Genomic DNA, 57039 nt, shown 5'->3' with positions numbered 1-57039 from the left:
TAGCGTTTTAGGTAAGTACCAATCTATCAGTAGTTGCATTTCAGCGTTGAGCAGTTGTTTGTCGTATTTTTTAAGTGCTAGGTTTTGGGTATTAATGATTTGTATTTTGATGAGTTCGTCAATGGCTATTTTGTATAAATCAAGATTAAAATTCCCATTTAAGGCTTGTAAAAAAGTAGTTGAGCCCAAATCCTCCAACAGTAAAAAACCTTGCTTTAAGTCTAAGCTGATGATTTTTGGTGCGTGAATATTATGCCGATTAAGCAGTTTGGCAATTTTGATAAAAGATGCGGTGCTTTCCTTTGAGGGCGGTGCATCCATAGCAATAGTAGTTTCTTGCTGATGTTGAACTCTAAAATAACGACGAAAACTGGCATCATTACTTGCACGTGTGAGTGCAAAATTTTGATGACCAAAGAAACTTTCAAGCCAATTGCCTAGTTTATCTAAACGCTTATCGTGCATTTTTTAAACTTTGGTAGTAATCATAAACACAGCCCCAAGCATTACCAATATTACCACGGTTGATTAACTTGCCATCAACTTGGGTAATGGGCATGATTTCACGTGTGGAACTAGAGATCCACAGCTCGTCTGCGGCGTTTAATTCATCCATTGAAAATGAAACTTCTTTAATAGGGATATGGCATGCTCTTGCGCTTTCTAGTACTAAATCGCGAGTAATGCCAGATAGAATATGAACACTAGTCGGATGGGTAAATAGTGTGTTATCTTTGATTACAAATACATTAGAAGTTGCACCTTCGGTCACTTGATTGTCTCGATAAAGAATAACCTCTTCAACGTTTTTTTCTTTTGCTTGTTGTGAATACATGACATTGGCCAAAAGAGAGATGGATTTAATGTCACATCGATGCCAGCGAATATCTGGCTGGGTGATGGCTGAAAAGCCTACTTTAAGCGTCTGCTTGGTTTTGGTTAGTAAGGGATTGGATTCGATATAAACCGTTGGTGTTAAATTGCTAAAACTGTGTTTGCGTTTGTTGCCCACACCACGACTTATTTGTAAGTAAATTGATTGCTCTTGGTTGTTATAAAAGTCAAGAAGCTTGCTTAGAATATCGCCCCACTCTTTTAGATTATATGGGTTTTTAATTTTGACTGAATCAAGGCTTGTCTGCAAGCGTAATAGATGCGCATTAAGGCGAAATATTTTGTTGTTATAAATAGGAATTACTTCATAAACACCATCGCCAAACAAAAAACCTCTATCCATCACAGAAATATGTGCTTGGTTTTTTTCAATAAATTCGCCGTTTAAAAATACCACTAAAACCCAATAGCCTCAAGCATACGCGAGAACAAGCTTGCTTGTTGTGCATCTTCAAGCGCAACTAATGGAATGCTTATCATGGTTTTGCCTTCAAACTGGATGAGTAATTTGCCAACAACATCACCTTTATTGATAGGTGCTGACAAGGCTGTATCAAGTTGAATCACTTGGTCTGAAAGTTTGAACTGACCACGTGCTAGAGTGAAGCTGACTGCTTTTGACATGCCCACCTTTAGTGTGTCTTTGATTGAGTTGGCAATGGGCACTTCTTTTTTAATGTTTTCAATGGTTTGGGTTTCAAAAAAGCGAAAGCCGTAGTCAAGAATTTTTTGTGTTTGTGAGGTTCGAGCATTCACACTACTAGACCCCAAAACAACAGAAATCAAACGCATGCCAACGCGTTTAGCACTGGCCACTAAGTTATAACCTGCTTTTTTAGTAAATCCAGTTTTTAGCCCGTCTACCGTATGGTCGCTCCATAGTAATTTATTGCGATTGCGTTGTTTAATGCCGTGATAAGTAAATTCTTTTTGTGAGTACCAAGGGTAGAATTGGGGAAAGTCTTTAATCGTTGCTGTCACTAATAGTGTTATATCAGCCGCAGTGGTGTATTGATTATCATTTGGCAAGCCAGAAGCATTTTCAAACCAAGAATTGTTCATATCAAGTTGACGTGCATATTCATTCATATAAGTGGCAAATGTACTTTCAGTTCCTGCAATATGTTCAGCCAAGGCGACAGCAGAATCATTGCCAGATTGAATGATCATGCCTTTAAGCAATGTTTCAAGTTTAATGGTTTTGTCCACTTCTACAAAACTTTTTGAGCCGCCTGTTTTCCACGCTTTTTTGCTGATACGCACTTCGTCCTCTAAACTGATACGACCATCGTTAATAAGTTGGAAAACAACATAGGCTGTCATTAGTTTGGTTAGACTTGCTGGTGCGCGTTTATCGTGTTGCTTGCTGCTTGCGATGACTTTTCTGGAGTTGTAATCAACAACACTATAAGCAGCAGCAGATATTTCTGGTGCTTTAGGGGTGATAAAAATTGCCGCTTGAGTATTTAAAGCAAGGGAGAATATAAGAATGACTAAGGATTTGATGATTGATTGATATTGCATAAAGTATTAGTTGTTTAGTTGATTGAATGCTTGTTTCAACTTGCATGATAGCTGGTAAGCCACCATAGCATATCTATTATCGTGATTATAACGCGTTAGCACGTAAAAATTCCAAAAAGTGAGCCAAGTTTCATTGATTTCGTTTTGTGGCAAGCTGATAAATGCTAATTTGGTTTTATTCTTAATATCTTGGTGAATATCCAAACCTTTATTGCGCCAGTACTGAGTATTTTTTTTAGGTTTGTTAGTGTTTAATCTGGCGTGTTTTAAGTGGCTTGATTGAAGTACAATAGGTCTTGCAAACTCACCTCCATCATGCCACTGGTGCTGATCAAAATAATTAGCAATGGAGCCGATTGCATCAATAGGATTTGAGAATAAATCAATCTTACCATCATGGTTAAAATCAACAGCGTAGTATCTATAAGAGCTGGCAATAAATTGTGGGTAGCCCATTGCACCTGCATAAGAGCCCTGTATGGATAAAGGCGGAATGACGTTTTCACGTGACATAAGCAAGAACTCTTTTAACTCTTTTTGATAGAATTTTTTCCTTCTATAATTACCAAAAGCGCGTTTTGCTAGCGTTTCTAAAGTTGGATACGTGCCTTTTTTATTGCCATAGTTAGTCTCAATACCTAAAATAGCAACCATGATTTCTGCAGGTACATTGTATTTACTTTCTGCACGTTTAAGCGTTGCTAAGTTATCTTGCCAAAAGTTAATGCCATCTTTAATACGTTGCTCAGTAATAAACAAACCTTTATATTTATCCCAAGACATGGTTTTTTCTTTTTTTGGTTTTTTCTTTTTTTGGTTTTTATCTGCAAGTGTTAGTTCAATTTTTGAAAAAATAAACAGCAATTCATCTTTGTTGAATTGATGATTTTTCACCATTTTATTAATAAAGTTATGGGTTGCTTGAAAGTTGGTTGCTGGTAAAGTTTTAGCAACAATTGAGCCAGAAAAGCAAATAAGTAAAAGTAAGAGTATGCGCATTAATTTTGTAAATATCTTGGTGTTTTGTGTTTGCGAATTGCCATGATAATGCCAAAGCTAGACATTAAAGTGATGAGTGATGAGCCGCCATAGCTAATCAGTGGTAATGGCACACCCACCACGGGTAATAGCCCAGATACCATACCAACATTAACAAAAATATAAGTAAAGAAGATAAGGGTTAAGCTTGCACCTAATAGTTTTGAAAAATTATCTTCTGATTGAAAAGAAATGACCAATAATCGGTAAATAATTAGCCCATATAAGGTGAATAAAAATATAACACCCATAAAACCCAGCTCTTCAGCGATCACAGCAAAGATAAAATCAGTTGCATGCTCAGGTAGGAAATTAAGTTGGGATTGGGAGCCTTGCTCTAAACCCTTGCCAACTAAACCGCCAGAGCCAATCGCAATTTTTGATTGCAAGATATGATAGCCAGAACCTAACGGATCAGAGCTTGGGTCAATTAAAGTTAGGATGCGTTTTTTTTGATAACCCATTAATAGATAGTTCCATGCAACATATGCACCTGAGGTGATGATTGATGAAATTAGTGCAAAATTTAACCAATTATTTTTAAGAATTTGAACACGGATGCCTGAAAAAAACAACACGTAAAAACCAGAAGCACCAATTAATAACGACGTGCCCAAATCTGGTTGTTTAGCAATGAGTATTACAATTGAAATAATGGCAACAATGGATAAAAAAACAGGCAGTGGTTTTGGTGGTAAGGTTTTTTCACTCAGAATTGAGGCAATGGCAATAGGCACAATAACCTTCATAATTTCAGAAGGTTGAAAGCGTATAAAACCTAAATTAAGCCAGCGTTGAGCGCCACCACTGCTGGAGCCAAAAATTAAAACCAAAATTAGCAAAAAGATACCAAACAGCATTAAGTAAGGAGAGAAACGCCTAAGTTGATAAGGCGGTATTTGAGCAATTATCAACATTGCACCAATTGCCAGCACAAAGTGAAACACTTGTTTATAAATGGTTTGCATAGAGCATGCTGAGGCTGAATAAAGCACAACAAGTCCAAATCCACTGAGTACCATAATCAGTAAAAATAAAGGCGTATCCATCTTAAAGTAATGCCAATAATGGCGTATTTGTGCAATACTTAATAACTTCATAATAACAGCAAACCAACCGATCTGGCATCAGACAATAGCAAGTTAAAACTTCGACAAGCTGATTTATTATTCATACTTTCGGTGCCAATACCCATTTGTCGAATGGATACTTGTTGTTTTGGATGCAAAAACTGGTGCGTTGTACCTGTGCCAATAATTAACAAATCAATATCATCTTGATTAGACAAGGGAAATAATGAAACTTTATCAATATCATCAAGATGAGTCATGTCAACTTCACAACAATGATGAGAAGAAATAAAACAAGGAATTTTAAGCTGCGTGTATGCTAAATTAACATGATATTCTTCAACAGAAACAATACTGTTATGGCTTGCCTCTTGTTGGTTAAATTCCATGGTATTATAGCGACTATTTGGCGAATAAAAAATATATTATAACAGTGTAAAATTAATTACTTTTTTATATTAGAGAAAGATATGCCAAATTCAAGCAATACAGATATATATGATGCAGATTTATCCAGTGGTGTTACTGCCTTTGATACTAAGAATTTTACTATGGCATATCAATTATTAGCCCCGCTTGCCACAAAAGGCAATGCTGAAGCGCTGTGGCGTGTTGGTATGATGCAAATGAATGGCTTAGGCATGGTTAAAAATCAACCTTTAGGGTTTGAAAACTTCTTACAAGCAGCAAGTCAAGATCATGCATTTGCTCATCACATGCTAGGTGTGGCATATATGACTGGCGAAGGTGTAGAAAAAGACATTACAAAGTCTATTGAGTGGTTTGAAAAAGGTGCTGAGTTTGGCATTCCTGGCCCAATGTATACATTGGGTATGCTGTATGAAGATGGTAAAGAAGTTAAACAAGATTTAGAAAAAGCGCAATATTGGTTTGATAGGGTTGATAAAGCCAACCTATAAAAATAATAATGAAATCAAGATTTGCGCCATCCCCCACAGGCTACCTACATATCGGTGGTGCTAGAACTGCATTATTTGCTTGGGCTTGGGCTAAAAAGCAACATGGTAAATTTGTACTACGTATTGAAGATACAGATTTAGAGCGCTCAACCCAAGCATCCGTTAATGCGATTTTACAAGGCATGGATTGGCTTGGACTTGACTATGATGAAGGGCCTTTTTACCAAACAGATCGTTTTGACAGGTACAAGCAAGTTGTTCAGCAACTGTTAGATGAAAAAAAAGCCTATTATTGTGAATGTTCTAAAGAGCGCTTACAAATTTTGCGTGAAGATTTAACCAAGCAAGGCAAAAAATCCAAGTACGATGGTTGTTGTCGGGATAAGAGCCTAAATGCTGGCGTTATACGTTTTAACAACCCAGAAGAAGGGTTGGTGGTTTTTAATGATGTGGTTAAAGGGCAAATTTCAATCAATAATAAAGAATTAGACGATTTAATTATTACTCGTAGCGATGGCACACCAACTTATAATTTAACCGTGGTAGTTGATGACCATGACATGCAAATCGATTGTGTTATTCGTGGTGATGACCATATCAACAACACCCCTAAGCAAATTAACCTTTATCAAGCGTTAAACTGGGATTTGCCAGAATTTGCACATTTGCCTATGATTTTAGGTAGTGATGGTGCGCGTCTTTCAAAACGCCACGGTGCTGTGAGCGTTATGACTTATCGAGATGCAGGATTTTTGCCTGAAGCCTTGCTTAATTATTTAGTTCACTTAGGTTGGTCGCATGGTGACCAAGAAATATTTTCTATGGATGAAATTGTTAAACTATTTGAATTAAAAAACATCAACAAGGCGCCTACAAGTTTTAATCAGGATAAGCTTTTATGGCTCAATCAAGAAACTATTAAAAATTCCAGTGTTGAGAATTTACTTAATAACCTAACTTGGCATCTGCAAAACCAAGCAATTACCGTTACAGACACACCCGATATTAAAACAATTGTTCAACACTTGCAAAATAGATGTAAAACCCTGGTTGACATGGCAAGCGAAGTGAAAATGTTCTATCAAGATTTTGACACTTTTGATGAAAAACTCGCCAAAAAACACTTTAAAGATAAAGTGCCACTCAAGCACTTACTTACAAAACTAGAAGCCCTAAGCACTTGGCAAGCCAACAATATCAAACAAGCTGTTAAAGAGGTGTGCTTTGAACTCAACATCGGTTTTGGTAAGGTGGGTCAACCCTTTAGGCTTGCACTAAGTGGCAACGGAAATGCGGGTAGTATCGACATTGTAGCTGAGTTAGTCGGCAAAGATAAAGCACTATTACGCTTAAAAATGGCAATTTTTTTTAAAAATAGAACAAGCAATAATAAAAATACCTATAAATTATGATGGACTTGTCAATATTTAAAGCACAATATCAAACACTAGAAGATTCAATCAAGGTGGAATTTTTAAATAATCCGGAGGAAGCCCAAACACTTATATTGGCTAGAAGTGAAGGGGTTGATCAATTACTCAAAGATATTTGGCAAAGTTTTAATCTTTCAGATCAGTTGTGTTTGGTGGCTGTTGGTGGTTATGGCAGAGGCGAGTTGCATCCGTATTCGGATATAGATTTGTTGATTTTAATTCCTGATGGTGCGCACGACACTTATCAGAAAAGTATTGCTAGCTTTTTAACATTTTTATGGGATGTTGATTTGGAAGTAGGGCATGCGACTCGGGATTTGAAAGATTGCATTAGTGTGATTGATGATCTTAGTGTGGTGACTAATTTATTGGAATCTCGCGTTATTTTAGGTAAAAAGTCTTTGTTTTTTAAGATGAAGGTTGTGATTAAATCTAGTATTTGGTCAAGCCAATCGTTTCTAGTTGAAAAGCAAAAAGAACAGCACAATCGTCACCAAAATCTGTCCAATATTGCTTATAACTTAGAGCCAAATATTAAGCAAAGCCCTGGCGGTCTTAGAGATATTCAAACAGTTGCTTGGGTAGCAAAGTGGTATTTTGATGTTAATACTTTGTTTGAACTAGTCGACAAGCAATATTTAACAATTACTGAATATGGGTTATTAAAAACATCGCAATTATTTTTATTCAAGGTTAGATTTGCACTGCATATTATCGCCAATCGGCGTGAAGACAGGCTTGCATTCCAATACCAAAAATCTGTAGCAACCATGCTGGGTTATGTTGATGGGGATTCTTTGGCAGTTGAAGCCTTTATGAAGGATTATTACCAAACCGTGACTAGGGTGTCGCGCCTTAATGATATTTTGTTGCAATTATTAGAAGATGAGATTCTAAACACGCAACATTTGAACAGTCGCTTTATGATTAGTCATGGTTATATCCATTCAATTGATACGCAAGTTTTTGTCCAAACACCATCTGCTTTTATTGAAATATTTTTACTCATTGCTAAACATAGTTATGTGCGCGGCATTAGTGCAAAAACGCTTAGACAAATGCAAAATAGCATTGATTTAATTGATTTTGATTTTTACAAAAAGCGTAAGAATAATCGCTTATTTATTGAACTATTACAACAAAGTCAAGGGGTTAATAAGGCGTTAAAACTCATGAATCGTTATGGTATTTTAGAACACTATATTCCTGCTTTTGGTAAGATTATGGGGCTAATGCAATATGATTTATTCCATGCTTATACGGTGGATCAGCATACGTTATTTGTGATTCGTAATTTGAGGCGTTTTTTCGTACCTGAGTTTGCCAAGGAATTTGCGCTTTGTAGCGAGATAGCACAAGGCATCCAAAAGCCAGAATTACTATTATTGGCAGGTCTTTTTCATGATATCGCCAAAGGTAGGGGTGGCGAGCATGCTCAGTTAGGTGCCATTGATGCACGTGAGTTTTGTCAGCATCATCAATTAAAAACAAGCGACACTGATTTGGTTTCAAAATTAGTTGAAAAGCATTTACTCATGTCAGTGGTTGCACAAAAGCAAGATATTGGTGATTTTGAAGTGATTGAGCGTTTTGCTAAACAAGTGGGTACAGTTGAATTTTTAGAATTTTTGTATTTATTAACAAACGCCGATATTCGTGCAACAAAAGATGATTTGTGGAATAGTTGGAAAGACTCTTTGCTAAAAAAACTATTTTACAATACCAAAAAACACCTAGAAAGTAGCAATAGTCAGCGCCCAAGCGTAGACCAAAGAGTGCAAGACATTAAGCAAACTATTATTAAAGATTCTATTGCTCAGGGTTATCAAATGAGTGACGTTGAGAAGATATTATCAACCCTGCCTAAAGACTATTATTTACGTTATGAAGTCGACGATATTTTATGGCATTTGAGTTTTGCCACTAAAACAGCCTTGGATAAAATTATTGTTAGTTCTAAAATTTCACAACATAATGTGGTTGATATTTTTGTGCTATGTGATGATTTTAGAGGTTTATTCTTTAAATTAATTAGTATTCTTGAAAGACTGGGTCTTGATATTGTGGATGCTAAAATCCTAACCACAAGGGATAGGAAAGTGTATAACACGATTAGTGTTTTGCAAGATGAAGCACTTGAACATATCAATATAAATCAAGAAATCAAAAATGAATTGAATGATTTAGATGTGAGCGTAAGCACAACCCATGATATATACACGCATCGATACTTTGACCATAAAATGAAAGTCAGTTTTAGTGTGAATAAGCAGTGGAACCTAACTCAATTAGAGATTAATGTGATTGACAAACAAGGCATACTTTCTAACATTGCCTATGTTTTCTTTGAATTAGACGTCTCATTAATTAATGCCAGAATTGCTACTATGGGGGAAAGGGTTCAAGATGTGTTTTTTATTAGCAATACTAAAAACCAGCCATTGAGCATGGCAGAACAATCAGTGCTTAAAGAGGCTTTGGAAGAAAGATTGTAAAAAGATATTGCATGAGTTAAATGATGATATAATCTCACGCAATCGGCAGTTCTGCTGTTTCTTTTTTTCATTTCAGATTAACATTACAAAAATATGAACGATAAAATTAAAGTAGTGACTGACGCCTCTTTTGAAGCAGATGTTGTTAACTCATCACAAGTAGTATTGGTAGATTTTTGGGCTGAGTGGTGCGGGCCATGCAAGGCGTTAGCACCTGTATTAGATGAAATTGCTGACGAATATGATGGTAAAGTGCTTATTGCCAAAGTTAATATAGACGAGAACGACCAAACACCACCAAAGCATGGCATTCGCGGTATTCCAACGATGTTGTTATTTTCTAATGGTGCCGTTCAGGCAACCAAAATGGGTGCACTTTCAAAAGCAGAACTTAGTGCGTTTATTGATGCCAATATTTAAAAACTAAATAACTGATTGTTTTTATCTTAAAAACTCAGTTTAATAAAACCTCCTAGCGCTTTAGGCGCATATCCCTAGTTAAGTAAAAAAATACTTAGCCTTAATATGGACACATTCATGAAATTATCAGAACTCAAAAAATTTAGCCCGGAAGAGTTGTTAGAACTAGCACAATCTTTAGGTTCAGAAAACATTTCTAGAGCTAAAAAACAAACCCTAATTTTTATTATTCTTAAAGCTAAAGCGGCTAATGATGAGGAGGTGTTAGGTGATGGTGTTTTGGATGTGTTGCAAGATGGCTATGGTTTTTTAAGATCAAGTGATGATTCTTACACTTCGGGTGCGGATGATATCTATATTTCACCTAATCAAATTAGACGTTTTAATTTATCAACTGGTGATTTGGTTGCAGGAAAAATTAGAGCGCCTAAAAAAGGTGAGAAGTATTTTGCGTTAATTAAAGTATCAGAAGTGAACGGCGAAGATCCAGATAATGTTAGAAACAGGGTGCCATTCGCCTCACTCACACCTATTCATCCTAATGAAAGACTTAATTTAGAAATCGGTAATGGCGGAACTGAGGATATTACTGCCAGAATGATTGATCTTGTTTCACCTTTTGGCAAAGGTCAAAGGGGCTTGTTGGTTGCACCGCCTAAGGCAGGCAAAACCATGATTATGCAAAATATTGCCACGTCTATTTCAGTCAATCATCCAGAATGTGAACTGATTGTGCTTTTGATTGATGAGCGCCCTGAAGAAGTAACAGAAATGGCTCGCACTGTTCGTGGTGAAGTGATTGCTTCAACATTTGATGAGTCAGCAAAACGTCATGTGCAAGTAGCCGAAATGGTGATTCAAAAAGCCAAACGACGTGCAGAACAAGGCAAAGATGTAATTATTTTACTAGATTCAATCACACGCTTGGCGCGCGCTTATAATACAATTGCCCCTTCATCAGGCAAGGTATTAACAGGTGGTGTTGATGCTAATGCACTACAACGCCCTAAACGTTTTTTTGGTGCAGCTAGAAATATTGAAAATGGTGGAAGTATTACCATTATTGCCACCGCATTGATTGATACTGGCTCAAAAATGGATGAAGTTATTTATCAAGAGTTTAAAGGCACAGGCAATATGGAGCTTCATTTAGAAAAACGTTTGAGTGAAAAGCGAATTTTTCCAGCAATTAATATTAATGCTTCTGGCACGCGCCGCGAAGAGTTAATTACCGATGAAAAGGAATTACAAAAAATGTGGATTTTACGCAAAATTCTACATCCTATGGATACTGTTGAGGCGGCTGAATTCTTAATTGACCGCTTAAAGCTAACTAAAACTAATGATGAATTCTTTGCTTCAATGTCTCAAAAGAAGTAATACTATTTAAAAAAATCATTACTTAATTATTTTGAGCATTCTATCAATCGCTTTAAGCATACTTAAAGAAACTACCATACCGACCCAATACAATCTATGAAACAACATCTTTTTTCGAGGAAAAATTCAATAAATAGCTGACTGTTATTTTTATTTTTTTTCCTAAAAAATACACTATTTTCTATATTTCCTAGATTATACTGAATTGATATAGTAATTTCTTAAAGTATGAAACTTCCTCCTATAGTAGTCAGAATCCTTAAATTTCAAAATAGCATTCTAGCCAGATATTTAATGCGCAATGTATTGGTGCTTTTGAGCGCAGTGTTTATCGTGATTGGGTTGGTTGTTTTTGGTAATCAGTTAGTGTTAGTGGTTAAAAAAAGTTTAAAAGAAGGCATACCTGTTGCAGACTTGTTGCCACTGGTCGGTTTTAATATGATTAGAGATGTTGTATTAATTCTATCTTTATCTTTGTTATTGGCTATTATTTTGAGTGTTAGCAAGCTTTACAAGGATTCAGAAGCTATTGTGATGAACTCATTAGGTTTGGGCGATAAGCATTTTATGGTATTCATTCAGCCGCTTGTTATCTTTATCTTTTTCTTTGTTTTGCTTTTAACGACAGTTGTGGTGCCTTGGTCTAAGCAGCAACAAGGCTTGATTATGGAGCGTAGTGAAAATGTATCTGAATTTTCTTTTATTAAAGAGGGTGAGTTTCAAGAGTTTAAAAATGGTGATATTGTTTTTTACGCATCAAAAGTCAGTGATGCTGATAATGCTAAAGAACAAAATATGGAAGAGATTTTTATTTATACATTGGTCAATAATGTGCCGGTTATAACCTTGGCACAACAAGCTCAAAAATACATCAATTTAAATACCAATAGCGTGTATTTGCTCCTTAAAAATGGCACACGTTATCACGGCTTTCCTTCGGATAAAAATAAAAAAATCTTAAATTTTAATTTATATGATTTACAAATTATTGATGGCGAGGTACAAAAATCTATTAGCACAATTACGAAAGTAGAATCAAAGTCAACGTTTGAATTATTATTCTCTAACAAACTGACAGAAATAGCAGAGTTTCAATGGAGAATGTCTCAGCCTTTAAGTATTTTAATATTATCAGTACTTGGTGTATTGCTTGGTAAAACCTCTCCAAGAAGTGGTAAAAATTTAGGCGTATTAGTTGGTGTTGTTGCGTTTATTGTGTATAATAATGTCTTATTAATTGCTAAATTAGCTTTAGAGCGAGGAGAGTCTCTGCCAATTGTTGGGCTGTGGTGGGTGCATTTGGCGGTGTTGTTACTAATTTTTATTTTTTATTCAATTAGACATAGAAAATTTACCCAATTTATTTGATGCTTTTTAGTTGAATTATTTCTTATAAAAGCATTACACACTTTTAAAGTGTAAAATAGTCGTGTTTTTTAAAGGAAAAAGTTTAATGTCATCTCAACCCAGCAAAGCTTTAGAGATTTTTAATAATCCTAATGTTGAGCGCGATTTTGTCATTCAAATTGATATACCAGAGTTTACATGCCTGTGTCCAAAAACAGGGCAGCCTGATTTTGCCACATTGCATCTTGAATACATTGCTGATAAAGCATGTATAGAATTAAAATCATTGAAAATGTATATTTGGTCGTATCGAAACGAAAGCGCATTCCATGAGGCGGTCACTAACCAAATTCTTGATGATTTGGTTCAAGCAAGCAATCCAAGATTCATGCGCTTAAAGGCAATTTTTAATGTTCGTGGTGGTGTTTATACAACCATAATTGCTGAACATAAACAAAAAAACTGGGCGCCTAAAGCCAAAGTTGATTTACAGCATTCAGGCTAGTATTTTTTATGAAAGCCATTCGTCAAAGCATTAAGTTTGATAAAAAACTTCTAGATAAAGATGCTTTAAAAGTTATTAGTATTATTGATAAAGCAGGGTTTAAAGCCTATCTAGTAGGTGGTTGCATTAGAGATTTACTCTTAAATTTAGAACCAAAAGATTTTGATATTGCAACCAATGCCAAACCAGAGCAAGTGCATAAATTATTCAAACGCTCACGTTTAATAGGTAGGCGTTTTTGTTTAGTGCACGTTATGTTTTCAGCATGTAAATTTATTGAAGTGGCTACTTTTAGGTCAGGTAAGGTGAAAACCGCTAAAAACGGCGTTGGTGTTCGTGATAATTGCTATGGTAATATTGAAGATGATGTTGTGCGTAGGGATTTTAATATTAATGCGCTTTATTATGATATTAAAACGCAAGAAGTCATTGATTATGTGGGTGGACTTGAAGATATAAAGGCGCAAGAAGTGCATATTATTGGCAATCCAAAATTAAGATTTGAGCAAGACCCAGTGCGCATGATTAGAGCCATTAGGTTTCAAACTAAATTAGGGTTTCAATTAAGTAATGAGATTAAATTGGCTATTTTTGAACAAGCACCACTTCTTGGTAATATTTCTGCAGCGCGTTTGTATGAAGAGTGTATTAAATTGTTCCACAATGAATATGGGTTTGAAGTGTATGAGCGCTTAGAAAAATATGGTTTATTAAAATATTTGTTTAAACAAACTCATAAAAATGAATTTATTAAAAAGGCCTTGTTAAACACCTCGGACAGAATTAAAAAAAATCAATCTGTCACGCCTGTGTTTTTATTTGCTGTGTTTTTATGGCAAGCTTATAACGAGCGTTTTATTGTACTTGAAAACAAGCAAAGTTGTTCGTCTTTAGCAATGACTCAGGCCTCTGAAGAGGTGATTATTAATCAAATTAAGCAAGTCTCGCTACCCAGATGGTTAAACACTAGAATTAAGGATATTTGGCTAATGCAACCAAGACTAGAAAAAATGCAAGCAAAAAAAGTCAAAGCATTACTAAGTAATCCACGTTTTAGAATGGCATATGATTTCTTATTATTGCGCTCTATAAGTATCAATCCAGAATTGGCTGAAGTGGCTAAATTTTGGACCAAGGCTCAACAGTGAAATCAGTTTTAATTACAGGCTGATCAAAGGGGTATTGGCTTGGCTTTTGTTTGGCGGAAGGATTAAAGCAAAAGGGCTATCAAGTGTTTGCTATTGCTAGAAGTGACACCGATGTTGAAAAGTTAAAAAACTTAGGCTTTGATGCTTATCAACTTGATTTATCTTCTTCTGTATCTATTCAACGTGCCATAATCCATGTTTATGAAAAAGTTGATAGGGGGTTGTATGGATTGATACGTAGTGGTTTTTATAGGCAATTAGGCGCATTTGAAGATATATCTAGACAAACACTTGAAGCGCAATTCCCAACCAATGTATTTGGTTGGCATGAATTAACCAACTTAGTGCTGGCAAAAATGAAAGCCAACAATCAAGGCAAAATTATTTATTTAAGTTCAGTTTTGGGTTTTGTGGCAATGCCTTTTAGAGGCTCGTACAATTCCTCTAAATTTGCCATTGAGGGCTTGGTCGATACCTTATTAAGGCTGGAGTTTTATCAAACACCAGCTCCAGCTTGCTTTAATTCAGCCAGGGCCGGTTTAAGTCCAAGTTTAGAAAAAATGCTTATCAAGCTTTTAAAAAAAATATTGACATGAATACTAGTGATTATCAGCACAGCTGCGAACAAATGATTAAACGTTTGAATACTGATAAATTAGCCGCCTATACTTTGCCTGCAAAAGCAATACTGAAATGCACCATTCATGCTTTAGAAGCAAAAAATGCCAAAATTTATTATTGGGTTACCTTTCCAACTAAACTGTTTGCTGTACTTAAAAGAATACTACCAGCAAGAATAATGGATAAAATACTAAGCAAAGCAGGCAGTGGAGGAAAAACATAAAATGGCAAAAAAATTTGACTTTAATCAGGGCTTAGTCGATTTAGAAAAAATTGTAAAAACCATGGAATCTGGCGATTTAAGCCTTGAAAATTCACTTGATTATTTTTCTAAAGGTGTGACTTTAACCAAGCAATGCCAAAGTGCATTAAATGAAGCAGAACAAAAAATCTCCATGCTAACTGAGCAAGACAATTATACAAACGAAAAACCATTAAAGGATTTGTAAGATTTTGCACCACTCTAAGTATCAAATATTGAATTAAGACTTTTAAGCAATGGATTTTAATGTCTACATCACAAGGGTTAATGCTAAATTAGACCAATACTTGTCAGCACAAGGTTCTTTGGCTAAAGCAATGCGTTATAGTGCGCTAACTAATGGCAAGCGCTTTAGACCTATTCTTGCCTATTCTGTCGCTAATACTTTCGGCACAAACTTAAATTTAATTGATTCTAGTAGTTGCGCTATTGAATTCATTCATGCCTATTCTTTAATTCATGATGATTTACCGGCTATGGATGATGATGATGTACGCCATAATCAGCCAGCTTGTCACAAACGTTTTGGCGAGGCTCAAGCAATTTTGGCAGGTGATGGTTTGCAAGCATTGGCATTTGAAGTATTGGTTAATGATGATTTAATTAGTGCTGGTATCAAAATTGAGTTGTTGAAATCTTTGACCCACGCTTCATTTGAAATGGCAGAAGGCCAAGCAATTGATTTATCTATTATTGCAAAGCAGGTGGGTATTGCAACACTAGAAATCATGCACCGAAAAAAAACAGGCGCTCTACTGAGCTGTGCAGTTAACTTAGGTGCAATTGTTTCTAAAGCGTGTAATAATAAGGATAGAGTTACTTTGAATACCTTCTCTGAAGATATCGGTTTGGCGTATCAAATTCAAGATGATGTGCTTGATATTGAAACGCCTGATGCATTATTAGGTAAGAGTCAATTTTCTGATGAGTACAAAAATAAACCTACTTATCCATCTTTATTAGGCTTGGATAAATCAAAACTTGCTTACAAGAACTTATACGAAAAAGCCAGTGACGAGTTAGATTTATTAAGTGTAGATGTGGCAGAATTGCAACAATTAACGGCTAATCTACAAGCAAGATTGTTTTAAAATTGAACTAAAACACTACCCCAACTAAAGCCAGCACCAATCCCTTCAAATAACAGATTGTCACCTTTTTTAATGCGACCATCCCTAACCGCTGTATCAAGTGCCAACGGAATAGAGGCAGCGGAAGTATTACCATGATTTTCAAGGGTAACAATGACCTTGTTCATTGGGATTTTGATGCGTTTAGCCACGGCTGATATAATGCGAATATTAGCCTGATGCGGCACCATCCAATCTAGTTTGTCTGAACTTAAATTAGCCTCTTTAAGTGTTTCTTTTGCTAAAGAAGATAAGCGGTTGACGGCAATTTTAAAAACTTCATTACCAGACATCTTAATAAAACCCACTTCATTAATGTAATTATTGCTCACTTGAAGTGAAGATAGATAGTTACCATCACTGAATAGTTTTGAGTGCAAAATGCCAGTATCACTACTGCCACTTAGCACCACCGCCCCTGCACCATCACCAAATAAAACCGCGGTAGAGCGGTCTTTCCAATTAACAATTCTTGATAAAGTTTCACTACCAACAACCAATATTTTATTAGCAGCGCCAGTTTTGATATATTGTTGCGCTGTGGTTAGGGCAAAAATAAAGCCCGCACAGACAGATTGTAAATCAAATGCAGGACATGAAGCGCCAATTGCAGTTTGTAACATGGTTGCTGTTGCAGGAAAAACTTTATCAGGTGTGGTGGTTGCTAGGATAATCAAGTCTAAATCTTTGGCATTAATACCGGCCATTTCAAGTGCATGATTGGCTGCTTTTTCGGCTAAATCACAAGTTGTTTCATCGGTAACTTTGTGTCTTTGTTTAATACCTGTACGCGTGGTAATCCATTCATTTGTTGTGTCAATAGTTTTTGATAAATCGTCATTGGTGACAATAGTGGGTGGCAGATAACTACCCGTACCAATAATTCTTGCAAATTTATTCATTGTGTTCTAATTCTTTTGAAATTTGAAGTGATATTTTGTCGCTGATTTTAGCATGTGCCTCAACATAGGCCTCAGTAATTGCTGCTAAAAACGAATCAACGTTTGCACTACCATGACTTTTAACAACAATACCGCGAAGCCCCAACAAGGAGGCGCCATTGTACTTACCAGGGTTGAGACTAGATTTAAAATCTTTAAGTACAGGGGTTGCGATTAAGGCAATCAATTTGGTTAGCAGGTTTCGAGTAAATGCTTGTTTTAGGTAGTGTTCCATCATTGAGGCCACACCTTCACTGGCTTTTAGTGCAATATTGCCTTCAAAGCCATCGCAAACAATTAAGTCTACTGTGCCCTTATAAATATCATCACCCTCAACAAATCCTACATAATTTAGACTGGAGGCTTTTAATAACTCAGCAGTTTTTTTGATTTTTTCACTACCTTTCATATCTTCTTCACCAATATTAAGAAGGCCAATGGTGGGTGATGCAATATTTTCGGTGTGCTTGACAGCAATTGAGCCCATTATTGCAAATTCAACCAAAGCTTTGGGTTTTGAATCAACATTAGCACCCAAATCAAGCATGTGCGTATGTCCAGTCATGGTTGGCATGCGACCCATAATAGCAGGACGGTCAATACCTTTGATGGTTTTTAGTACGAAGCGAGAAATGGCCATGAGCGCGCCAGTATTGCCTGCACTAATACAAGCGTCTGCCTCAAGTATTTTAACTAGATTAATTGCAACGCGCATAGAAGAATCTTTCTTTTTACGTAATGCAATTGCTGGAGATTCATTCATTGATACAACTTCACTTGCGTGAATAATTGCATATTTTGAACTAGGTGTATTTGATGGGTGTTTATCTAATTCAGTTCTGATGCTAGATTCATCACCCACAAAATATAAATACAAATCTTGAAATACGCCTAGTGCTTTAATACCTGCTTCAATAGTAACAGGTATGCCATAATCTCCCCCTGAGGCGTCAATTGATACCTTTATTGTCATGGGGGGGTTAAGCGTCTATTTCTTGAATACCTTGTGCTTTGTTGATTATTTTTTTGCCGCAGTAATAACCATCAGCTGTAATGTGGTGGCGCAAGTGAATTTCACCCGTTTCTTGATCTTCTGACAATGCAGGGCTTGTTAGTGCGTTATGTGAGCGACGCATGCCTCTTTTTGAAGGGGTTTTCCTACTTTTTTGTACAGCCATTTTCTTACTCCTTATTTTTTATATTGAGTTTTTGTGTGTTTTAATATTGCAAAAGGATTGTGTTTCTCTTGCTTTATCCGCTCTTTATTTTGGTACGATTGACATTTGTGTGAATGCATCGGACTCATTGGAATGGATATTAGAACCTCATCTGTTATAAATTCAATGGTTGAAAACGCTTCATCAGCATTAAGAATTGTCTCAAAGCTTAAATCTAGTGTTTCTCCCTGTTCTTCATTTTTCAAAAAGCCAAGTTTAAAACTAGGATTTAAACAAAGATTTACCTCATTCAAACAGCGTTGGCAATCAACCACAGCATTTAGTTTAACAATACCTTCAATACAAGGAATTGAATTGTTTTCAATGTAGAAACTTAATTCAACTTTTACTTCATCATCAATATTGCTAAGTAGTTTTTTCATTCTAGGAAAATCTTTCACTTGATATATATGTGAAAGATTCAATCCTTTTTTAGCAAAACTGAATAACTTTATAGCGTCTGGTATTCCTTGCATTAACCTTTACCAAAAAACAACTCGGTGATTTTACCAAAAAATAGTTAATAATATTATTCTTTATAGAAAAAAATAATTATTCAACAGATTGTTGGCTTGGCTGTATTTTTCCTTTTGAAGGTGTGTTAATTAGCCTATCTAACAAATTATTGTAATTGATTACATTGATTTGATAAGCGCTTCCAGTATCAATATAATCTAACTAAGACTGTTTTTGCTCATTCTAGTATGTCAATTAGATTTTTTATTTTGTCGTTTTTGTGAGTATAGTTATTAAGTGCTATTTGCACTTGTTGTTGATTGGTGTGAATAATTTTTAGACGTTGATTAAGCGTTTTTTGATTAGAAGTTAAGGATATATTCAAAGATTGTGCTTCAGCATTTAGGTTTTGCAGTTTGTCTTTGTAAAAAATTTCTAATTTACGCAAGCCCAACTGGTTAATTTCTAAATTGGTTTGATTGGTAATATTGCCAATCAAAGGATATTCAAACACAAGACTGGCTGTGTAAATCTTTTTATTACTTTCAGACTCGCTAGTTTTGGTATTGCTGTCAGTCACTTCTTGATCAAAATTAAGATAAAAATCTAGTTTTGCTAAATTTTGATAATGTTAATTTTTTTTAGTAGCTGGTTAATTACTATTTTTTGTAAATCTCTAGCATTATTTTTTAAATAACTATTCGTATTTTTAATAATGTTTGTATTTTTATGCCAATCAATTTGTACTGTTTTATTTAACAATCCTTTGTTATTTAATTCAATAGCAAGTGCTTGTTTAATGCTTTGTAACTTTACTTGAGCCTCGATAAGTTTTTTTGCGTTTTGAAAATGGCACTGTTGATGCTTATTTGATCTTTTTTATTTTGACGATTAATACTTTGTACTCTTTGTAGGTGTTGTTGATAAACCAGACTTTTTTCCTGATAGTTTGCCCAGGTTAAGAATTGTTCAAGTTGTTTACTTAAGTAATTTTCTTGTTGTTCATAAAAAGAGAGTTTTTTATAAGCTAAATCCAATATATATCTATGATAAGTTTTTAAGCTTTCAGCGTTGCTATCGTGCTTTAATAGTGGGTATTTCCAATTAAAGTAGTCATAAAGTCCATAGTTATCATAAGAATTGAATTGCTTGTTTCTTTTTAGGTTTTCGTTCGATAGTATGTGTTTTATACCAACTGTTAGATTACTAGGATTGTTTAAAAAACGCTTGGTTAATTCTAGTTTAGCGCTTTTGCTATGTTTTTCACTGGTTTTGGTGTAAATATATGTGGAGTTTGTGCTTTTGTTGTTGTTCCAATAGGTGGATTTAGTATCCAGCGTTAACCCTGTTTTCCAATCAGAATAATTGCGTTTACTATTGTCCAGTTCTATTTGTTTAATTTGTACATCAGTTTTAGAAGTTTCAAAGGTCTTTTCTTGTTGTAATAAGGCAATTACTTGCTGATTAAATTCTTCTATATTCAAGCTTAATGCACTAAAAGGTACTAGTAGAGCGCTTAGTCCAATAATGTGATTTTTTGCAATATTTCTTTATAAAAGGCAGGCGAAAAACGCGGGGGTAATACTGAGTTAAAATTTTTCACTTTGTTTTTGCGTCCAATTTCTAATATTTTGAGTTAATTCTTTAGCAGATTTTTCTTTGATATTAATTGGCTTGCCAATAATCACAGTGATGGTGCCTGGGTGTTTTATGAAACTACCTTTGGGCCATGCTAAACCAGCATTGTGATAAACAGGTATGACATCACAAGATGCTTTTTTAGCAATGGCTATAGCGCCATTTTGATATCTTCCCAGTTTTTTATAAGGTTGGCGAGTGCCTTCTGGGAAAATCACCACAAAAATACCCCTTTTTAGTCGAGCCTCTCCTTGCTTTATAATTGTTTTTAGTGCTTTTAATTTCTCACCACGATTAATAACAATAGGTTTGAGTAACGCCAATCCCCAGCCAAAAAATGGTATCCATGATAGGGTTTGTTTAAGTACCCAAGTTTGCGGTGGAAATATTTGCTGAAATCCGAGTGTTTCCCAAGTGGATTGATGGTTAGAAACAATCACACAAGGCTTAGAAGGGATGTTCTTTTTGCCAACCACCTGAAGTTTAATATCAAGTGTGAATGCCAACCACCACAAACAAAACATTGACCACTTAGATAAAATAGCGTAGCGAAACTTAAACGGCAAGAAGAATAAGATTAGTGCAATAGTTACTAAAATTATCAAAGCAAAAAATGAGCCTAAAAAATACAATAATGATCTTAAAAACAGCATAAGAAATTACGAGCGTAAACGTTATAATTTATAAACTAGAATTTTAACTGATAGAGATTGTCACATGAATATTAACACCATTTTATTTGACTTAGATGGCACATTGATTGACACCGCGCCCGATTTGGCTTATGCGTTAAATACACTACTTAAATACAATGGTTTAAGCGAAAAACCTTATGAAAAAATAAAGCCTCTAGTTGCGTTAGGAGGTAAAGCGTTAATCAAGTTTGGCTTTGATTGTGATGAGCTTCACCCTGATTTTATTGACAGGCATCAAAAAATATTAAATATTTACAAGGATAATATTAGTCAATTTTCTAAAACATTCTCAGGCATTGATGCACTTATTAAAACTATTAAAACCAAAGAGATGTTTTGGGGGGTGGTTACTAATAAGCCTGAAAATTTGACTCATTTACTGTTAGAAAAACTTGATATAAATCCTGATGTGGTGGTTTGTGGGGATACATTAGCATTTAACAAGCCACACCCAGCGCCGTTATTGTATGCTTGCGCACAATTAGCGATTAACCCAAGCCAATGTTTATTTATGGGTGATGATAAGAATGACATGTTGGCAGGCCAAAATGCTAATATTAAAACTGTATCTGTTACTTATGGTTATGGCAAAGTGAAAAAAGATTGGGGTTATGATTTTTTGATTGACACCCCTCAAGAATTATTAGAGTTGATTTAATGGATATAAGTATTATTATCGCATTATTGCTTGTACAAACAGCGTTATTAACTGTGTTGTTTTTCAGAAAACCGCCAATTATTAATGTTGATACACAACTTAAAGATTTGGAAAAAAACTTTAAAACAAACCGAGAAGAGTCTAATCAAGCGGCCAGAGAAAATCGAGTAGAGTTAACGAATAATATTCAAGCTTTTGAATTAAAATTCACGCAAATGATTGAGCTAAAGTTTAGTCAACAGCAAATCAAACAAGATGAGGGTAATGCAGCAGCTAGTAGAGCAGTTAAGGAGCGATTTGATGAGTTTCATCAGCAACAATCTCAGTTTAATAAACAAGCAACAGAGAATATTAAACATATTGAAGCGACAGTTAAAGGGCAATTGGACGCAATTAACAAAGACAACAATCAACAACTAACAGCAATGCGGCAAACTGTTGATGAGAAGTTACAAAGCACGCTAGAAAAACGTTTGGGTGAGTCATTTAAACAGGTTAGCGATAAATTGGAACAAGTGCATAAAGGCTTAGGCGAAATGCAAAGCGTGGCAAATGATGTGGGTGATTTGAAGAAAGTATTATCGAATGTCAAAACTCGTGGCACTTTAGGCGAATATCAATTAGAAGGCATTCTAGAGGCAATGTTACCCCCTGAGCAATACGCTAAAAATGTTGCAACTAAAAAAGGCTCACAAGCCAATGTGGAATTTGCGATTAAATTGCCAGGGAATGGCGACGACAAGCCAGTTTGGATACCGATTGATGCTAAATATCCAAGAGAGGATTATGAGCGCTTGATTGATGCCTATGATGCTGGCGACAAACCACAGATAGAATTGCTAAAAAAGAAACTACTTAAGTCTATTGAATTATTTGCTAAAGATATCAGCACGAAATACATTGACCCGCCACACACAACAGATTTTGCAGTGATGTATTTGCCTGATGAGGGTTTGTATGCGGAGGTTTTACGTGATGTTAGTTTGTTTGAAAGATTGAGCAGAAAACACAAAATTACAATCACTGGACCAACAACCTTAGCGGCGTTTTTAAGCAGTTTACGAATGGGCTTTAAGACTTTGGCAGTGCAAAAGCGTAGTTCTGAAGTTTGGCAAGTTTTGACAGAGGTTAAGACCGAATTTAGCACATTTTCAGCCACTTTCCAACAGGTGCAGAAACAACTTAATACAGCCTCTTCCACCTTAGAAAAATTACGAACTACCAGAAGTAACGTGTTAGAACGAAAATTACAAGCTGTAGAAACACTTGAAAATACAACCTTAGAACATGATGAAGATTAATACCAAATATAACATTAAAAAAGACGAATTAAAAGATAAAGTTATTTTAGTGACAGGTGCAAATCGTGGCTTTGGTAGGGCAATAACACTGGATCTTGCTAAGGCAGGCGCAAGTGTTATTATGCTAGGGCGTGATTTAGGTTCATTAGAAACCACTTATGATAAAGTTCTGGATTTGGGCTATCAAGAGCCTATTCTTTATCCGCTTGATTTAGAAGGCGCAACCCCTGAACATTATCAGCAATTACAAAAAGACATCTTGGGTAATTTTGGACAACTTGACGGGCTTATTCACAATGCAAGTATTATTGGTACTATGATGCCAATTGAGCAATATGATATTAAGCTGTGGTATTCAACCATGCAAATCAATGTTAATGCGCCGTTTATGCTTACTCAAGCGTTAATTCCTGCACTTAATAAATCAAGTGATGCCCGTGTGCTATTTTTGTCTTCATCAGTAGGGCGAATGGCTAAGGCATATTGGGGTGCGTATAGCGTGAGCAAATTTGCCATCGAAGGCATGAGCAAAACTTTATCCGAAGAATTAGAAAAAACAAACATCCGGGTGAATTCACTTGACCCAGGGCGGATGCGTACCAAAATGCGACAAATTGCTTATCCGGCTGAAAATGCCGACAATAATCCATTGCCTGAGATAAAGAGCCCAGCGATTGTGTATCTAATGAGTGAAAAAGCTAAAAAACTGAATGGAGAAAGGCTTATTTTATTTAGTGTTTAATTAAATTTAAAACAAATAAAATAAAATAAATAACAATACCAGCAACACCCAATACTAAAGAAAAAGCCCCCTAGTAGTATAAGCATACTTTTGTGTAGCCAGCTTTGGGCATCTACATATTGACAAAAAGTATTTTTAAGAAAAAATAAAAACAGCGCCTAAAAGCAGTAAAAATAAAGAAATCTTTAGGACTTTATTTTTAAATGGCATTTTTTTAACGTTGTAAATCAGCCGTTAAATGTGGATGAATGGTTTTTAAAATGGCTTTAAAAACTTGGTCATTACCAGCCACCACATTGCCTGTTTCTAGGTATTTATCTCGCCCTGAAAAGTCACCTATAAAACCGCCTGCTTCTTTGACTAAAAGCACACCGGCAGCAATGTCCCAAATATTAAGCTCAATTTCCCAAAAGCCATCCAGTCGACCCGCGGCCAAATAAGCCAAATCAAGTGCAGCAGAGCCAGCACGGCGAATACCAGAAACTTTTGGATGGATGGCTTTAAACATATTTAAATAAGCCTCTAAATACTGTGGTGCTTTGAACGGGAAGCCTGTACCAATTAATGTATTTTCAAAACCATTGGTATGTGTGGTGCGAATTCTTTGTTCATTTAAATAAGCACCTTCGCCTTTAGAGGCGGTAAACAACTCTTCTTTAAAAGGATCATATACTACGGCATGTGTTGGTTCGTTGTTTTCATACAAGGCAATGGATACTGCATATTGCGGAAAACCGTGCAAGTAATTAGTGGTGCCATCTAATGGGTCAATAATCCATTGAAAACGACTATCACCTAAAATTTCACCATTTTCTTCACCCAACATTGAATGATTGGGAAAGGCATATTTCAACTCGTCTATAATGGCATCTTCAGCGGCTTTGTCCACTTCGGAAACAAAGTCATTGGTTGCTTTATTTTCAATCGTTAAAATATCAATTTGATTGTGATATCTTAGGATGATGTCGCCAGCTTTTCGAGCGGCTTTAACGGCAATATTAAGCGTAGGATGCATAATAGAAGATAAAATGAAAAAAGAAATAGATTATACCTTTGATAACGTACGTGTGGTTATGGTTAATACCACTGAGTCTGGCAATATTGGCGCGGCAGCCCGTGCGATGAAAAATATGAGCTTGTCTCGTTTGTATTTGGTTAATCCAAAAGGTTATCCATCAGCCACAGCCACTGCTAGAGCTAGTGGTGCAGATGACGTACTGTCAAATGCTGTGGTTTGTGAGTCTTTAGAAGAGGCTTTGAAAGGTGTGCATTTAGTGATTGGCGCTAGTGCACGCCAGCGCAATATCAAATGGCGGCAAATGGATGTCGTGAATGCTTGTAGTGAAATTCAAAAAACCATCATGGTTGACAGCCAAAAGGTTGCGGTGATATTTGGCACAGAAAGAGCAGGCTTGACTAATAAGGAATTAGACTTGTGTCAAATACTCATGACCATTCCTGGCAATCCTAATTATTTTTCTTTAAATGTTGCATCAGCCGTTCAGGTATTTGCCTATCAAAATTACGTTTACAACACCACAACTAAATTTGAAAAAAGTGCCAATGAATTGGCGAGTTTTAATGAGTTAGAGAGTTTTTACGCGCACCTTGTTCAAGTGTTAGAGCATATTGAATATTTTGAGGATAAACGCCCTAAGGCGCTGTTAATGCGGCGTTTACGGCGTTTTTTTACTAAAGCAGAACCTGAAAAAGAAGAAGTGGCAATTTTTAGAGGCATTCTTAGAAATATTAAACCTTTTAAAAAAGCGGCAAAAAATAAATTTTAAATACTTGGTGTTACTTTTTTTAGCTCTTTAATAGCCAATTCAATGTCATCAAAGGGGATGTGGGATAAATCCCCAAGCACCACGTCCCACCATTTTAATGACAGCAAACCTTTAATCTGTTCTTCACTGAAACGATATTTAATAACTTTGGCAGGAACACCACCGACAATTGCATAATCTGGCACATCTTTGATAACAACAGAACCACCTGCAACGATAGCACCATGACCAATCTTTAAGCCTCTTTTTATCAGCGCTAATGAGTCCAACCCATACGTCATTACCTAGTATGGTTTTGGCTGGTCTTTTAATTTCCTTTTGCTCAAAACAATCCACATAATCAGGAAACTGAAGTTTTAAATTGGGGGCTACTCAACCATAATGATATGGTGGTCAAACGCACCAATTTCACAATTTTTGCCCATAAGGGTGCTTGGGAAAATAGTTGTGCCTGAGTTAATAAGGCTAAATTTACCAATATTGCTAGAATGTTTAACATGCGCACTACCAACTAGCTTTACTGGTGGATTTAAGATGGTATTTTTCCCTATTTTTGCATTTTTTGAAATATAATTTATCTTCATGCCGCCTTGTCTTGGTTTAAATTTCTTTGTTTCTACTCTCAATCAAATGGGTAATTTTTTTAATAAAATATTGGTTGCTTTAACCTTGATTAAAATTACCCAAGTACTGTTTTTTGACCGCTTGCCTTTGTATTAAAAGTTGGTCGTTTGTCAATATTTCTTTTATCATGTTAAGCTATTTTTTAAAATTAAATTCATCAATTGTGTGAAAACAGGCAGTTAAGTCATTCATTTTTTGATCATTTCTAATTTCAATATAAGCAGCTGATTTTAAAGTATTGAGATAATCAATCATAATAGAGGAATTATCAAAAAAAGCAAAGTCTACCAAAGTAAATACATCATTAATAGGTTCTTCTTGCATAAAATAAGCATGTTAGCTACTGTGTATTAGCCGCTTAATTCTTTTATGATATTTACTAATTTCCTTGTCCTTACTGCCAATGGCGCTATTATTTTTGTAAATAACGGTGTAATGCGGGCTTTTTAGTAGTATTTGAATCAGTTCCAAGCCATATTTTTTAACCGAACAATAATTCATACTATCATGGGTTGCCTCCCAAGTGAGGGCGTATAAAATGGTCTTACGTGTTTTTTCTTTAATAATGCTACGTGTTTTTATAAAGTCAAGTTTTGGTCTTCCGATGGTAATAAAAACATCATTTGGGCAATTGACCAGATTTTGTTGATACCTTTGTATGGCTCGCTGTCCAGCAACAAAGGCGAAGTCATAGCCCTTAATTTGGTTTGAATACATAGATTCTTTTTCACTCTCTCCATGATTTAAGTGGACATGATAAGCACGCCCATGCCTTAATGATTGGAAATTACCCAGTGAATTATTAATATACAAAATAACACAAAAGTTATGCGCATCATAAAACTCAATTAAATCAGTAAATGTTTTCAAATAAACAATGTCAAATTTGTTGTCTTTTTGAAGTTTTTGATAAACTTCAATATTAGTTACGATGAATAATAATGAGTGTTTTTTGCTTAGTTGTTGCAGGGGGCAGACCACTGCTTAATTTGATAATATGAATTAATAGCACCGCTAAAGTACAATATGATATCGTGGTTGTGGTTCATCTTGTTGCAATCATTGGCGGTAAGATTTTATTAACCAAACTAAATTTTTAGAAGCGTTTTTAAATTATCCTTAATCAATTGTGTTGTTGAAATATTAGGCGTTCTAGGTAGGTAAATCACTTTGCACAAATCTTGAAAATGGTCAAACTTATTTTTCCAATCATCACTCATTAGCAGAATGTCTACTTGATATTTTAACAAATATTCTCGTTTTAATTCTAAAGCTTCCTCTAAAAATACCTCATGAACAAAATCAAGTGATGCAATGGTTTGCATTCTACAAACCTCAGAATAAACTGGATTCCTGCCTTTTTTATTAAGACTTAACAAGTCTGAGGAAACGCCCACAAGTAATTTACCAGCCATTGATGAGGCACGCTTGAGAATGTTTAAATGTCCATGATGAAATATATTAAAAGTGCCAAAAGTTAGTACAGTATTCATTGGTTATTTCTCAATCAAATAGGGGTTAATAAAGAAAGCCTAAAACGTTAGAGTGCTAGCACAAATAATTTTAGCATTGTTTTTGATTAAGACAAAAGCCATGTCTCCACATTTTGAAATAAAAAAAATTGCCTAAAACCTTTACGATTTACAAAGACCCGTCCCAATTTTGGGTTTTGAAATTTTTTAAGAATAAGCTCAAATTGGGCGTAATTCGTCCTTATTTTTTTAGTTATAGAGGTGCATAAGCTAAACATGGCAGGTTATGATTTTTTGTTAAAGTGTGCACAGAAATTTTAAGTATGAATAAACTGATTAATTAATCAGTTTATTCATACGCTTTACAAACTCAGCTGGATCTTTAGGTTGCCCGCCTTCTAATAAAACAGCTTGGTCAAATAAAACGTTCACTAAATCTTCATCAATTTTGGTTTTAAGTTTTTTAACCAGTGGGTGGGTTGGATTAATTTCAAGAATTGGCTTAGTGTCTGGTACGTCCTGACCTAGGGATTTCATAATTCTTTCCATGTTGCCACCCATTTCATTTTCATCAGCTACCAAACAAGAAGGAAACTCGCTAAGACGAGAAGAGACTTTGATTTCTTTAACCTGAGCATCAAGGATTTTTTGCATTTTTTCGATGACTTTTTCAAAGTTTTTAGCAACTTTCTCTTTGGTTTTCTTTTCTTCTTTAGAATCAAGATCTTCTAAATCGCCTTTGGCAATTGATTTCAGCGGAACACCTTCAAATTCTCCAAAATTACTCACCATCCATTCATCAACACGGTCAGATAGTAGTAGTACTTCAATGTCTTTTTGATTAAAAATTTCTAAATGTGGCGAACCTTTGGCAGCCTCGTAAGTTTCAGCCGTGATGTAATAAATCGCTTTTTGGTCTTTTTGCATACTTTTTACGTAACATTCAAGCGTTGCCGTTTGTGTAGCATTTGCACTTTTATTAGTGGCAAAGCGCAAAAGCTTTGTAATTTTATCTTTGTTGGCAAAGTCTTCAACCACGCCTTCTTTCATCACCATGCCAAATTCTCGCCAAAATTTTGCATAATCTTCGGGTTTGTTTTTAGCTATTTTTTCTAATTCTTTTAAAACTCTACTGACTGAGGCTTTGCGGATAATGTCAACCACTTTGTTACTTTGTAAAATTTCGCGAGAAACATTTAACGGTAAATCAGCCGTATCAATCACACCTTTAACAAAGCGCAAATACAAAGGCATTAGGGCTTCATTATCTTCCATAATAAACACGCGTTTGGCATAGAGCTTTATGCCGCCTTTGCGCTTAGGCTCCCACATATCATAAGGGGCTTTTGATGGGATGAATAACAATGAAATATAGTCCAAATTACCTTCAACTCTATTGTGCAATTGCGTTAGTGGTGCTTCAAAGTCATAAGTGAGTGACTTATAAAACTCATCATAATCTTCTTGCTTAAGGTCGCGTTTATCTTGAGTCCAAAAAGTATTGGCTTTATTAATGCGCTCATATTCAATGTCTTTGCCATCTTTACTAGCCTTAATCATCATAATTGGCACGGTAATGTGGTCTGAGTATTTTGAGACAATGCCACGCAAGCGATAATCATCTAAAAATTCTTTTTCATCTTTTTTGATGTGCAGGGTTACTGTAGTGCCAAAATTAGGACAATCAATACTTTCTATTGAGTATTTTCCCTTGCCAGTAGAGATCCATTTTGTGCCTTTTTTACCTTTACTGCCAGCTTTTCTGGTAATTAGTTCAACCTTATCAGCAACAATAAAACTAGAATAAAATCCCACGCCAAATTGGCCAATTAAATTAGAGTCTTGTGCTTGTTTTTCATCTAAGTTTTTTAAGAATTTCTTAGTGCCAGAATTGGCAATGGTACCGATGTTTTTATTAACTTCTGCCTCAGTCATGCCTATACCATAGTCAGTAATGGTAATCGTTCTGGCATCTTTATTCACATCAATGTGAATTTGCAGCTCTTCTTTACCCTCAGTCAAAGTATCATTTGACAAGGATTTGAATTTTAATTTATCAACTGCGTCAGAGGCGTTAGAAACTAACTCACGCAAGAAAATCTCTTTGTTTGAGTACAAAGAGTGAATCATCAAATCTAATAGTTGCGAGACTTCCGTTTGAAACGTATGCGTTTGTTTTTCTGCCATTTTTTTATTCCTGTTTTTTGTGCGTAAAATGTATCAATATGGGTGAATTTTAAAAAAACAAGGGTTATTTTGCATAAACAAATTACTAATTTTATTCAGTATTTGAAGGTTGAGCGTCATTACGCCATTAATACGCAACAGGCTTATAAGCGCGACCTTGAGAAGTTGTTAGTATTTACCCATAAGAAAAGTCTTAGCCAATGGTCAAATCTTACCAGTGAGCATCTTAATTTATTTGTAATGGAGCTGCGTCATCAAGACATTAGTGCCCGCACTATCCGCAGGAATTTGTCCTCAATTCGTGGATTTTTAACCTATCTTGTTAATCATGAACAGTTGAGTGATAATTGCGCCATTCATTTGCAAAGCCCAAAAATTGATCAAAACTTACCTAATATACTTAATTACGACAACATACTACTTATGCTCAAGCCCAGATCAAACACTTGGCTTGAATTAAGAGATGTGGCAATGATTGAAGTGATGTACTCTTGTGGTCTTAGAGTATCTGAATTGGTTGCTTTAAATGTTAATGACGTGGATTTGAATCAAGGGTTTTTGCGCGTGGTTGGAAAAGGCGCTAAAGTCAGACATACACCAGTTGGTAAGGCAGCACAGCAAGCCATTAGTCGTTGCTTATTTGATCACTCAAATCATGTGTTATTTGTGAATAGAAAGCAACAAAGAGTAAGTGTAAGAGCTGTGCAAAATATAGTCAAAAAACGTGCACTAAAGGCTGGTATTAAAGTTAATGTGTATCCGCATATGTTGCGTCATGCAGCGGCAACTCACTTTTTACAATCCAGTCATGATTTACGCTCTACTCAAGAATTTTTAGGACATTCCAGCATTAAATCTACCCAAGTCTATACCCATCTTGATTTTTTAGAACTGTCCAAAGTGTATGACCAATGCCACCCAAGGGCTAAAAAATCATGAATTTTCAGACCAGGCTTGCAGCATCTTGTTTAAAAACAGGTGGTGTGATTAGTAATCCTACTGACACCATTCAGGGGTTGACTTGCTTGCCAAAATTTAAGCTCTCTATGGCTAGAGTACTACAACTTAAACGCCGTTCAAGCGCTAAAGGCTTGATACTACTAGCCAGTGATGTGCGTTATTTTATTGATTATGTTGAAGATGCCTCCTTATTGGTTGATGTAACAATTGATGCTCAGCCAACTACTTATTTACTCAAGGCGAATGAGCATACCTCTAAATTATTAACAGGTGACTTTGATACCATTGCACTTAGATTGACCAATAATCAACTTATTACTAATTTATGTGTAGCCACTAATGGCGCCCTAGTTTCAAGTAGTGCTAATATTACAAGCAAGCGTAGCGCAACAAGTATGTTGGATTTAAAAGAATTCTTTAGTGATAAATTAGATTTTATTATCCCACCAAAAACTTATAATACCCAAGCATCAAAAATTATTAATTTGCAAACTGGAGAGAAAATTAGGTGATTGAACAAATTAAAAAATATTTATTAATGTTGCAAGCCGATATTTGTGAACAACTTGAGCAAATAGATGGCAGGGCTGAGTTTATTAAAGATGTTTGGGAAAAGCAAAATAATGCAGGCAACGGATTAACCCGAGTGCTAAGTAATGGCGCTGTGTTCGAACAAGCAGGTGTTAATTTTTCAATCGTTCGTGGCGATGATATGCCGGCCTCAGCCACCGCATTAAGACCAGAGTTAGCAGGGCGACGTTTTACCGCTTTAGGCGTATCATTAGTGATTCATCCACACAATCCTTATGTGCCCACTTCACACGCTAATGTTCGGTTTTTTATCGCTGAAAAAGAAAGTGAAGCCCCTATTTGGTGGTTTGGCGGTGGCTTTGATTTAACGCCATATTATGGTTTTGACGAAGATGCCATTTTTTGGCATCAGTCAGCCAAACAAGCGTGCGACTCATTTGGTGAAGGGGTCTATCCAAAGTACAAAAAATGGTGTGATGATTATTTTTATTTAAAGCATAGGGGTGAGCAACGTGGCATTGGTGGCTTGTTTTTTGATGATCTTAATGAAGGTGGTTTTGATGAGTGCTTTGCTTTTATGAAAAGTGTAGGTGATGGCTATATTAAAGCTTATCGCCCCATTGTTGAACGTAGAAAGGACACGCCTTATACAGACCATGAGAGACAATTTCAGCTTTATCGTCGAGGGCGTTATGTTGAATTTAATCTGGTTTATGATCGAGGTACTTTATTTGGTTTACAAACGGGTGGTCGTAGTGAATCAATTTTGATGTCATTACCACCATTGGTGCATTGGGAGTATCGATACGAGCCAGAGCCAGATAGCGAAGAAGCAAGGTTGTACACACGTTTTATTCAACCTCAAGATTGGATTAACATCTCTCAAGAGAGTGTGAAATAAAGTGAAACATAATCTTGATGTTAAGCGCTTGTTGTGCCCTATGCCAGTGATTCGCTTAGGTGAGATGATTGAAAAAATTAAAAGTAATGACACGATTGAAATGCTTGCCACCGATCCTGGTGTATTACACGACATACCTGCTTGGTGTAAAGTACACGGGCATAGAGTGATTTCGATTAATGAAAAAACCGATGAGATTATTCTACTTGTAGAGAAAATAGGGTAAAATAGTTCGCTTTATTTATAAAAAAAATAAAACCAGCAAGAACAATTAAAACCAACAAGAACAATGCTTGCAACGGCGCAGGCTATTTTGACAAAGACTGTCAGCAAATATAAATAGTCAAAAAAAGGAGAAAGTATGTCTGCTAAAAATGTAATGAAAATGATTGAAGACAATGAAGTGAAATTCATTGATTTTCGTTTTACTGATACCATTGGTAAAGAACACCACGTGAGCGTTCCAGCACACGCCGTTAATGCTGAAAAATTAGAAGAGGGTCAGATGTTTGATGGCTCATCAATTGCTGGTTGGAAGCCTATTAATGAATCTGACATGATTATGATGCCAGACACAACAACAGCGGTAATGGACCCATTTACTGAAGAGTCTACGCTTAATATCACTTGTGATATTATCGAGTCAAATGATATGAAGGGCTATGAAAAAGACCCTCGTTCTATTGCAAAAAGAGCCGAAGCTTATTTAAATGAAACTGGCATTGGTGATACTGCATATTTTGGTAACGAGCCAGAGTTTTTTGTTTTTGATAGTGTTAAGTGGGATACAGGCTTCGGTTTGGGCAAGGCATTTTATGAAATTCACTCTGAGGAAGCGGATTGGGAATCAGGCTCTGATTTTGAAGGCGGCAATAAAGGACATCGTCCTAGGATTAAAGGTGGTTATTTTCCAGTTCCTCCAGTAGATTCATTGCATGATTTACGCTCACAAATGTGTTTAGCAATCGAAGAAATGGGCGTTACTACCGAAGTTCATCACCACGAAGTTGGTACTGCTGGACAGTGTGAAATTGGCGCACTGTTTAACACGTTAGTGAAAAAAGCTGATGAGACTCAAATCTTAAAATATTGTGTACATAATGTGGCGCATGCTTATGGTAAAACAGCAACCTTTATGCCTAAGCCAATTGCAGTTGATAATGGCAACGGTATGCATGTTCATCAGTCAATCTCTAAAGATGGTAAAAACTTATTTGATGGTGATAAGTATGGCAATCTAAGTGAAATGGCACTGCATTATATTGGTGGTATCATTAAGCACGCTCAAGCGCTTAATGCCTTTACCAATGCTTCTACTAACTCGTATAAGCGCTTAGTACCAGGCTTTGAAGCGCCAGAAATGCTGGCATATTCGGCCAAAAATCGTTCTGCTGCGATTCGCATTCCTTTTGTGTCTAATCCAAAAGGCCGTCGTATTGAAGTGCGTTTTCCAGATCCAACAGCCAATCCATATCTTGCATTTGCAGCAATGTTAATGGCAGGCCTTGATGGTATTAAGAACAAGATTGACCCTGGAAAACCAGGTGATGAAGACTTGTATGAATTAACAGAAAAAGAAAAATCGACCTTTCCTAAAGTTTGTGGTTCGTTAGATCAAGCACTAGGGGCACTGAATAAAGATCGTGAGTTTTTAAAGCAAGGTGGCGTGTTCACTGATAATGTGATTGATTCATTCATTGAATTAAAAATGACAGAAGTGACTGCACTACGCGCTTCTCCTCATCCGGTAGAGTTTGACATGTATTACAGTGTGTAATATGTAATAAAAATGATAAAAAGCCGTGTAATTACACGGCTTTTTTGTTATATAAGATGGTAAAGTATCGATAACAAATTTACATTAACTTCATTATGGCAGAATTAAGAAACGATTGGACTCTAAAAGAGGTTGAGGCACTATTTGCATTACCTTTTAATGATTTATTATTTCAAGCACACAGTATTCATAGACAGAATTTTGACCCTAATCAGGTTCAAATTAGCTCATTGTTAAATATCAAAACTGGTGCGTGTCCAGAAGATTGCTCATATTGTTCACAAAGTTCTAAATATGACACAGGTCTTGAACGTGAAAAATTAATGGAAGTTGATTTGGTGCTTCAACAAGCCAAAGAAGCACAAGACAAAGGTACGACACGATTTTGCATGGGAGCTGCATGGCGAAACCCCACCGATAAGAGTTTAGATAAGGTCATTCCAATGATTCAAGGCGTAAAAGCCATGGGCATGGAAACGTGCGTAACTTTAGGTATGTTGACTCAAGAACAAGCATTTACCTTAAAAGAAGCGGGTTTAGATTATTATAATCATAACATTGACACCTCAAAAGAACACTACTCAAATGTGGTTACTACGCGTAATTTTCAAGATCGCTTGAATACTTTAGAGTCAGTACAAAATGCCGATATTCATGTTTGTAGTGGTGGCATTTTAGGCTTGGGTGAAAATCAAACTGATCGCGCCTCTATGCTTAGGTCGCTGTCTAATTTAAAAACACATCCAGACAGTGTGCCACTTAACTTATTAGTACCCATTCCAGGTACGCCATTTGAAAACATTAAGCCACCAACAGAAAGTGAGTTTATACGCACCATTGCAGTAGCACGTATTATGATGCCAAAATCAGTTGTGCGTTTATCAGCAGGGCGCACTGAAATGGGTGAGGCCATGCAAGCGCTTTGTTTTTTTGCAGGGGCTAATTCTATTTTTTATGGCGAGCAATTACTCACCACTGACAATCCAAACACAAATAGCGACCAAGATTTGTTTGCAAGGTTAGGGATTAATCAAAAGCAAGTAGATAATCTACAATCTGTTTAGCCGCATTGGGTTTGGCAAGTTTGAGTGCATTAGTAGACATTTGTTTAATTTGATTTTTGTTAATATTGAGTAAGGTTGTTTCTAACAGTTCGATCGTTAAATCTTTTTGTTCAATCAATATGCCAGCGTTATTATTTGCCAAAATCTTGGCATTATAAAATTGATGATTGTCAATAGCATGAGGTAGTGGGATTAAAATACTGGGTGTGGCTGATAACATTAGCTCTGAGATTGTCATTGCACCCGCTCTACAAAGTACAATATCTGCCCAAGCATAGGCGTTTGCCATATCTTTAATAAATGCAGTCACTTTCGTAGTGTTGTTTTTATACTGGGCTTTAACCGCATCAAAATGCAGCTCTCCTGTTTGATGCCAAATATTAATATTAATATTGAGTTGTGTGACGATATCATTAATAGACTTTGAGCCTAAAGAGCCACCGATAATTAATAAGTTTAATTTGTTGTTATTAGTGTATTTTTCAACAGGGTTGAACGCAACAGGATTGCCAGAAGTGGTGGCATTTTTAATAAAAGTATCATTAAATGCTTGAAAGGTTTTGGTGGCTATTTTATTGAGTATTTTATTGGTTGTACCTGGTATAGAGTTCTGTTCATGAATCACCAGCGGTGTTCTAAAAATCCAAGTCACCAAACCGCCAATGCCAGAGGCAAAGCCACCCATGCCAAGTACAATATCGGGGTTAAACTTTAGAAAAATACCCATCACTTGTAGTGTGGCATAACTCAACAAAAAAGGTGCTTTTATCAGGCTAACAATACTTTTACCACGCAAGCCAACACTGTTCACTGTGTGTAGTTTGATATTATGTTTAGGCACGATTTTGTTTTCCATGCCAGCATTTGAGCCCAGCCATTGAACATGGGTTGAATAATTTTTAAGTTCATTAGCAATGGCAAGTGCAGGAAATATATGCCCACCAGTGCCACCAGCCATAATCAGAATTTTTTTAGACATAATGTTTTTGTTTAGAATATTCACAGCGATTTTCCATATCAATTCTGAGCAATATAGCCAGTGATATGAGTGCAAATATCATACTTGACCCGCCGTAACTAATCAATGGTAAAGTAAATCCTTTGGGTGGAATTAAGCCAAGGTTCATAGCGATATTAACGCTAAATTGCATACTCAGCCAAGTGCAAATACCAAAGCCAACATAAGAGCTATATTTGCGATTATTTTTAAGCGCATCTTTGGCAATTTTAAACCCTTTAAGAACGATATAAGCAAAAGTAAACAACACAAACAACATTCCAACAATGCCTGTTTCTTCGCCAATAATAGCAAAAATCATATCGGTATGTGGCTCGGGTAGTTTGGTGTATTTTTGAATGCCATTGCCTAGTCCAACACCAGTCCAATCGCCCCTAGCGATACCGATTAATGCTTGTTTGGTTTGCCATACTTTTTCAGATTTATTAAGCCATAAATCTTCTCGCCAAAAGGAAGTCAGTCTTTCAACTCGATTGGGAATTTGGAAAAGAATGACAATAAAAACAGAAACAACGCTTGCACCGACTATGAACAATTGCTTTAAGTAAACACCAGCAGTTAGCAGCATGGCAAAAGCAGTTGCGGAAATAATAAAGGTCGCGCCAATATCTGGCTCTAGTAATAACAGTAAACTTGATGCACCAATGATAATAAGCGTTTTAATAAAGCCCATATAAGGCTTTCTTAAATCTTTTTCTTGCCTAACTAAAAAGCCTGCCATGAATAGAATCATCACCAACTTCATCATTTCAGAAGGTTGAAACTTAAACAACACAAAATTAATCCAACGCGTTGAGCCTTTGACAGTTTTACCGATAGGCTCTGGTAAAAAAACCAACGCTAGGCATATCAGCGTAATTATAAAAAATAATTTAGAGTGATTTTTGTAAAAAAATAAAGGAATTTTAAGCACAGTGTAACCAAGACTCAAACCCAAGAGAATAAAAATAGTTTGCTTTATAAAATAAGCATAACTACTAAAATGCCCAAGCGAGGCAGAAAAAGACAACATCCAGCCAAAGGTCAGCAGTGTCAAAATCGCAAAAAGTAGATTTTTATCAGGCAGTTGACCAGTTTTTTCAAACATGAGAGATTAATGATTAATGAGTTTATTATTTTTTCACGCCATTTAAATTATACGCTCAAGGGTGGGTTTATTCATAAGAGAGCCTTATAAATTCAAACCCTATTAGTTGAGCTTTTTGCTACTATTATGGGATAATGTTCGTTTTGCAAAAACAACAACAAACTTATGATTTCTACTGCCAATATCACCATGCAATTTGGTGAAAAACCTTTATTTGAAAATATCTCTATTAAATTTCAAGGCGGTAACCGCTATGGTTTAATTGGTGCGAATGGCTGTGGTAAGTCAACTTTTATGAAAATTTTAACAGGTGAGCTTACGCCTAGTAATGGCACAGTTCATATTAGCGATGGTGAGCGTTTGGGTGTTCTTCGCCAAAACCAGTTTGCCTTTGAGGATTTTCGTGTGGTTGATACGGTGATTATGGGTCATAGCGAATTATGGGAAATTAAAAAAGAAAGAGATAGAATTTACGCCTTACCTAAAATGAGCGAGAAAGATGGCATCAAGGTTGCAGAACTTGAAATGCAATTTGCAGAAATGGATGGTTATATGGCAGAGTCTTCCGCTAGTGAGTTGTTATTAGGCTTAGACATCCCAGAAGAGCAACATTATGGACTAATGAGTGAAATTGCACCAGGTTGGAAGTTGCGTATTTTGCTGGCCCAAGTACTGTTTTCAAATCCAGAAATTCTACTACTTGACGAGCCAACAAACAACTTAGATATTAACTCAATTCGTTGGTTAGAAGGCGTGTTAAAAGAACGCAAGGCAACCATGGTTATCATTTCTCATGATAGGCACTTTTTAAATGGCGTATGTACACACATGTCTGATTTAGACTATGGTGCGCTTAATACTTTCCCTGGTAATTACGATGATTTCATGATTGCATCAACCGCTATTCAAGAAAAAATGCAAACGGATAATGCCAAAAAAGAAGCAAAAATCAAAGAACTTAAACATTTTGTTTCTCGCTTTTCAGCCAACGCTTCTAAATCTAAGCAAGCCACTTCAAGATTAAAGCAGTTAGACAAAATTATATTGGATGACATTAGACCCTCTTCAAGAGTAAGCCCCTACATTATTTTTAACCAAGAAAATAGATTACACAGAAATATATTAGAAGTTGAAGGTTTGTCTAAGAGTTTCAGCCCTCAAGGAGATACTAAAAAGGATGATAAACTTGAGGTTTTAAAAGATATTAATTTCTTATTTGAGGTGGGTGATCGCATTGCCATTATTGGTCAAAATGGTATTGGTAAAACCACATTGCTGCGTACTTTGGTTGGTGGAATCAAGCCCGACAAAGGCAAGATTAAGTGGAGCGAAAACATTAACATCGGTTATTATGCACAGGATCACAGTAAAGATTTTGAAACTGATATGAATGTACTTGATTGGATGAGCCAGTTCAAAACCGAAAAAGACGACATACAGGCAATGCGCGCAGTACTAGGCAAAATGTTATTTGGTAAAGAAGACGTTGGAAAGAGCATTAAATCACTTTCTGGTGGCGAAAAAGGCAGAATGTTATTTGGCAAACTCATGCTACAAAAACCCAATGTATTAGTGATGGATGAGCCTACCAATCACCTTGATATGGAGTCTATCGAAGCCCTTAATCTAGCACTGGATAATTACGAAGGCACTTTGATTTTTGTTAGTCATGATAGAGAGTTTGTTTCCTCGCTGTCTACCAAGGTAGTAGAGCTTAAAGAGGACGGTATGCATTATTATTCTGGCAATTATGAAGACTACTTGGCCAGTCAAAAATAATCTAGTATGTAAGTTTTATTTATTTAAAAATGCGTAAGGCTTATGTAGAATGAATAATTTAATTGTTTAAAAAATTCTAAAAATAACTATTAAAACACTTTTATAAAAAATAATGCATATTCTAGTATTAGCCTTTAACCATTTAAAATCAAAAAATGGCTTTGATTCGGCAGCCGTGTTGGCATTTTCAACTTTGTTTGCTATTGTGCCAACGCTAACTTTGGTGTTTAGCGTGTTTTCTTTATCGCCTTATTTTTCTGATTTACAACAGCATTTAGAAGGGTTTTTGTTCGAGCAATTACTGCCTAAAAATTATGAGTCAGTCAGTCAGTACATTCACCAATTTATTGCAAGTGCGCAAAAACTTAAAGGCATTAGCATTTTATTTTTACTTTTAGCTGTATTTTTCTTATTTCAACAAGTAGATAGGCGCATTAATTCAATTTGGGGGGTGAAAAAATCGCGCCATTTTGGCATTGATTTGATTATTTATTTACTAGTGTTGGTGTTAGGTCCTTTATTTTTAGCCACGTCTTTACTGGTGAGTTCCTACCTAAGTGCATCAAAATTATTTGTTTTTATACCGATGGGTGGTATTTTTATATCAAGTTTGCCAATCATTCTTTCAACCATTGGACTGAGCTTGTTATATTATTTTATCCCCAATGAAAAAGTATCGTTCAAAAATACGATTAAATCTGGCTTTGTTGCTGCGTTTTTTTTAGAGGTTTTAAAATCAATACTATTAATTTATATCAACTACTTTCCTTTTTATGAGTTGATTTATGGCGCGTTATCCATGCTATTGTTGTTTATGCTTTGGGCGTATTTTTCTTGGGTTGTGGTATTATTTGGCGCAAGTAGCAGTTTTTGTTTTCATCAGGCAGAGAGTCAATAAATGTTTACAGGCATTATTCAAACCATTGGCAAGATTAAAAGCATTAAGGCAGGTGCGTTTTGCTTTGAGGCGCAAAGCTCGTTTTTTAATGAGGTTAAAATTGGCGATAGTATTGCCGTAAATGGCGTGTGTTTAACCGCCATTGAAATAGGTAATGATTATTTCAAAGCTAACATCTCACAAGAGACACTCAGATGTACAATTTTTAATCATTTAGGCACTAACAATTTGGTTAACCTTGAAAAAGCACTAAGGCTTAATCAAGGCATTGACGGACATTTGGTCAGTGGCCATGTTGATGGCATCGCTAAAGTTGTTGATCGATTTATTGAAGGCGAATCGACACGTTTTAAAATTAATACGCCTAGGAATTTGATAAAATACATCGCTAAAAAAGGCTCTGTTTGTATTAACGGCGTGAGTTTAACAGTCAATGATATTAACGATTACGTGTTTGATATTAACATTGTGCCACATACACTAAAAGCCACAACATTGGGCGAATTAGAAATAAACAGCGAGGTTAACCTTGAAGGTGACATTATCGCCAGACACCTTGAACAATTATTACAGTATTAAAAATTAGTTATGAAATCCAGTATTGAAGAAATTTTAAAAGACTATAGCCAAGGCAAAATGATTATCCTAATGGATGATGAAGATCGTGAAAACGAAGGTGATTTAATCATCCCTGCTGCAACTGTTACCAAAGAAGATATTAATTTTATGGCGACTCATGGACGTGGTTTGATTTGTCTAACCTTAACACAGGAACGCTGTAAACAGCTTAATTTACCACTCATGGTGGCGCAAAATAACGATGCGAATGGTACTAACTTTACCGTTTCAATTGAGGCAATAGAAGGGGTAACCACAGGCATTTCAGCAGCAGACAGAGCCAAAACAATACTTGATGCAGTGGCAAAAGATGCCAAACCTGCTGATATCGTACAACCAGGGCACATTTTCCCGCTCATGGCACAACCAGGTGGAGTTTTAATTCGAGCAGGACACACAGAAGCAGGGTGCGATTTAGCACGTCTTGCAGGACTTGAACCAGCTAGTGTGATTGTTGAAATCCTTAATGAGGATGGCTCAATGGCGCGACGTGACGATTTAGAAATCTTTGCTAAAAAACACAATATCAAATTAGGCACGATTGAAGATTTAATTTCTTATCGGGTTGAGAATGGAAAAACCATCGAGCGCATTAACGAGCGTGAGTTTAAAACCGAGTTTGCCACTTTTAGACTCATTTCATTTCTTGATAGTATTCACAATGAAACACACCTAGCCTTGGTTAAAGGTGAAATTAGTAGTAATACTGATACGTGCGTACGTGTACACATGGAAGACACCTTTAAGGACGTGTTACGAGAAAAGTCAAACAGTTTTAGCGTTAACGCCGCGTTAGAGCATATTGCCAAATCAGATAGTGGCGTTTTGTTACTACTTAGAATGCAAACCGACCAAAGTATTTTAGAAAATATTGACAACGTTAATGGCAACATTCATGATGACATTAAAACCTATGGTGTTGGTGCTCAAATCTTATCTGACCTTGGTGTTAAACGAATGAGGATTTTAGGCAGTCCTAGAAAGTTGTATGGCTTAAAAGGCTTTGGCTTAGAAGTCACTGAATACGTAGACACTAACAAGTAAAGGAACAATAATGGAATTTAAATTTGATAAAAATAGCAATAGCGATTTTCTTTCAAAATCAAAAGTTGCGATTATCGTGGGTTATTTTTACCAAGACATTGGCGACAAGCTATTATCAGCAGCACAAGAAACCTTAGCTAAATATGGTATCAATACTAATAATGTCAATGTGTTTTATACCCCTGGCGCATTTGAAATCCCACTATTGGCTAAAAAATTAGCGATCCAGCAACTAAATGGTAAAAATCTATATGATGGTATCGTGACTTTAGGTGCAGTTATCAATGGCGAAACCCCGCATTTTGCGTTTGTTTGTAACGAATGTGCTCGTGGTGTGGCAGATGTTTCTTATCAATATGAAATCCCCACTGCCTTTGGTGTGCTTACTACAAACAACATGGAACAAACCGTTGGTAGGGCAGGTGGCTATAAGGGCAACAAAGGCGAAGAGGCAACCATGGCAATGATTGAAATGCTCTATTTAATGCAACAAGCAAACACTCAAACTTTTTAACCATGACTTTTAAAACCTCAAAACAACGCTCCCGAGAACGCGTGGTACAAGCGTTATACCAATACCTAGTATCAGGTGGCGAAGTATTACAAATTGAACAACAATTTTTAAACCAAAAACAAGGTAAAATCTCAAAAGTTTTCTTTTCAAATTTATTCATCAACATTCTTAAAAACAGATCTTTACTAGATGAGATTATCGTACCTACCATTAGCCGAGAAACCGAACAATTAGGCTCTGTTGAGCATGCTATTTTATATCTAGGCGCTTTTGAGCTTAAATTTAGCCCAGAAGTGCCCTATAAAGTCGTAATTAATGAATCACTTGAATTGGCAAAACTATACGGCGCAGAAGGTGCGTATAAACTTATTAACGCTTCATTGGATAAACTGGCTCAAACACTTAGAAAGGTTGAGTTGGGCAGCTAACACCTGGTAGTCTAGAGCAGATGCAAAGGTAAGATGCTTTGATATCTTGGCAATAAAAAGCTCAGTTTTAGTTGGTAATCTCCTGACAGCACTTGTTAGATATTAATACTTACACTTTTTTATCTTTTTGATATATCCATAAATCCTGAGTAAGCCACACCTGAAAGCAAGGCCATTTTTTGATACCAAGTGGCTAAATTATTTTTGTTAAACTTGCTTAAATCATCATGTCCACAGGCGCGCGCCATACCTTGCATCAATTTAGTAGAGGCATCAAAAAAATTATACAATTATGTTGACGCTGTTTTAATATTGAGTTTTTGACGCAGGTCTGGTTTTTGTGTAGCAATACCTGCTCGGCAATTATTGGTATTACACATTCTTGCACCAACACAACCAATTGCTTGCATCGCACTATTAGAAAGCGCAATACCATCTGCGCCTAATGCCAAGGCTTTAACAAAATCAATAGGAATACCACCAGTTATTTCTCTTACTCTATCAGCAAAGCGCTTAAAATCTGATGCTGATGAAAGTTCTTTAAATGTCGGCAGAGAAACAGCGGGCTGAGCTTCTGGTATACCTCGAACTTGCGATATTTTGCCTTGGTTTTTATTACCGGGAAGATGGCCACCAGTGCCTGTTTTTGCGCCTTGCCCACCTTTAAAATGAAAAGCTTGCACCTTTTTGTTTAAGAGCGGCTTTTTATAACCAAAGCCGGCACTGGTATATTCATAAAAATAACGTTTATTGGCGGCTTGTTCTTCAGGTAGCATAAAAATTCCCCCTTCACCAGAATAAATGCCTGTACCTGCAAGATTTGCGCCTGTTGCTAAAGCAATCTTAGCTTCCTCGGATAAAGCACCAAAACTCATATCAGAAACAAATAACGGTATTTTTAATGTCAAAGGTTTTTTAGCTTCTGAACCGATAACTAATTCTGTACCAACACGTTGGTTTTCCATTAATGGCTTGGTTGCCATCATTAGTTGAATATCATCCCAGTGTGGTAGCACATTACGTGGCACATCCATAGAGGTCATTTTTCCATGATGAGACCAAGCTTGGACAATCCTTTTTGAGCAAGCTGATGGATGAATTCTATAGCAGGTTCTTCAGTAGTTTTTTGCAACTGGCATTCCGCTGCTTTTCTTTGTTGTTACCGAGATTTCTTGACCAATATCTGCTTGGCTAAATTGTTGATGCGCACCGTCACAATAAGGCTGATTGGTACTATATTTGCACATGCATAAATGCGCCTCATTGTCTTGTTCTGCAGTGAATGCAATCGGGGTAAAGTCCGTTCCTACGTGAGAGCCATCACAAAAAGGCTGATTGCTAGATTTACCACAACTGCAAAAATAGTACTCTTCACCTTGGTTAAGCGTGACTTGTTTTGGTTTATTATTTGCGATAACTGGGTTTTTCATGGCTTTTCTCATAATCAATAAACAACCATTATAAGGAGGTATCGCCTTGCAGTCCTTATTAAAAATATCACCTTTTTCAGAAGTAAAATGTAAATTATTCAAATGTAAGATGTTGGAGTATTAAAGATGTTTATGATATATTTCTTCTTTAAATTCACACCAGCCCATCTACATTTAAAAAAAATCCTAGTTAAATAAAATGATTTTCATAATTATAAATTAGCACTTTCTTTTAGATTTGTTCTTGCACTAACCAAACGACTTAATCTTTTCCTCACAAAGCCGCTTGGTTAGAGTTTGCAAGTGAACGACTCTCTCACTTAAATAGTTTAACTCTTCTTCGGTGATTTTATAATGCCTAGAATAGCGTGCTTTAACATAGGCTTCTTTGAGTAGTTAAAAACAACGGTGTTTATAAACTTACTGTCTTGTGGGAAGACAGCCATTAATGCTTCATCTTGATGGACTGCCATTGAGCCAAGTTGTTGTAAATTATGATTTGTATTGAGTTAGCACCAAAGACAAGCAAGAGTAATAGTAATAGTATTCAGTAGCTTGGTGGAGTTCAAACGCAGATAGTTTGTAACTTCCTCTCTTAAAATTTGCCTTATAACTAATTAAGAGTTCATTAGCGCCACCAAACCACTCTTCATAGTCTATTATTGCCATTTTCTTGCATGCTTTTTGGGTTAAGTACCCCGGTACAGCCAATTCTTTCCTATTAAACTCATACAACACAACTCCCTGATCCCTTTGTATCAGTAAAGAAGTATTATCCTTCTTTAAGCGAATTATTAACCTCATCTAGCGTATGTACAGTCAAGTTACATTCTGGTTTAAAAGGCATAGCAGAAATTATTGTTGAAAGCGTTACTGAAAACCACATAACAATCAAAAATATAAAACTCCGCCACCAGTCTATTTGATGCACGAATGCAATAAACAATGCAGTGATTGCACCAACTATACCGTGAGGAATACCAAGATAAAAATTATTTGGAAGTCCAGATAAAAAAGCCCTACCATTAAGCAATGCAGCTGGAATTAAGGACGCCCACATACAAAAAACTATCCACCAAAAAATTACCACTATTTATCACCTAACGTTTGAGTTAACCGGCCGTTTTATACAGAGTAGAGCGAAGCGGAACGGCATATAAAACGGCCGGTTGAATGACTTGTTAGCCCTTTTGAGAGTTTTTATGTGCAATGTATCTTTTTGCTCCTTGTTCAATCCCATGAGTATCTTTCCAATTATCAGTCCATTCCTCTACATTAGGTAAAGGGTCATCATAGTCTTTTGGGAATTCCATGAAGTCGAAGATTGCAATTACTGTCTTTGCAGATAACGGAGCCATTTCTGGTTCTGGTAAGTTTTTGTCAATTTCAACTAAATGTGCTTCAATTTTACTACTACTCTTTTTGGCAGCCTCATCTAATGATATTTCTGTTTTCCAATCGGCTATTCCGTAAAAAAATTGTGGCGGGAGTGGCTGCCTACTGCTGAATATATCTGATTTTACAGACAACGACCGATATAACTCATTTCTTAATCTTTCTTCTGCCAATTTAAAAGCATCAAGTATGCCTGGTGTTTGTATTTTTGATTTTATTGCCAATGTTTTAAGTAGTAGCCTTGATGCTCTTACCCAAACAATCCTATCATTGTTTTTGTCTTTTAATAGCCCGTACACTTCATCGAACGATTCTCGTGTAATACTTAGGTAAAGTTCATCTCTTTTTCTTTGGTGTGTGACAGCTTGAGATGATTTATTACTTAGGTATGTTATAGACGCAATTAATACACCAGCGCTAATTGCAATGGCTGGCAAACTAGACATTTTAGATTGCCCAATAATAGCCTCTGGTGCTAAACCAAATATATTATATATAGCTAAAATCAAGATTGCTATTGTGATTGTGATAAGTAAAGGTACTAACATATTCACAGAATGTTTCAGAATATTTTTCATTGTTTTTTATGGGGCTAACGACCAAGCTCACTTGACGCGTTAGCGCTCAGGTGAAGCGCCTTGTTAGGTGTTTTTATAATCATAAGTTATTGTTTTTAAATATAATTTTCAAAGATAATCCCTTTATTCCCAAACCAACACTACAATTAATAAAATCGTGCCAAATACAAAATACCTTAATAAATTATATACATTGCTTCGCATTAAAGCAGAGTTTTCAGGAACCCTATTGAGTCTGCTCTACCTTCATTACGAAATTGCTCGTCCAAATATTCGCCCATTTGTTGCAGAGTACCATCCGTGAATTGAGATAAATTTTCTTCTAAAATATTTGATCCAAACCGTTCATTTACGATTACTTCCCAGAATTCGTATGCATAATACCCCAGCTCTGAGGATAAAAAATCTGGTTTGAATCCAATATTTCTCATTGATTGTTTAATCTCATTTTTTATAATTTTCTTATGCTGTGTCCGTAGTACCGTATCAAGGGAATCTCTACTATATTTTAAAGACATATATGCGAGTGCTGCTGCATACACGCAGTCAAACTGTTTATGAACACCCTTGTGCTGTTCGGTTATAATATTCTTTGATAATTCAGACATGTGATATTTCTTTTTTTTGCGTTAACTATTATTATAAGGACATATTCCCTTATATACTCTATTAAAAACAACTATTCTAAATTAGGTGAAAGTAGTTTTTCTGCTTGTTCTAATGAGATACCTTTGCGTTTGGCGTAGTTTTCTAGTTGTGCTTGGTTGATTTTCGCAACACCAAAGTATTTGGCATCAGGGTTAGCAAAATACCAGCCACTGACGCTAGCAGTGGGTAGCATGGCGAATGAGCTAGTAAGGGTCATGCCAGTGTTTTTCTCAACATTAAGCAAATCCCAGAGCTTTTCTTTTTCGCTATGTTCAGGGCAAGATGGATAGCCGGGGGCAGGACGGATGCCGTCAAACTTTTCTTGGATAAGTTGGTTGTTGTCAAATGCCTCAGAGCTATAACTCCAAAGTTCGGTGCGTAGTTTAAAGTGCATAAGTTCGGTGAAGGCTTCGGCTAGGCGGTCAGCCACAGTCTTAATCATAATTGAGTTGTAATCGTCATGATCAGCTTCAAATGCGCTGATGAGTGGTTCGATATTAATGCCAGTGGTCACGGCAAAAGCACCCATATAATCTTGAATATCACTGTCTTTTGGGGCAATGAAGTCGCTTAAACAAAAATTTGGGGTATTGCCTTTTTTATCCAACTGTTGGCGTAGATGGTTAAGGGTCATGAGTACTTCACCGTTTTCATCATATAACTCAATGTCTTCATTGATGCTGTTGGCTGGGAAAATGCCGATAACAGCATTAGCGGTGAGTAATTTTTCGTCAATCACTTTTTTAAATAAAGCTTTGACATCATCAAACAGTGCGCTAGCAGATTTACCCACAACCTCATCCGTTAAGATATCGGGGAATTTTCCGGCTAATTCCCAAGTGTGGGAAAATGGCACCCAGTCAATTAAATTTTAAATTCGGACGTAATAACTTCGTATAGCATACATTATACGAAGTTATCAAGCCACAGTCTTAATCATAATTGAGTTGTAATCGTCATGATCAGCTTCAAATGCGCTGATGAGTGGTTCGATATTAATGCCAGTGGTCACGGCAAAAGCACCCATATAATCTTGAATATCACTGTCTTTTGGGGCAATGAAGTCGCTTAAACAAAAATTTGGGGTATTGCCTTTTTTATCCAACTGTTGGCGTAGATGGTTAAGGGTCATGAGTACTTCACCGTTTTCATCATATAACTCAATGTCTTCATTGATGCTGTTGGCTGGGAAAATGCCGATAACAGCATTAGCGGTGAGTAATTTTTCGTCAATCACTTTTTTAAATAAAGCTTTGACATCATCAAACAGTGCGCTAGCAGATTTACCCACAACCTCATCCGTTAAGATATCGGGGAATTTTCCGGCTAATTCCCAAGTGTGGAAAAATGGCACCCAGTCAATAAATTTTAAAATTTCGGCTAAGTCGTAGTCTTTAAAAACATGAATGCCTAATTTTTTAGGTTTAACAATAGCATTAAAAGAGACATTGGGCTTGTTGGCTCTGGCCTTTTCTAAAGAAATGAGTTTGCTTTTGCCTTTGTTGGCACGGCGTTTCCTGACGATTTCGTATTCTTGTTGGGTGTCAGCTAGTAGTTTTGGTTTTAACTTCTCAGACAGTAGGCTCGAGGCCACGCCAACAGATTTAGAGGCATCTTGTACGTAAAACACGCCATGATTGTATTCTGGCTCAATTTTTACGGCTGTATGCGCTTTAGAGGTGGTGGCACCGCCAATCATTAGGGGTAGTTTAAAGCCTTGGCGAGTCATTTCTTTAGCGACAAACACCATTTCATCTAGTGAGGGGGTGATGAGTCCAGATAGGCCGATAATGTCGACATTTTCTTTTCTGGCGGTTTCTAAAATGGTCTCAGCAGGTACCATCACGCCTAAATCTATAATCTCATAATTATTACAAGAAAGCACCACACCAACAATATTTTTACCAATATCGTGCACATCGCCTTTAACCGTTGCCATTAAGATTTTGCCTTGTGAAGTGGAGGCACAATCTTCTTTTTCGGCTTCTAAGAATGGGTCTAGGTAGGCGACGGATTTTTTCATCACGCGGGCGGATTTGACCACTTGTGGCAAGAACATTTTGCCCGCACCAAACAAATCACCGACAATATTCATGCCACTCATAAGTGGGCCTTCGATAACGAGAATAGGACGACCTAATTTATCAAAGGCTTCTTGAGTATCCTCATTAATATATTTGTTAATGCCTTTGACTAGTGCATGTTCTAGGCGTTTTTCTACTGCCCATGTACGCCATTCTAAATCTTTGCTGTTGTCTTTTTGCTCAAGTGAGCCAGAGAATTGAGCGGCAATATTCACCAAACGCTCACCAGCTTTATTATCAGCATTAAGCACCACATCTTCAACGGCTTTTTTAAGTTTAGGGTCAATGTCATCATAAACCACTAATTGCCCTGCATTGACGATGCCCATCGTCATGCCAGCTTTGATAACGTGGTATAAAAATACCGAGTGAATTGCCTCGCGTACTGGATTGTTGCCTCTAAATGAGAACGAAACGTTAGATACACCACCAGATATTTTGGCGTAAGGTAGATTTTTATTAATAATGCGTGTGGCTTCAATAAAGTCTACCCCATAATTATCATGCGCCTCAATACCTGTTGCGACGGCAAAAATATTGGGGTCAAAAATAATGTCTTCTGGTGGGAAATTAACCTCATCAACTAGGATATTGTAAGCATTAGTGCAAATTTCAATTTTGCGTGCTTGCGTGTCTGCTTGCCCGACTTCATCAAATGCCATAACGATAATCGCCGCGCCATAGCGTTTACACAGACGAGCGTATTGTATAAAGTTTGCCTTGCCTTCCTTGAGTGAGATGGAGTTAACAATGGGCTTGCCTTGTGTGCATTTAAGCCCAGCTTCGATAATCTCCCATTTAGAAGAGTCCACCATTAGTGCCACTTTAGCAATGTCAGGTTCTGAGGCGATTAGATTCATAAAACGAACCATAGCAGCTTTGCCATCAAGCATGCCTTCGTCCATATTGATATCAACCACTTGTGCGCCTTCTTCAACTTGCGTACGGCAAATGTCTAATGCTTCTTCATATTCTTCGTTAAGAATGAGGCGTTTAAATTTAGCTGAACCTGTAATATTAGCACGTTCGCCAATATTTACAAACAGTGAATCATCACCAATATTAAAGGCTTCAAGCCCTGACAAGCGACATTCTGGCTTAATGGTGGGGATTTTTCTTGGTGGTATGTCTTTAATAGCATTGGCAATGGCTTTAATATGTTCAGGCGTTGAGCCACAGCAGCCACCTAAGATATTCACCAAGCCTGAGTTTGCCCATTCGCTTACTTGCTCACTCATGGTTAGGGCGCCTAAGTCATATTCGCCAAATTCATTGGGCAAGCCAGCATTTGGATGGGCTGATACATAAGTGTCTGCCACGCGTGACATTTCAGCCACATATTGGCGTAATAAATCAGGCCCTAATGCACAATTAAGCCCAATAGAGATTGGTTTAGCGTGGCGTAGTGAGTTATAAAAAGCCTCGGTCATTTGCCCAGATAGAGTGCGACCAGAGGCGTCAGTAATGGTGCCAGAAATCATAATTGGCAATTCGACATCGTCATCTTCAAAGACTTGCTCAACGGCAAAGATAGCAGCTTTTGCGTTGAGTGTATCAAAGATAGTTTCAATCAGAATAATATCTGCACCACCTTTAATCAAACCACGAGTAGACTCTATATAAACATCAACCAACTCATCAAAGGTGACGTTCCTAAACCCAGGGTCGTTGACATCTGGCGAGAGTGAACAAGTGCGTGAGGTTGGGCCAATAACACCAGCAACAAATCTTAGTTTTTCAGCACTTGAAAATTCATCTGCTGCTTGGCGTGCCATTTTGGCACTTTCAAGGTTAATTTCATAGGCTAATGCTTCCATTTTATAATCAGACATGGAAGTGCGCGTTGCATTAAAGGTATTGGTTTCAATAATATCAGCACCTGCTTTTAAGTAGTCTTTGTGAATGTCTTTAATAATTTGAGGCTGAGTCAGTGAAAGTAAATCGTTGTTACCTTGAACCAAAACATGCCAATCGTTAAAACGCTCGCCACGATAGTCTTGCTCGGTTAATTTATGCTTTTGAATCATGGTGCCCATGGCACCATCAAGTACTAAAATTCGTTGTTCTAAAAGAGATTGTAATATCTGCTTTGTATTCATGGTTGGCATTATACAAGTATATAATAAGTTCTAAATTGTAATAAAGTGTAGGGGATGTGGTGAAAAAGATATTATTACTTGGATTGCTAATCATAAGTTTAAATACAACTGCATTTTTAGACTTTAACAGTTATGGTGCTGGTTATAAGAATAACGATTGGCCAGTTTGGATGGAAAGGGTAGATAATAATACTAACAATCGTCGTTATAATTACCCCTACCCTTATCCCTATAACAATCAAGCATTTAATACCAACGCCTCACGCTTTAATATGAATCAAATGCCAACCCCTAGTCAGGCATATCAAGCAGAAAACAACACCACGCCTTTGATATATGAAACACCTGCAGCCATGTCATTTTCTACGCCTAATCATACCCCAGTAGTGAACAATTCTGGGTCGCCAAAGTCTTATACTGACTATCGATATTCACGCAGTTCCCACTCTTTTTAAATATTAGTCTTGCTTAAAGACTAATTTGCATAAATATATCATTATGATATAATACAAATCAAGTTAATTAAATGGAGATATGACAATGAAAAAGATTTTTGCAATAGTGCTATTGGCATTCATTCTAAGTGCAAATGCATTTTGGAACAACAACACCCCTCGGAGCAATGGTTACAACAACCATAATGGTTATGGCTATCAAGAAGATAATGGCATGTTTGGTTACAACCCATACGATTTTTGGGATCCTCGTTGGTATCCAGAAGAAATGGGCAATATGTTTGATGAGTTTGACAATAACGGTTGGAATAACAATAACAATAACTATTATGGTTATGGTCGCAATGGTTATGGTTATGGTTTTGCACCCAATAGTTATGTAAATACCCCATGGGGACCTGGCGTTGCACCTAACATGGCTACACCAGTAGTACCAACAGCAAGATAGTATAAAAGCTATGATTAAAAACCAGCATTAGTTGCTGGTTTTTTTTCGCTAAAAGTAAGACATTAGGTTTATAATGACGATTAATTAATAATTAAGGAGTGGAAAAGTATGAAAAAAATAATAACAATTTCTTTACTAACATTGGCACTTAATGTTACTGCAAATTGGGGCAATAATTGGAATAGCAACAGTCCAATGAATTTTGGCAACAACACGCCTTGGAGTAATGGCAATGTTAACAACACACCATGGGGTGGTAACGATACACCTTGGAACGGCAGTAGTTATGGCAATTCACCTTGGGGTAATGGTAACAATTGGGGAAATTATCCTTGGAATAATAATAATTCTTTTACGCCGTTTAGAACTAATAACAACTTCAGTCCTTTTAATAATAGTAATGGTCAGCCGTTTAGTTTTGATACTGGCACTACCAGACCTTGGGGGTTTAATACCAGCCCTAGTTCGTTTGGAGCAATGAATAACAGCCCTTGGAATTATGGCTACAATCAAGCAATTCCAGTAACGGCTGAAACAGAAAATGATGAGCCTTCAGTATCAACTGAAGATACTCGATAAATCATAAGTTGCGTAGTAAAGCCGGCTTTATGCCGGTTTTTTATTGCCTGATTTGCTATTTTTAAGGTCAAAGCATTATGCTTATTAATGTTGGCTTGGGTTAAAATATGCATCCAAAATAATCATTTATTCTAGGAATAAAAAAATGAATACAGATTGCTTGTTTTGTCAATTGCGCGAAGAAAGAATTATTGGTCAGTGTGATTTAACCATTACATTTTTAGACTCTTATCCTGCCTCTCCTGGGCATGTGTTGATTATCCCTAAAAGACACGTTGCTACTTATTTTGACATTACCGAGCAAGAGCAAAATGCGATTGCCAAAGCTATTCAAAAGGCTAAACTTATTCTTGATGAGGAGTTTTCTCCAGATGGTTATAACATTGGTGTGAATAATGGTAAAGCAGCAGGGCAAAGCATTATGCACTTACATGTGCATTTGATTCCTAGATATAAAGATGATGTTGAAAACCCTAAGGGCGGTGTACGCTGGGTGATTTCAAACAAGGCTGATTATTGGAGTAATCGAGATAAATAACACATTTGAGCATGTAATAAAAAACCCATGAAAATGGGTTTTTTATTGGTGTATGTTGTTGCTTTTAAAAAGGAATATCATCATCAAACCCAGAATTATCAACAGGTGCGATAGGGTCTGAGATTGGCGCTGCTGTAACTTGTTGCTGTGGTGCAGGCGCAGAAGGGGCTGATTGTTGAGGTTGGGGCGCACCGCCCATATCAGCATTATCGCGACGATCTAACATTTGTAATGTGCCGTTAAAACCAGACACAACTATTTCAGTTGTGAAGTGGTCAGCGCCAGTTTGGTCTTGCCATTTGCGTGTTCTTAGGTTACCTTCAACGTAAACCTTGGAGCCTTTGTGTAGGTATTGACCAGCAATCTCAGCTAATTTTCCAAATAAACTAACGCGGTGCCATTCGGTTTTATCAACCTTTTGTCCTGTATTTTTGTCTGTCCAACTTTCACTGGTTGCAACGGATAAATTGGTTATTGCTCTGCCATCAGAGGTGTATTTTAATTCTACATCTTGACCTAAATTGCCTACTAAAATTACTTTGTTGATTCCTGCCATTTTTTTTGCTCCGATTAATTTTCTGTTGCCCGTTTAATGGGTGTTTTTTGCTTTGTTATTAGGATAATTATCCACCAAACAATTGCAATAAATGTGGTGAATAAGAATACACTATTTAGATTAGACATGTTGTAAATCCATCCGCCAACAATACCACCAACAAACGCACCTAAAAACTGTGATGTGGCGTACAAACCCATTGCTAAGCCACGTTTATCAGTGCTTGCACTTGAGGCTATGAGCGAGGGTAGGATGGCTTCTAATGCATTAAAAGCAATAAAGAATAAAGTTAAGAGAATAAAAAACGAAGTGTAAGTAAGTTGTATTTGGTAAAACAAAATTTGACTGATAATCAGCAGTGCAATGGCGCTTAAAAACACAGGTTTAATTTTTTGATATTTGGAAGCCAGAATAACCATTGGCAACATACCAACAAAGGACAAGATAATAATAGGTAAATACATTTGCCAACTGTCTTTAATATCAACAATATTGTTTTCTTTTAAAAAAATTGGCATGGCGATAAAAGCACAAGTTAGAATTAAATGTAGTGCAAAGACACTGAAATCTAGCCGTAGTAAATCAATATTGATTACTTTTTTGATGTTTGCAATTGACAAAGCATATTGCTCTTTAGGTTTGGCGTTGGGCAGGGTGCTAACAATAATCAGTGCAACAACAGAAAGCAAAGCAATCACCCAAAATAAACCAGATATGCCTAAATTAACACTAATTATAGGACCTAATAGTAAGGCCAACATAAAGGCTATGCCTATTTGCACACCCACAAAAGCATTGGCTTTGGGACGTTGATTTTCATTAACAAAATCTGCTAAAAATGCCATCAATACCGCTGAAATAGCACCCGCACCCTGCAAGGCTCTACCAATAACAATGCCTATGATGTCTGTTGAGTTAGCGGCCACAACACTGCCAATAAAAAAGATAATAAGACCAATGATTAGCATGGGTTTGCGACCATACTTGTCTGATAAATAGCCAAAGGGGATTTGTAATAATGCTTGAGTTAAGCCATAAATACCAATAGTCAAGCCTATTAGGTAAGGCGTGGTGCTGGTGTATTCACTAGCATAAACTGAAAATATAGGGAAAATCATAAACAAGCCCAGCATGCGCGTGGCCATGATTAAAGAAATCTTAAATGCGAAAGCTCTTTCTTGTTTATTCATTGGAGCTGATTAAGAATTTTAGTTTTCTAAAGAGTAATGTGGTGTGTACGAAGGATAACTATTCTTTAGTACGCGGCGTGCATCTTTTGCCAGTATATTTGCACTAATAGCGTCGTAATTACGTGCCATTAAATGTAGTGCTGCAGGTACTGAAGGTGTGTTTGGATATTTTTCAATGATAAACTTAGTGCGATTGATGGCAGCAATATTAGCCCCTCTTTTGGTGTAGTAAATAGCCACAAATAGTTCATGCCTTGATAAAATATTTCTAAGTATAACTAGATGGGTTTTGGCTTCTTCAGCATATTCAGTTTTGGGAAATTTATCAATCAATGCTAGGTAGTAGTTAAAAGCATCACGTACTGAATTAACATCACGTTGGGCGCTATCAGTAAGGTAGTCATCCAAAAACGAGCGAGATTTGTCTTGTGAAATAACACCACGTAAATAATAAGCATACGGGGTTGAGAAGTGCTCTGGATAAAGCTTAATATAGTTATTTAAGCGATCAATTGCTTGATCATAGTCCTTGCCCTTATACAATACATAAGCAATTTCTAATTTAGACTGTAGTGCATATTTTGAACCAGGGTAGGCTGCTTGTAGTTGTTCAAAAAGCGCAATGGCTTTGTCTGTTGAGCCTGATAAGGCCTCTTCTTTAGCTTGAGCAAAGAATGTTTTTGGCGACCAGCCTTTGGCGATAGATTCTCTTTTAGCTTCTTCTTGCCAAAAACAACTATTAAGTAATAATGCTAAAAAAGGCAGGATGATGAATAATTTTTTCATAACTCAAGGTATTGTTTATTACAGATATGTGAGGGCATTATACTGACGTGGTTGCATTATAATGGCAAAGATTTATCCTTAAATTTAACTATATTGAATGAATTCACCTGATAGAAGAATCCTAATTAGCGAATTGTGTAATACGCTAGAAAATTATATGTCTAAAGGGCAGATTGAGGGTGTTTATCAGGCTTATATTGTTGCAGCAACGGCGCATGATGGGCAATATCGACAATCGGGCGAGGCTTATGTGTTTCACCCCATATCAGTCGCTATGATTTTGGCAGAGTTAAAACTAGACTATTATTGTATTGTGGCAGCAATATTGCACGATTGTATCGAGGATACCTCAGTCACTTATGAGCAAATTAAGCGTGATTTTGGTGATGAAATTGCACACATTGTAGAGGGCGTATCCAAACTAACTGGGCTAGAATTTCACTCAAACACAGACAAGCAAGCACAAAATTTTAGAAAGTTGTTCTTAGCCATGAGTGATGATATGCGCGTTATGATAATCAAATTGGCAGATCGTTTGCACAATATGCGAACACTCGGTTCTATGCGTCGGGATAAGCAACTTAGAATTGCTAAAGAAACGGTAGAAATACATGCACCTATTGCACGCCGCTTGGGCCTTAATAGCATTAGGGTTGAGCTTGATAATTTGTGTTTTGCCATTATTTACCCATTTCGTAACAAGGTTTTGGTTAATCAAATTAAAAAACAATGCGGCAATCGCAAGAAAATTATCAGCCATATTCAAACTGAAATAAAAAACCGATTAGATCAAAAAGGCATGCCTAATGCTGATATTAATGGTCGCAAAAAGCAACCTTGTAGTATTTATAGAAAAATGAAAATTAAACATTTGAAATTTTCTCAGGTGCTAGATATGTATGCGCTTAGAGTTATTGTGGCTGATGTGGCACAATGCTATCAAGCCCTAGGTATTATTCATAATTTATACAAACCACTACCAGGTAAGTTTAAAGATTATGTAGCACTACCCAAATTAAATGGCTATCAGTCGTTACATACGGTGTTATTTGGCCCTAACAAGATTTTTATTGAAGTGCAAATTTGCTCATCTGACATGCATTTTATTTCAGAATACGGCATTGCTGCACATTGGCACTATAAGAGTAACTCTAACCATAAATCAGAATTGGCTAATAACTGGCTAGGTTCATTGCTGGATATACAACAAAATTCGGGTACTTCTATTGAGTTTTTGGAAGAAACCAAGGCAGATTTGTTCCCTTCCAAGGTGTTTGTTTTTACCCCTGAAGGGGATATTATTCAGCTGCCTTATAAATCAACCGTGCTTGATTTTGCCTACATGGTGCATACCAGTATTGGCAATCACACCCTTAAAGCCAAGGTTGACCAAGTTAACACTCCCATTTCCACCGAATTAAAATCAGGGCAAACCATTGAAGTTATCACCGATGATAGAGCCACACCTAGGTCTTCTTGGTTGCAAATTGCCATTACTGTAAAAGCCAGATCCTCAATTAAAGCGTATCTTAAAAACGAATCTGCTGCTGAACTAATCCAATTAGGAGAGTATTTATTAACCAATGCACTGGATTATCAAAATATAGACACAGATGGCATTGATGAAGCTCAGTGGTTAGCATGTCTTAAAGCGTTAAATTGTGATTCTAAAGAAGACATGTACATGAAAATTGGACTCTCTGAAATTTTAGTATCAGTTGCACTGAAC

Annotated in this window: 65 protein-coding genes and 1 pseudogene (2 of these 66 running past the window's edge); 33 read left to right on the top strand and 33 right to left on the bottom strand. The window is 36.5% G+C overall.

The genetic code is table 11. The features are described from left to right. The 6 genes in view from CVPH_RS05010 to CVPH_RS04985 are tightly spaced (at most 6 nt apart) and all read right to left on the bottom strand, a layout consistent with a single transcriptional unit that may run on beyond the window. Positions 1-465: the beginning of an aminoglycoside phosphotransferase family protein gene (locus tag CVPH_RS05010; RefSeq protein WP_201340659.1), read on the bottom strand. 480 nt of this gene lie to the left of the window's left edge; only the first 465 of its 945 coding nucleotides appear in the window; the start codon lies at positions 463-465; its stop codon lies off the left edge, out of view. After that, a complete protein-coding gene (locus CVPH_RS05005; protein WP_201340658.1) occupies positions 455-1291 on the bottom strand; it encodes a D-amino acid aminotransferase in 837 nt (278 codons plus the stop codon). Before CVPH_RS05005 ends, CVPH_RS05010 begins: the two co-directional genes overlap by 11 nt. Then, positions 1291-2418 (bottom strand): D-alanyl-D-alanine carboxypeptidase family protein, encoded by a 1128-nt coding sequence (locus tag CVPH_RS05000; protein ID WP_201340657.1) that lies wholly within the window; start codon positions 2416-2418, stop codon positions 1291-1293. The genes CVPH_RS05005 and CVPH_RS05000 overlap by 1 nt, the downstream gene beginning before the upstream one ends. Before the next feature lie 6 nt (positions 2419-2424). Continuing rightward, positions 2425-3417, bottom strand: coding sequence for a lytic murein transglycosylase B (gene mltB / locus CVPH_RS04995; protein WP_201340656.1), 993 nt, complete (start codon positions 3415-3417; stop codon positions 2425-2427). Next, positions 3417-4556: a rod shape-determining protein RodA gene (rodA, locus tag CVPH_RS04990; protein ID WP_201340655.1), complete on the bottom strand. Its 1140-nt coding sequence runs from the start codon at positions 4554-4556 to the stop codon at positions 3417-3419. The genes mltB and rodA overlap by 1 nt, the downstream gene beginning before the upstream one ends. Next, positions 4553-4915 (bottom strand): Mth938-like domain-containing protein, encoded by a 363-nt coding sequence (locus CVPH_RS04985; RefSeq protein ID WP_201340654.1) that lies wholly within the window; start codon positions 4913-4915, stop codon positions 4553-4555. Before CVPH_RS04985 ends, rodA begins: the two co-directional genes overlap by 4 nt. An 81-nt stretch (positions 4916-4996) precedes the next feature. Between CVPH_RS04985 and CVPH_RS04980 the strand changes: the two genes are divergently transcribed. The 12 genes from CVPH_RS04980 to CVPH_RS04930 all read left to right on the top strand — a co-directional run bounded on the left by CVPH_RS04980 (position 4997) and on the right by CVPH_RS04930 (position 16148). Beyond that, positions 4997-5446 (top strand): tetratricopeptide repeat protein, encoded by a 450-nt coding sequence (locus CVPH_RS04980; protein WP_201340653.1) that lies wholly within the window; start codon positions 4997-4999, stop codon positions 5444-5446. 8 nt (positions 5447-5454) lie between these two features. Continuing rightward, on the top strand, positions 5455-6858 hold the full coding sequence (gltX, locus tag CVPH_RS04975) for a glutamate--tRNA ligase (RefSeq protein ID WP_201340652.1): 1404 nt from the start codon (positions 5455-5457) through the stop codon (positions 6856-6858). After that, positions 6855-9374, top strand: a complete 2520-nt coding sequence (gene glnD / locus CVPH_RS04970) for a [protein-PII] uridylyltransferase (protein WP_201340651.1) — start codon at positions 6855-6857, stop codon at positions 9372-9374. The genes gltX and glnD overlap by 4 nt, the downstream gene beginning before the upstream one ends. A gap of 93 nt (positions 9375-9467) precedes the next feature. Further along, positions 9468-9794, top strand: coding sequence for a thioredoxin TrxA (trxA, locus tag CVPH_RS04965; protein WP_201340650.1), 327 nt, complete (start codon positions 9468-9470; stop codon positions 9792-9794). 117 nt (positions 9795-9911) lie between these two features. Next, positions 9912-11174, top strand: coding sequence for a transcription termination factor Rho (rho, locus tag CVPH_RS04960; protein ID WP_201340649.1), 1263 nt, complete (start codon positions 9912-9914; stop codon positions 11172-11174). Between the two features lie 228 nt (positions 11175-11402). Beyond that, positions 11403-12542, top strand: a complete 1140-nt coding sequence (lptF, locus tag CVPH_RS04955) for an LPS export ABC transporter permease LptF (RefSeq protein ID WP_201340648.1) — start codon at positions 11403-11405, stop codon at positions 12540-12542. Positions 12543-12627: 85 nt separating this feature from the next. Next, positions 12628-13026 (top strand): preQ(1) synthase, encoded by a 399-nt coding sequence (gene queF / locus CVPH_RS04950; RefSeq protein ID WP_201340647.1) that lies wholly within the window; start codon positions 12628-12630, stop codon positions 13024-13026. 8 nt (positions 13027-13034) lie between these two features. After that, the gene (gene pcnB, locus CVPH_RS04945) at positions 13035-14174 is read left to right on the top strand and encodes a polynucleotide adenylyltransferase PcnB (RefSeq protein WP_201340646.1); all 1140 of its coding nucleotides are present in this window, start codon (positions 13035-13037) and stop codon (positions 14172-14174) included. Positions 14175-14224: 50 nt separating this feature from the next. Then, the gene (locus CVPH_RS10150) at positions 14225-14770 is read left to right on the top strand and encodes an SDR family NAD(P)-dependent oxidoreductase (protein WP_225879641.1); all 546 of its coding nucleotides are present in this window, start codon (positions 14225-14227) and stop codon (positions 14768-14770) included. Continuing rightward, positions 14767-15018: a Rossmann-fold NAD(P)-binding domain-containing protein gene (locus CVPH_RS10145; RefSeq protein ID WP_225879640.1), complete on the top strand. Its 252-nt coding sequence runs from the start codon at positions 14767-14769 to the stop codon at positions 15016-15018. Before CVPH_RS10150 ends, CVPH_RS10145 begins: the two co-directional genes overlap by 4 nt. Before the next feature lies 1 nt (position 15019). After that, positions 15020-15244, top strand: coding sequence for an exodeoxyribonuclease VII small subunit (locus CVPH_RS04935; RefSeq protein ID WP_201340645.1), 225 nt, complete (start codon positions 15020-15022; stop codon positions 15242-15244). Between the two features lie 49 nt (positions 15245-15293). Beyond that, positions 15294-16148: a polyprenyl synthetase family protein gene (locus tag CVPH_RS04930; protein ID WP_201342378.1), complete on the top strand. Its 855-nt coding sequence runs from the start codon at positions 15294-15296 to the stop codon at positions 16146-16148. Here CVPH_RS04930 and CVPH_RS04925 read toward each other — a convergent pair. The 8 genes from CVPH_RS04925 to CVPH_RS04895 form a co-directional block, all read right to left on the bottom strand. After that, entirely contained in the window at positions 16145-17089 is a 945-nt protein-coding gene (locus CVPH_RS04925; protein WP_201342377.1) for a beta-ketoacyl-ACP synthase III, read from the bottom strand. The genes CVPH_RS04930 and CVPH_RS04925 overlap by 4 nt on opposite strands. Then, positions 17082-18101 (bottom strand): phosphate acyltransferase PlsX, encoded by a 1020-nt coding sequence (gene plsX, locus CVPH_RS04920; RefSeq protein WP_201342376.1) that lies wholly within the window; start codon positions 18099-18101, stop codon positions 17082-17084. The genes CVPH_RS04925 and plsX overlap by 8 nt, the downstream gene beginning before the upstream one ends. A gap of 7 nt (positions 18102-18108) precedes the next feature. Then, positions 18109-18306, bottom strand: coding sequence for a 50S ribosomal protein L32 (gene rpmF, locus CVPH_RS04915; protein WP_201342375.1), 198 nt, complete (start codon positions 18304-18306; stop codon positions 18109-18111). An 11-nt stretch (positions 18307-18317) separates the two neighbouring features. Then, positions 18318-18821: a YceD family protein gene (locus CVPH_RS04910; RefSeq protein ID WP_201342374.1), complete on the bottom strand. Its 504-nt coding sequence runs from the start codon at positions 18819-18821 to the stop codon at positions 18318-18320. 218 nt (positions 18822-19039) lie between these two features. Beyond that, complete coding sequence (locus CVPH_RS04905; RefSeq protein ID WP_201342373.1) at positions 19040-19381, bottom strand: hypothetical protein; 342 nt, start codon at positions 19379-19381, stop codon at positions 19040-19042. A 35-nt stretch (positions 19382-19416) separates the two neighbouring features. Continuing rightward, positions 19417-19563: a hypothetical protein gene (locus tag CVPH_RS10140; RefSeq protein WP_225879818.1), complete on the bottom strand. Its 147-nt coding sequence runs from the start codon at positions 19561-19563 to the stop codon at positions 19417-19419. A 50-nt stretch (positions 19564-19613) separates the two neighbouring features. After that, complete coding sequence (locus CVPH_RS04900) at positions 19614-20285, bottom strand: hypothetical protein (RefSeq protein WP_201342372.1); 672 nt, start codon at positions 20283-20285, stop codon at positions 19614-19616. A 105-nt stretch (positions 20286-20390) separates the two neighbouring features. Continuing rightward, the gene (locus tag CVPH_RS04895; protein ID WP_201342371.1) at positions 20391-21092 is read right to left on the bottom strand and encodes a lysophospholipid acyltransferase family protein; all 702 of its coding nucleotides are present in this window, start codon (positions 21090-21092) and stop codon (positions 20391-20393) included. A 64-nt stretch (positions 21093-21156) separates the two neighbouring features. Here CVPH_RS04895 and CVPH_RS04890 point away from each other — a divergent pair, with 64 nt between their 5' ends. From CVPH_RS04890 to CVPH_RS04880, 3 genes are read left to right on the top strand one after another with little or no spacing between them, the layout of a single operon-like run. Further along, entirely contained in the window at positions 21157-21792 is a 636-nt protein-coding gene (locus CVPH_RS04890) for an HAD family hydrolase (protein WP_201342370.1), read from the top strand. Continuing rightward, the gene (locus CVPH_RS04885; RefSeq protein WP_201342369.1) at positions 21792-23093 is read left to right on the top strand and encodes a DNA recombination protein RmuC; all 1302 of its coding nucleotides are present in this window, start codon (positions 21792-21794) and stop codon (positions 23091-23093) included. Before CVPH_RS04890 ends, CVPH_RS04885 begins: the two co-directional genes overlap by 1 nt. Next, the gene (locus CVPH_RS04880) at positions 23083-23835 is read left to right on the top strand and encodes a YciK family oxidoreductase (RefSeq protein ID WP_201342428.1); all 753 of its coding nucleotides are present in this window, start codon (positions 23083-23085) and stop codon (positions 23833-23835) included. Before CVPH_RS04885 ends, CVPH_RS04880 begins: the two co-directional genes overlap by 11 nt. A 214-nt stretch (positions 23836-24049) precedes the next feature. On the opposite strand, the gene CVPH_RS04875 is transcribed toward CVPH_RS04880, so the two are convergent. Beyond that, the gene (locus CVPH_RS04875) at positions 24050-24850 is read right to left on the bottom strand and encodes an inositol monophosphatase family protein (RefSeq protein ID WP_201342368.1); all 801 of its coding nucleotides are present in this window, start codon (positions 24848-24850) and stop codon (positions 24050-24052) included. 13 nt (positions 24851-24863) lie between these two features. Here CVPH_RS04875 and CVPH_RS04870 point away from each other — a divergent pair, with 13 nt between their 5' ends. After that, positions 24864-25622, top strand: a complete 759-nt coding sequence (locus CVPH_RS04870) for an RNA methyltransferase (RefSeq protein ID WP_201342367.1) — start codon at positions 24864-24866, stop codon at positions 25620-25622. Here the strand turns inward: CVPH_RS04870 and CVPH_RS04865 are convergent. From CVPH_RS04865 to htpG, 6 genes are all read right to left on the bottom strand, one after another. After that, positions 25619-25903, bottom strand: coding sequence for an LbetaH domain-containing protein (locus CVPH_RS04865; RefSeq protein WP_201342366.1), 285 nt, complete (start codon positions 25901-25903; stop codon positions 25619-25621). The genes CVPH_RS04870 and CVPH_RS04865 overlap by 4 nt on opposite strands. 87 nt (positions 25904-25990) lie before the next feature. Further along, positions 25991-26206 carry an LbetaH domain-containing protein gene (locus CVPH_RS04860; RefSeq protein ID WP_201342365.1) on the bottom strand — a complete coding sequence of 72 codons (216 nt, stop codon included), beginning with the start codon at positions 26204-26206 and terminating at the stop codon, positions 25991-25993. Between the two features lie 175 nt (positions 26207-26381). Further along, positions 26382-26570: a hypothetical protein gene (locus CVPH_RS04855; RefSeq protein WP_201342364.1), complete on the bottom strand. Its 189-nt coding sequence runs from the start codon at positions 26568-26570 to the stop codon at positions 26382-26384. A 12-nt stretch (positions 26571-26582) separates the two neighbouring features. Beyond that, positions 26583-27227: a hypothetical protein gene (locus tag CVPH_RS04850; RefSeq protein WP_201342363.1), complete on the bottom strand. Its 645-nt coding sequence runs from the start codon at positions 27225-27227 to the stop codon at positions 26583-26585. 107 nt (positions 27228-27334) lie between these two features. Continuing rightward, a complete protein-coding gene (locus CVPH_RS04845) occupies positions 27335-27739 on the bottom strand; it encodes an FAD synthase family protein (RefSeq protein WP_201342362.1) in 405 nt (134 codons plus the stop codon). Between the two features lie 315 nt (positions 27740-28054). Then, entirely contained in the window at positions 28055-29905 is a 1851-nt protein-coding gene (gene htpG, locus CVPH_RS04840) for a molecular chaperone HtpG (RefSeq protein WP_201342361.1), read from the bottom strand. 69 nt (positions 29906-29974) lie between these two features. Between htpG and CVPH_RS04835 the strand changes: the two genes are divergently transcribed. From CVPH_RS04835 to bioB, 6 genes are all read left to right on the top strand, one after another. Continuing rightward, entirely contained in the window at positions 29975-30844 is an 870-nt protein-coding gene (locus CVPH_RS04835) for a tyrosine recombinase XerC (RefSeq protein ID WP_225879817.1), read from the top strand. Further along, complete coding sequence (locus tag CVPH_RS04830; RefSeq protein WP_201342360.1) at positions 30841-31377, top strand: L-threonylcarbamoyladenylate synthase; 537 nt, start codon at positions 30841-30843, stop codon at positions 31375-31377. The genes CVPH_RS04835 and CVPH_RS04830 overlap by 4 nt, the downstream gene beginning before the upstream one ends. Beyond that, positions 31374-32297, top strand: a complete 924-nt coding sequence (hemF, locus tag CVPH_RS04825; protein WP_201342359.1) for an oxygen-dependent coproporphyrinogen oxidase — start codon at positions 31374-31376, stop codon at positions 32295-32297. The genes CVPH_RS04830 and hemF overlap by 4 nt, the downstream gene beginning before the upstream one ends. Position 32298: 1 nt before the next feature. Continuing rightward, entirely contained in the window at positions 32299-32523 is a 225-nt protein-coding gene (locus CVPH_RS04820; RefSeq protein ID WP_201340244.1) for a sulfurtransferase TusA family protein, read from the top strand. A gap of 135 nt (positions 32524-32658) precedes the next feature. Beyond that, positions 32659-34074 (top strand): type I glutamate--ammonia ligase, encoded by a 1416-nt coding sequence (gene glnA / locus CVPH_RS04815; protein WP_201342358.1) that lies wholly within the window; start codon positions 32659-32661, stop codon positions 34072-34074. A 95-nt stretch (positions 34075-34169) separates the two neighbouring features. Beyond that, on the top strand, positions 34170-35138 hold the full coding sequence (bioB, locus tag CVPH_RS04810; protein WP_201342357.1) for a biotin synthase BioB: 969 nt from the start codon (positions 34170-34172) through the stop codon (positions 35136-35138). On the opposite strand, the gene murG is transcribed toward bioB, so the two are convergent. Both murG and ftsW read right to left on the bottom strand, forming a co-directional pair. After that, entirely contained in the window at positions 35101-36117 is a 1017-nt protein-coding gene (gene murG, locus CVPH_RS04805; RefSeq protein WP_201342356.1) for an undecaprenyldiphospho-muramoylpentapeptide beta-N-acetylglucosaminyltransferase, read from the bottom strand. The genes bioB and murG overlap by 38 nt on opposite strands. Further along, positions 36110-37243 carry a putative lipid II flippase FtsW gene (gene ftsW, locus CVPH_RS04800; protein WP_201342355.1) on the bottom strand — a complete coding sequence of 378 codons (1134 nt, stop codon included), beginning with the start codon at positions 37241-37243 and terminating at the stop codon, positions 36110-36112. The genes murG and ftsW overlap by 8 nt, the downstream gene beginning before the upstream one ends. A gap of 165 nt (positions 37244-37408) precedes the next feature. Here ftsW and CVPH_RS04795 point away from each other — a divergent pair, with 165 nt between their 5' ends. The 6 genes from CVPH_RS04795 to nusB all read left to right on the top strand — a co-directional run bounded on the left by CVPH_RS04795 (position 37409) and on the right by nusB (position 42524). Further along, complete coding sequence (locus tag CVPH_RS04795; protein WP_201342354.1) at positions 37409-39022, top strand: ABC-F family ATPase; 1614 nt, start codon at positions 37409-37411, stop codon at positions 39020-39022. Between the two features lie 112 nt (positions 39023-39134). Beyond that, entirely contained in the window at positions 39135-39920 is a 786-nt protein-coding gene (locus CVPH_RS04790; protein ID WP_201342353.1) for a YihY family inner membrane protein, read from the top strand. Next, positions 39921-40499, top strand: a complete 579-nt coding sequence (locus tag CVPH_RS04785; protein WP_201342352.1) for a riboflavin synthase — start codon at positions 39921-39923, stop codon at positions 40497-40499. Positions 40500-40508: 9 nt separating this feature from the next. After that, positions 40509-41582, top strand: a complete 1074-nt coding sequence (gene ribBA, locus CVPH_RS04780; RefSeq protein WP_201342351.1) for a bifunctional 3,4-dihydroxy-2-butanone-4-phosphate synthase/GTP cyclohydrolase II — start codon at positions 40509-40511, stop codon at positions 41580-41582. A 10-nt stretch (positions 41583-41592) separates the two neighbouring features. Next, positions 41593-42096: a 6,7-dimethyl-8-ribityllumazine synthase gene (gene ribH / locus CVPH_RS04775; RefSeq protein ID WP_201342350.1), complete on the top strand. Its 504-nt coding sequence runs from the start codon at positions 41593-41595 to the stop codon at positions 42094-42096. 2 nt (positions 42097-42098) lie between these two features. Then, the gene (nusB, locus tag CVPH_RS04770; protein ID WP_201342349.1) at positions 42099-42524 is read left to right on the top strand and encodes a transcription antitermination factor NusB; all 426 of its coding nucleotides are present in this window, start codon (positions 42099-42101) and stop codon (positions 42522-42524) included. A 119-nt stretch (positions 42525-42643) separates the two neighbouring features. Here nusB and CVPH_RS04765 read toward each other — a convergent pair. From CVPH_RS04765 to metH, 7 genes and pseudogenes are all read right to left on the bottom strand, one after another. Then, positions 42644-43954: pseudogene (locus CVPH_RS04765) on the bottom strand (glutamate synthase-related protein). Between the two features lie 492 nt (positions 43955-44446). Beyond that, positions 44447-44758 carry a HEPN domain-containing protein gene (locus CVPH_RS04760; protein ID WP_201341230.1) on the bottom strand — a complete coding sequence of 104 codons (312 nt, stop codon included), beginning with the start codon at positions 44756-44758 and terminating at the stop codon, positions 44447-44449. Then, on the bottom strand, positions 44727-45014 hold the full coding sequence (locus tag CVPH_RS04755) for a hypothetical protein (protein WP_201342348.1): 288 nt from the start codon (positions 45012-45014) through the stop codon (positions 44727-44729). Before CVPH_RS04755 ends, CVPH_RS04760 begins: the two co-directional genes overlap by 32 nt. Positions 45015-45135: 121 nt before the next feature. Next, the gene (locus CVPH_RS04750; RefSeq protein WP_201342347.1) at positions 45136-45927 is read right to left on the bottom strand and encodes a hypothetical protein; all 792 of its coding nucleotides are present in this window, start codon (positions 45925-45927) and stop codon (positions 45136-45138) included. Between the two features lie 203 nt (positions 45928-46130). Beyond that, positions 46131-46535: a hypothetical protein gene (locus tag CVPH_RS04745; RefSeq protein ID WP_201342346.1), complete on the bottom strand. Its 405-nt coding sequence runs from the start codon at positions 46533-46535 to the stop codon at positions 46131-46133. A gap of 71 nt (positions 46536-46606) precedes the next feature. Next, on the bottom strand, positions 46607-47431 hold the full coding sequence (locus CVPH_RS04740; RefSeq protein ID WP_225879816.1) for a vitamin B12 dependent-methionine synthase activation domain-containing protein: 825 nt from the start codon (positions 47429-47431) through the stop codon (positions 46607-46609). 63 nt (positions 47432-47494) lie between these two features. Then, on the bottom strand, positions 47495-50758 hold the full coding sequence (gene metH / locus CVPH_RS04735; RefSeq protein WP_225879815.1) for a methionine synthase: 3264 nt from the start codon (positions 50756-50758) through the stop codon (positions 47495-47497). Between the two features lie 59 nt (positions 50759-50817). Here metH and CVPH_RS04730 point away from each other — a divergent pair, with 59 nt between their 5' ends. From CVPH_RS04730 to CVPH_RS04715, 4 genes are all read left to right on the top strand, one after another. Next, on the top strand, positions 50818-51213 hold the full coding sequence (locus CVPH_RS04730; protein ID WP_201342345.1) for a hypothetical protein: 396 nt from the start codon (positions 50818-50820) through the stop codon (positions 51211-51213). Positions 51214-51298: 85 nt separating this feature from the next. After that, entirely contained in the window at positions 51299-51661 is a 363-nt protein-coding gene (locus CVPH_RS04725) for a hypothetical protein (RefSeq protein ID WP_201342344.1), read from the top strand. A gap of 108 nt (positions 51662-51769) precedes the next feature. Further along, complete coding sequence (locus tag CVPH_RS04720) at positions 51770-52240, top strand: hypothetical protein (protein WP_201342343.1); 471 nt, start codon at positions 51770-51772, stop codon at positions 52238-52240. Between the two features lie 145 nt (positions 52241-52385). After that, positions 52386-52778 carry an HIT family protein gene (locus CVPH_RS04715; protein ID WP_201342342.1) on the top strand — a complete coding sequence of 131 codons (393 nt, stop codon included), beginning with the start codon at positions 52386-52388 and terminating at the stop codon, positions 52776-52778. A gap of 64 nt (positions 52779-52842) precedes the next feature. On the opposite strand, the gene ssb is transcribed toward CVPH_RS04715, so the two are convergent. The 3 genes from ssb to CVPH_RS04700 are packed head-to-tail and all read right to left on the bottom strand — an operon-like array spanning position 52843 to position 55310. Further along, positions 52843-53334 carry a single-stranded DNA-binding protein gene (ssb, locus tag CVPH_RS04710; protein WP_201342341.1) on the bottom strand — a complete coding sequence of 164 codons (492 nt, stop codon included), beginning with the start codon at positions 53332-53334 and terminating at the stop codon, positions 52843-52845. A gap of 14 nt (positions 53335-53348) precedes the next feature. Next, on the bottom strand, positions 53349-54524 hold the full coding sequence (locus CVPH_RS04705) for an MFS transporter (protein ID WP_201342340.1): 1176 nt from the start codon (positions 54522-54524) through the stop codon (positions 53349-53351). A gap of 18 nt (positions 54525-54542) precedes the next feature. Next, entirely contained in the window at positions 54543-55310 is a 768-nt protein-coding gene (locus tag CVPH_RS04700) for an outer membrane protein assembly factor BamD (protein ID WP_201342339.1), read from the bottom strand. Between the two features lie 97 nt (positions 55311-55407). Between CVPH_RS04700 and CVPH_RS04695 the strand changes: the two genes are divergently transcribed. Then, positions 55408-57039, top strand: partial view of a RelA/SpoT family protein gene (locus CVPH_RS04695; protein ID WP_201342338.1) — the 5' portion only. 471 nt of this gene lie beyond the right edge of the window; the window shows 1632 of its 2103 coding nt (coding positions 1-1632); its start codon is at positions 55408-55410; the stop codon falls past the right edge of the window.

Origin of the sequence: Abyssogena phaseoliformis symbiont OG214 (assembly GCF_016592595.1) — a bacterium.
In the GTDB taxonomy this organism is placed as follows: domain Bacteria; phylum Pseudomonadota; class Gammaproteobacteria; order PS1; family Pseudothioglobaceae; genus Ruthia.
Note: the sequence above shows the minus strand (reverse complement) of the source record. Positions and strands in the feature narration are given on the sequence as shown.

Excerpts from the sequence above, each read along its gene's own strand:
- CVPH_RS05000 (WP_201340657.1), bottom strand. The coding sequence starts at position 2,418 with ATGCAATATCAATCAATCATCAAATCCTTAGTCATTCTTATATTCTCC.
- mltB (WP_201340656.1), bottom strand. The coding sequence starts at position 3,417 with ATGCGCATACTCTTACTTTTACTTATTTGCTTTTCTGGCTCAATTGTT.
- rodA (WP_201340655.1), bottom strand. The coding sequence starts at position 4,556 with ATGAAGTTATTAAGTATTGCACAAATACGCCATTATTGGCATTACTTT.
- CVPH_RS04985 (WP_201340654.1), bottom strand. The coding sequence starts at position 4,915 with ATGGAATTTAACCAACAAGAGGCAAGCCATAACAGTATTGTTTCTGTT.
- CVPH_RS04980 (WP_201340653.1), top strand. The coding sequence starts at position 4,997 with ATGCCAAATTCAAGCAATACAGATATATATGATGCAGATTTATCCAGT.
- gltX (WP_201340652.1), top strand. The coding sequence starts at position 5,455 with ATGAAATCAAGATTTGCGCCATCCCCCACAGGCTACCTACATATCGGT.
- glnD (WP_201340651.1), top strand. The coding sequence starts at position 6,855 with ATGATGGACTTGTCAATATTTAAAGCACAATATCAAACACTAGAAGAT.
- trxA (WP_201340650.1), top strand. The coding sequence starts at position 9,468 with ATGAACGATAAAATTAAAGTAGTGACTGACGCCTCTTTTGAAGCAGAT.
- rho (WP_201340649.1), top strand. The coding sequence starts at position 9,912 with ATGAAATTATCAGAACTCAAAAAATTTAGCCCGGAAGAGTTGTTAGAA.
- lptF (WP_201340648.1), top strand. The coding sequence starts at position 11,403 with ATGAAACTTCCTCCTATAGTAGTCAGAATCCTTAAATTTCAAAATAGC.
- queF (WP_201340647.1), top strand. The coding sequence starts at position 12,628 with ATGTCATCTCAACCCAGCAAAGCTTTAGAGATTTTTAATAATCCTAAT.
- pcnB (WP_201340646.1), top strand. The coding sequence starts at position 13,035 with ATGAAAGCCATTCGTCAAAGCATTAAGTTTGATAAAAAACTTCTAGAT.
- CVPH_RS10145 (WP_225879640.1), top strand. The coding sequence starts at position 14,767 with ATGAATACTAGTGATTATCAGCACAGCTGCGAACAAATGATTAAACGT.
- CVPH_RS04935 (WP_201340645.1), top strand. The coding sequence starts at position 15,020 with ATGGCAAAAAAATTTGACTTTAATCAGGGCTTAGTCGATTTAGAAAAA.
- CVPH_RS04930 (WP_201342378.1), top strand. The coding sequence starts at position 15,294 with ATGGATTTTAATGTCTACATCACAAGGGTTAATGCTAAATTAGACCAA.
- CVPH_RS04925 (WP_201342377.1), bottom strand. The coding sequence starts at position 17,089 with ATGAATAAATTTGCAAGAATTATTGGTACGGGTAGTTATCTGCCACCC.
- plsX (WP_201342376.1), bottom strand. The coding sequence starts at position 18,101 with ATGACAATAAAGGTATCAATTGACGCCTCAGGGGGAGATTATGGCATA.
- rpmF (WP_201342375.1), bottom strand. The coding sequence starts at position 18,306 with ATGGCTGTACAAAAAAGTAGGAAAACCCCTTCAAAAAGAGGCATGCGT.
- CVPH_RS04910 (WP_201342374.1), bottom strand. The coding sequence starts at position 18,821 with ATGCAAGGAATACCAGACGCTATAAAGTTATTCAGTTTTGCTAAAAAA.
- CVPH_RS04895 (WP_201342371.1), bottom strand. The coding sequence starts at position 21,092 with ATGCTGTTTTTAAGATCATTATTGTATTTTTTAGGCTCATTTTTTGCT.
- CVPH_RS04890 (WP_201342370.1), top strand. The coding sequence starts at position 21,157 with ATGAATATTAACACCATTTTATTTGACTTAGATGGCACATTGATTGAC.
- CVPH_RS04885 (WP_201342369.1), top strand. The coding sequence starts at position 21,792 with ATGGATATAAGTATTATTATCGCATTATTGCTTGTACAAACAGCGTTA.
- CVPH_RS04880 (WP_201342428.1), top strand. The coding sequence starts at position 23,083 with ATGAAGATTAATACCAAATATAACATTAAAAAAGACGAATTAAAAGAT.
- CVPH_RS04875 (WP_201342368.1), bottom strand. The coding sequence starts at position 24,850 with ATGCATCCTACGCTTAATATTGCCGTTAAAGCCGCTCGAAAAGCTGGC.
- CVPH_RS04870 (WP_201342367.1), top strand. The coding sequence starts at position 24,864 with ATGAAAAAAGAAATAGATTATACCTTTGATAACGTACGTGTGGTTATG.
- CVPH_RS04865 (WP_201342366.1), bottom strand. The coding sequence starts at position 25,903 with ATGACGTATGGGTTGGACTCATTAGCGCTGATAAAAAGAGGCTTAAAG.
- CVPH_RS04860 (WP_201342365.1), bottom strand. The coding sequence starts at position 26,206 with ATGAAGATAAATTATATTTCAAAAAATGCAAAAATAGGGAAAAATACC.
- CVPH_RS04855 (WP_201342364.1), bottom strand. The coding sequence starts at position 26,570 with ATGCAAGAAGAACCTATTAATGATGTATTTACTTTGGTAGACTTTGCT.
- CVPH_RS04845 (WP_201342362.1), bottom strand. The coding sequence starts at position 27,739 with ATGAATACTGTACTAACTTTTGGCACTTTTAATATATTTCATCATGGA.
- htpG (WP_201342361.1), bottom strand. The coding sequence starts at position 29,905 with ATGGCAGAAAAACAAACGCATACGTTTCAAACGGAAGTCTCGCAACTA.
- CVPH_RS04830 (WP_201342360.1), top strand. The coding sequence starts at position 30,841 with ATGAATTTTCAGACCAGGCTTGCAGCATCTTGTTTAAAAACAGGTGGT.
- glnA (WP_201342358.1), top strand. The coding sequence starts at position 32,659 with ATGTCTGCTAAAAATGTAATGAAAATGATTGAAGACAATGAAGTGAAA.
- bioB (WP_201342357.1), top strand. The coding sequence starts at position 34,170 with ATGGCAGAATTAAGAAACGATTGGACTCTAAAAGAGGTTGAGGCACTA.
- murG (WP_201342356.1), bottom strand. The coding sequence starts at position 36,117 with ATGTCTAAAAAAATTCTGATTATGGCTGGTGGCACTGGTGGGCATATA.
- ftsW (WP_201342355.1), bottom strand. The coding sequence starts at position 37,243 with ATGTTTGAAAAAACTGGTCAACTGCCTGATAAAAATCTACTTTTTGCG.
- CVPH_RS04795 (WP_201342354.1), top strand. The coding sequence starts at position 37,409 with ATGATTTCTACTGCCAATATCACCATGCAATTTGGTGAAAAACCTTTA.
- CVPH_RS04790 (WP_201342353.1), top strand. The coding sequence starts at position 39,135 with ATGCATATTCTAGTATTAGCCTTTAACCATTTAAAATCAAAAAATGGC.
- CVPH_RS04785 (WP_201342352.1), top strand. The coding sequence starts at position 39,921 with ATGTTTACAGGCATTATTCAAACCATTGGCAAGATTAAAAGCATTAAG.
- ribBA (WP_201342351.1), top strand. The coding sequence starts at position 40,509 with ATGAAATCCAGTATTGAAGAAATTTTAAAAGACTATAGCCAAGGCAAA.
- ribH (WP_201342350.1), top strand. The coding sequence starts at position 41,593 with ATGGAATTTAAATTTGATAAAAATAGCAATAGCGATTTTCTTTCAAAA.
- nusB (WP_201342349.1), top strand. The coding sequence starts at position 42,099 with ATGACTTTTAAAACCTCAAAACAACGCTCCCGAGAACGCGTGGTACAA.
- CVPH_RS04760 (WP_201341230.1), bottom strand. The coding sequence starts at position 44,758 with ATGAGGTTAATAATTCGCTTAAAGAAGGATAATACTTCTTTACTGATA.
- CVPH_RS04755 (WP_201342348.1), bottom strand. The coding sequence starts at position 45,014 with ATGTGGGCGTCCTTAATTCCAGCTGCATTGCTTAATGGTAGGGCTTTT.
- CVPH_RS04750 (WP_201342347.1), bottom strand. The coding sequence starts at position 45,927 with ATGAAAAATATTCTGAAACATTCTGTGAATATGTTAGTACCTTTACTT.
- CVPH_RS04745 (WP_201342346.1), bottom strand. The coding sequence starts at position 46,535 with ATGTCTGAATTATCAAAGAATATTATAACCGAACAGCACAAGGGTGTT.
- metH (WP_225879815.1), bottom strand. The coding sequence starts at position 50,758 with ATGAATACAAAGCAGATATTACAATCTCTTTTAGAACAACGAATTTTA.
- CVPH_RS04725 (WP_201342344.1), top strand. The coding sequence starts at position 51,299 with ATGAAAAAGATTTTTGCAATAGTGCTATTGGCATTCATTCTAAGTGCA.
- CVPH_RS04720 (WP_201342343.1), top strand. The coding sequence starts at position 51,770 with ATGAAAAAAATAATAACAATTTCTTTACTAACATTGGCACTTAATGTT.
- CVPH_RS04715 (WP_201342342.1), top strand. The coding sequence starts at position 52,386 with ATGAATACAGATTGCTTGTTTTGTCAATTGCGCGAAGAAAGAATTATT.
- ssb (WP_201342341.1), bottom strand. The coding sequence starts at position 53,334 with ATGGCAGGAATCAACAAAGTAATTTTAGTAGGCAATTTAGGTCAAGAT.
- CVPH_RS04705 (WP_201342340.1), bottom strand. The coding sequence starts at position 54,524 with ATGAATAAACAAGAAAGAGCTTTCGCATTTAAGATTTCTTTAATCATG.
- CVPH_RS04700 (WP_201342339.1), bottom strand. The coding sequence starts at position 55,310 with ATGAAAAAATTATTCATCATCCTGCCTTTTTTAGCATTATTACTTAAT.